We start from the raw sequence: 54,970 nt of genomic DNA, 5'->3' as shown, positions 1-54,970 counted from the left end.
GCCGGGGAAAGTGCCAGAGAACTGCATAGCGGGGGTAGCACCGCCGGGCACATGAAATTCGTCCGACTGGAGACCATCCGCTCGAACCGTCACTCCGTGGACTGTTCCTGTTCGAGTTCCGCGACCCGCTGTTCGAGGCCGGCGATGCGCTCCTCGTAGCCCCGCTTCCCGTCGAGGTAGTTGTACACGACGACGATGAGCAACGTCGGCAGACCGACGTACATCACGAGTAGCACGAGCATCCTCGCGAGTTCGGTAAAACCGACCATGAACGCGACTGGGAAGGGCATACGTCGTCTACTTCCGGTCCGAATAAAGCACTTGTGTTCTACTCGAAAATGGAGAAAATATCCGGCGAACTGAGACTGGCTCTCCGACGCCGTCTCCGTATCGATCGCTCGTCTCTCGCGTTCGTCTCCAATCAGTCACCCGGCATCCCCGTTCCGGGCCGTCTTCCGTTTGCGGGGCTCTGGTGAATCACTGGATCGCGTCGGTTTCGACCGTCAGAACGAGGAGTGTGAAGCGGGAAATCGCCGATGTTCTAAAACCAGTCCGCAGGTGCTATCCCTTTGCCTTCACAGACGTTTCCCATGGTAACAATCACAACCGGTCGCCCGGTCGACGAGAACGGCGACCCCCTCGACGGTCCGGCGCTCGAACTCGACCCCGACGGGCCCGCGGCCGAGATGCTGGCGGACTCGCCGTATCCGCTCGCGTCCAGCCCGGCCTCCGACACGTGGTCGGCGATTACGCAATTTCCCGAGCGCGACAACTCGTCGGACCCTGCGATGGTCGTGTGGCTCGGTCCCGACGCGACCGAACTCCCGCCCCACGTCCACCGCCACGACTCGGAGTACTTCCGCGCGCTGACCGGCGAAGTGACGTTTGTCGTGGACGAGGAACCCCACCGACTCGGCCGCGGCGAGGACATCACCGTCGAACCCGGCGAGGAACACTACTTCCGGAACGACACCGACGAACACGTCGCGTTCTACGCAGAGGTGCCGTGGACCAAGACCATCGTGACCCAGCTGACCGCCTTTGGGATGGACCACGAGGGGAAGTTCAGCAGCGACGGATCGTTCAGCGAACCCGACGCCATACAGGGACTCCTGTTGTCGGAGTACATCAGCGACGGGACGCGCATCACTGCGGTACCGTTCGCGGTCCAGCGACTCGCGTGGGCGACCGTCGGGCGGGTCGCCACGCTGATGGGTCGAGAGGCGACCGACGACAAGTACATGCGAGACGAGTTCTGGGAGCGCCGCGTCGAGCAACCCGACCTGTAGATGTCGGTTTCATCAACAGGGCCGTGGTGACCTCGCTGTCGATTCGTGGCTCCATTGCTCACCAATCGCGGTCGCGTTGCGACCGCGCGTCGCTCATCCGACGCGCTCGTCCAGAATTAACCGCGTCTTCGTGCTCACGACCTCGTCCAACTCCCGCGCTCGCGTGATGAGGTCGTTGACCTCGCCGGTGTCGGTGGCGTCGACGACGACGACGATGTCTTCCTCGCCGGAGACCTGCCAGACGAAGTCGACGGAGGGCCACTCGGCGATGCGGTCGGTCACCGCCGCCGTGTCCACGTCGACGTCGACGCCGACCTCTATCATCGACTTGACGTTCCCGGTGCGCGTCGCGACGGTGAAGCGCTCGATGACGCCGTCTTCGACCAGTCGCTCGACCCGGTTACGCACGGTCCCCTCGGAGGTGCCCACGTCGTCGGCGATCTCCGTGTAGGGCGTGCGGGCGTCTTTCCGGAGTATCGAGAGTATCTCCCTGTCCAGTTCGTCCATCGAGATTGGACGCTTCCCACCCACCGGACTTTAGGATTACGAAAATCGTAACTCGGCTTCGAAAGCAACCCTTATGAACTGGAATCCTGTACGCATCTCGTAATGACAGACGCATACGTAGCGCTGGAGGGTGACCGCGTCATCGAGGCCCGCGCACGAGCGCCGGGGACAGCACGCGGCGAAGTGGTGTTTACGACCGCCTACACCGGCTACGAGGAGAGTCTGACCGACCCGTCCTACGAGGAACAGGTCCTCACCTTCTCGTATCCGCTCATCGGGAACTACGGCGTCCGGGAGGAGCGCTTCGAGTCCGACCGCGTCCACCCGCGTGCGGCCGTCGCCCGCGAGATGACCGACGACGTCGCCGAGTGGCTTGAAAGCGAGGGCGTCCCCGCCGTCGACCACCTCGACACCCGCGACATCGTCACCGAGATCCGCGACGAGGGGGCCATGAAGTGCGGTATCGCCGCCGGCCCCGACGCGACGAAGCAGGACGCGCTGGACGAACTCCACCAGTGTAAGCACATGTCCGACCACACGGACATCGGCGCACAGGTGTCCGTCGACAGCGTCGAGACGTACAACGAGGACGGCGACGGTGAAACCGTCGCGCTCGTCGACTGCGGTGCGAAAGGCTCCATCATCGAGTCGCTGGTCGAACGCGACGCCGCCGTCCACGTCTTCCCGTACGACGCCAGCGAGGACGACGTGGCCGCCGTTTCCCCGGACCTCCTGTTCATCTCGAACGGCCCCGGCGACCCCGAGAACTTCGAACAGGCCGGCGAACTCGTCGAGACGTACGTCGGCGACGTCCCCCTCGCCGGCATCTGCCTCGGCCAGCAGGTCGTCGCCAACGCGCTCGGCGGCGAGACCGAGAAGATGGAGTTCGGCCACCGCGGGGTCAACCAGCCGGTCCGTGATCTGCGCACGAATCAGGTCGTGATGACGACTCAGAACCACGGCTACACCGTCGCCGAACCCGGCGACAAACTCGACGTGACCCAAGTCAACGTCAACGACGACACCCCCGAGGGACTGGAGAACGACGACCTGAACATCATCACCCGTCAGTACCACCCCGAGGCCAACCCCGGCCCGCACGACTCGCTCGGCTTCTTCGACGACGTGCTGGCGATGGCAGAGGACTAGTTGCGCTGAGCGAAGCGAAGCGCAACTAACCGGCCGAGCGGTGACCGAAGGGAACCGCGAGGAGTAGCGAGGACTCGAACGGAGTGAGAGGCCTCGTTAATCGCGAGCGGGGAACGCAGTGACCCGCGAGGCGTAGCGTGGTTCGGAGCGAGTGAGAGGCCTCGTTAATCGCGAGCGGGGAACGCAGTGACCCGCGAGGAGTAGCGCGGTTCGGAGCGAGTGAGAGGCCTCGTTAATCGCGAACGGACTCACCCGTCCGCGAACCGCTCGGCCCACGGCCGGAGGACGGCCGTGACGGCCTCGTTCATCGGTACCGCCACGTCTGTCCCGTCGGCGTGGCGGACGACGGCGGCGTTGAGCGTGTCGAGTTCCATCGCCTTCTCGTGGGTCAGGTCGTAGTGCAGCGAGGAGTACGAGTCGGCGTCTAACTCCTGTGCGAACTCGACCCACTCCGCGGCAGTGTCGTCGGGGAGCGCCACGTCGTTCGCTCGCGCGACCGCACACACCTCCTCGACGACCCGGCGGTACATCCGCCACGAGTCCTCGGCGTCGCGGACGTCACCGACCGGGAGGCGCGTCGCCGCGGTCATCCCGGAGTGGGCACAGATGAACGCGAACTTCCGCCACAGTTCGACGTCGATATCGTCCGCGAGGACGGCCTCGACGCCGGCACACGAGCGGAGGGCGTCGTCCAGCGCCGCGATACGGTCGGTGCGCTCGCCGTCGAGTTCGCCGTAGACGAAGCGGGCCGGCCCGCCGGTGTGTTCGACGACGCCCGGTTCGGCGATGGTCGAGAAGATGTAGGCCACGCCGCCGACGACGTGGGACTCGCCGACCTCTTCGGCGAGCCATCGCTCGTTGTCGACGCCGTTCTGGAACGAGACGACGGCGGTGTCGTCCCCCAGCAGCGGTCCGAGGTCGGCCGCCGCCTCGCGCGTGTCGTGGGCCTTCACGCAGAACAGCACGTAATCGACCGGTCCGATGTCGGCGGGGTCGTCAGTCGCAGGCAGTTCGACTGCGGTGTCGCCGGCGACGCTCTCGACGGTGAGTCCGTCGGTCCGCAACGCGTCTAGGTGGTCGCCGCGGGCTATCAGGTGCACGTCGTGGCCGGCGTCGGCGAGTCTCGCACCGAGGTAGCCACCGACGCCGCCGGCGCCGAACACTGCAAATCGCATGGTCGACGCTGACGGTGGGACGAACCGTAGCTGTTTGGACGGTCGAGACGCTGGCGGTCGTCCTTGCTATCGGTGCCTCGTGAGAACGGAGCCGCGAAAAGATATCGGGGAGAAAGGCGTCAGAGAGACAGTCGCGTTACTTACCCCACTCGCGCGTGGTCTTCGGGCGCTCGTCGATGGCCTGCACCGCGAGGGGCTGGTCGTCGGAGTTGATCGCTTCCAGCGCCGCTTCGCCGCTCTCGATGGTCGAGAAGTAGGTGACCGTCTCCTCGACGCAGGCCTCCAGCACGTCGCGGTCACGGGAGACCACGAGGTCGATCTCGCCGTTCTGGATGGCCTCGACGACGGCCTCGGTGTCCTCGAAGTCGTCGAGGTCGTACGTATCGAAGTGCTCCTCGAAGCCGAGGATAGGCAGGTCGACGATGGCCGTGCCCGAGAGCGGAATCGGCTTATCGACGCTCATCTGGGCCTTCTGATAGGCCTTGCCGAACGACCCGGCGGTGCCCATGACCTCGCCCGTCGACTTCATCTCCGGGCCGAGACGCGGGTCCGAACCCGGCAGGCGGTCGAACGGCAGGACGACCTCCTTCACGGAGACCTGCTCGGGAATCTGCTCGTCGATGTCGAGTTCGTCGAGCGTGCTGCCGGCCATCACCTGCGCGGCGATTTTGGCGATGGGGACGCCGGTGGTCTTCGAGATGAAGGGGACGGTACGCGAGGAGCGCGGGTTCGCCTCCAGCACGTACACCTCGCCGTCACGCACCGCGAGTTGGACGTTCAGCAGGCCGACCGTATCCAGCGCGTCGGCGATGTCCTCGGTGACCTCGCGGATGCGCGGCATGACGTCTTTGATCTCCTGTGAGCGGGGCGGAATCATACACGCCGAGTCGCCGGAGTGGACCCCGGCGGTCTCGACGTGTTCCATCACGCCGCCGATGAGGACGTCCTCGCCGTCGGCGACGGCGTCGACGTCCAGTTCCACCGCGTCGGCGAGGAACTCGTCGACGAGGATGGGCTTGTCGGGAGAGACGCGGACGGCTTCCTCGATGTACGTTTCGAGGTCGTCGTCGTTGTAGACGACGTCCATCGCGCGGCCACCCAGCACGTACGAGGGGCGCACGAGGACGGGGTAGCCGATGTCGTGGGCCAGTTCCAGCGCCTCCTCCTTGCTGGTGGCGGTGCCACCCTCGGCCTGTGCGATGCCGAGTTCGTCCATCAGTTTGTTGAAGCGGTCGCGGTCCTCGGCGAGGTCCATCGCCTCGACCGAGGTCCCGAGAATATCACAGTCCAGCCCGCGGCGGTCGAGTTCCGCTTCGAGCGGTTCGCCGATGTCGACGGAGGTCTGGCCGCCGAACTGGACCATCACGCCGTCTGCGCCGGTGGACTCGACCACGTCGGCGACCTCTTCTGCGGTGACGGGTTCGAAGAACAGGCCGTCGGAGGTGTCGTAGTCCGTCGAGACCGTCTCGGGGTTGTTGTTGACGACGTGGGCGTCGATGCCCATCTCGCGCAGGGCACGGACCGCGTGGACCGAACAGTAGTCGAACTCGACGCCCTGTCCGATGCGGATGGGGCCGCCGCCGACCACGACGACGCTCTCGACGTCGGGGTCGATCTGGAGTTCGTTGCGGTCGATGCCCGAGACGGGATCGCGCGTCGAGTAGTAGTACGGCGTCGTCGCCTCGAACTCGCCGGCGCAGGTGTCGACGAGTTTGTAGTCGCGGTGGGTCGTCTCGTCCTCGACGGTCTCTATCTGGACGCCGCTCCCGTCGGTCGCGGCCTCGACTTCGGTCTCGTCGCCGTCGTCGGCGTCGAGGCTGGCGGGGAGCCACGAGACGTGGGTGTCGTTGAACTCGCCGCCGGCGAGCGCGGTGATCTCCTGGTCGGTGAAGCCGGCCTGTGCGGCCGTCTCGTAGTCGCCCTGCTGGGCGGCCTCGGCGGCGTCGGCGACCGTCTGGAAGCGCTCGACGTACCACTCGTGGATGTCGGTCAACTCGACGATTTCCTCGACCGTGTAGCCGCGTGTGAACGCCTCGAAGATGGCGTACGGGCGGTCGGGGCTCGGCCGTTCGAGGTACTCCGATTCGAGTTCGTCGTCGTCGACCTCGTTGAAGTCGACGGCGGGGTTGTACTCCGAAGAGCGCAGCGCTTTGAGGAGGCTCTCGGGGAAGGTGCGGCCGATGGACATCGCCTCGCCCGTGGACTTCATGGCCGTCGACAGTTCGAACTCGGTGTCGCGGAACTTGTCGATGGGCCAGCGGGGCACCTTCGTGACGACGTAGTCGATGGCCGGTTCGAAGGCGGCGGTCGTCTCGCCGGTGATCTCGTTGTCTATCTCGTGGAGGCGCTTGCCGAGTGCGACCTTCGCGGTGACGCGGGCGATGGGGTAGCCGGTCGCCTTCGAGGCCAGCGCGGAGGAGCGAGAGACGCGCGGGTTGACCTCGACGACGCGGTACTCGCCGCCGGGCGTGCCGTCGTCGCGCCACGCGTGCTGGATGTTACACCCGCCCTCGATGCCGAGTTCGCGGATGACCTTCAGCGCGGAGTCGCGCATCTGCTGGTGACCCTCGTCGGGGATGACCTGCGAGGGCGTGACGACGGTGGACTCCCCGGTGTGGATGCCCATCGGGTCGATGTTCTCCATGTTGCAGATGATGATACACGAGTCGTCGGCGTCGCGCATCACCTCGTACTCCAGTTCGACCCAGCCAGAGATGGACTCCGTAATCAGGACCTCGCCGTTCCGCGAGAGGCGCAGGCCCTTGCGGACGCGTTCGATGAGTTCGTCGAACTCGTCGACGACGCCGGACCCGGACCCGCCCAGCGTGTACGTCGTGCGCGCGATGACGGGGAGACCGCCGACCTCGTCGACGGCGTCCTGGACGCGCTGTTCGAGTGCGTCTTCGTCGAAGTCGGTGACCGACTCGTCCTCGTCGAGCGAGATGGTCGTCGACCGGGGGACCGGTTCGCCAATCGACTCCATGCGCTGGCGGAACAGGTCGCGGTCCTCCGTCGCGTAGATGGTGTCCAGCGGCGTGCCCATCACGTCGACGTCGTACTCCTCTAAGACGCCTTCCTCGGCGAGTTCGGCCGTGACGTTCAGGCCGGTCTGGCCGCCGAGGCCGGCGATGACGCCGTCGGGGTCCTCCTTCCGGATGATCTCGCTGATGGCCTCGGTGTTGATGGGTTCGAGGTACACCTTGTCGGCCATCTCCGGGTCGGTCATGATGGTCGCCGGGTTGGAGTTGACCAGTACCACGCGTGCACCCTCTTCCTGGAGGGCCCGACAGGCCTGCGCACCGGAGTAGTCGAACTCGGCTGCCTGTCCGATCTTGATGGGGCCACTCCCGATGAGCAGGATCGTGCGGTCTTCGTCCTCTGTCATTACCCGAATCGAACCCACACATCGTAATAAGCCCGGCGAAAAGGTACGAGTCTCGAAGCCCGATTTCGAATATCGTAATGCGACAACCTCACACGGGGGTGGTTCACACTCCTCCCCGGTTCAGTTGCCGCGTTAGTCGACCCGGTAGCGGTAGGGTTGGTCCTCGATTACCTCGACGTCGCCGGTCTGTGCCCGGCGGCCCAGTACTGTCGCGACGCGGTGGGCGCTGCCGAAGTCTTCGTCGTGTTCCTCCAACAGGTCGAGAATCTCGCGGGCCGTCAGCGGGCCGTCGGCGTCGGCGTCGTCGAGCACCGAGATGATGCGCTCGAACTCGCCGTGGCGGATGGCCATACGTACGTACAAAACCCCAAACACCATATAACACCGTCAGACAGCCGTCAGACGGCTGTTTAGGGGAAACCGCGGGACGGCGGGGACCCGTCGCTGTCAGCCACTGTCATACGGTGTCGTCGTCGCCGTCCCACGTCGCGTCGCCTCGGGCCACCGCTCGCGAACCCACGACGGCCGTTCGACCGCCGTCTCCCCGACGTCTGCGTACCGGAATCGGTGGTAGGCGGTCGCGTTCCGCTCCGTGTTGCGATAGCTGACGACGAACGACCGGACGAACCCCGAGGGCGCGACGACGGCGCGGACGACGTACCGGTCGACCCGGTCGAAGCCATCCGGGGCCCGCCGGACGACGAGCTCGTAGCCGTCGGGGTGGGGCTCGATGGCAGCAGGCCCCGCCGGGAGGAAACTCCGCACGAGTCGGGCGGTGACGTGGCCGAACCGGTCGCGCGCCGGCGCTGACTGACCCCGGACGAACTTGACGCCGAGCGGGCGGCGGTATCGGTTGTAACGGGTGGCGCCGTCGACGAACATCCGGTCGCTGTACCCCCCGCCCATCTGCTCGCTGCGGTAGCGGTACCGGCGCTCGTCTTCGACCGCCAGTCGCGTGACGCCTTCGCGGGCACCCACCGTCCACCGGACGGTCAGCGTGTACGACCGGTCGTACAGCGACCGACGATGTGCGCGCGCGAGGGCGTCGGGACTGGCGATGCCATCGGTCGTTAGGCCGGGCACGGCAGCCGGTCCCGTCGGTTGCTCTGGCACCGGTGCTGGTGTGACCGCCTCCGGGCCATCAGTGGCAGTGAAGCCGCTACAGCCGGCCACGACGAACGCGGCGGCGACGACGATCGCACGCCAGCCCATACGGGAGAGTCGGTCTGCTCGCGGGAAACAGTAGCGCTCAGATAGCGGTGTCGTGTCGGTCGTCGAAGTTCCGCTGGGCGCGGTACTGGTCGACGAACGCCTCGACGTCGAACTCCAGCATCTGGGCCTCGAACTCCTCCATCACGGCGTCGTCCTCGGCGTGGCTGACGGCGTGTTCCATCAGTTCGACGAGCAACTCGACGACGATCTCGTGGAGCCGGCGGGAGTCGAAATCGGTGACCCACGCCAGTGAGAACCCGACGGCGCCGTCCTCGGCGGCGTCGGCGACGGCGACTTTCTCGGGGAACTCCTCGATGACGACGCCCATGAGGTGGGCCGTCGTGAACTCGTCGTGGTCGTCGGCCGGTTCGATCGTCTCCGTGAGGACCTCCTCCAGAAACTCCGGGACGAAGCGGGCGAGCGGGTGCGCGTCCAGTACGACGGCGTGAGTCGCGCCACACGCGCAGTCGTACTCGCGAATCCCCATGTGCAGGTCGTCGTGGGTGTCGATGACCTCCCCACAGGCGAGTTCGAGTTCGGACTCGCGTCCGCCGGGCACACGCGGTTCTGCCATTGCCAGCGATAGGACACTCGCGGGGTTAAAGCCCGCGATACGGCGGGCTGTTCAGAGTCCGGACGGATCCGCGCTCGACCGAACCTGTAGATACGCAGCGGTCACGGCGGCGATGCCCAGCGTCTGGAAGACGGCCCTGATGACCGTCGCGACGACGTTCAGGACGACCCGACCCGAAATCCCGGCGACGCCCGGGGCGATGCCGAGGAACGTCAAAACCGTCGGGATAGCCGCGACGAGACCGAACAGGCCGAGTACCACCAGCAGGACGATGATGCTCGCGGGGTCGTCCATGAACCGGGCGAAACTGTTCTTCACCGTCGTCCCGTAGCCCCCGTCGTTCAGCGCGATCTCCTGCCGGAGGTAGACGAAGACGGTGAGCAAGACGAGCGAGCCGACCGAACCGACTAACGAGCCGACGCTCCCTACTACCGGGCCGACTAACTGTCCAGCCAACGGCGCCACCGACCCGAAGACGAACAGCAGGACGGCGATCCCACCGCCGAGGACCAGCACGTGGCTGACTCGCTCGGCCGGCGACTCGACGGCCGTCTCGCTCGGCCCGGCGAAGGTCCTGATCGCCCAGAACCGGACGAACTCGCCGACGAGGACGAGCAGTAGTGCGAGGGCGACGGCGACGCCGAGGCCCACGTCTATCGCCAGCGGATAGTTCCCCGTGAACGAGGCCATCATCTGCTGCTGTTCGGGGGTGTACCCGCCGTTCTCGAACACGAATTGCATCATCTCTCTGGCGAAACTCTCATTGGCGACGAGGCTCACCAGATTGAGAGCGACTAACACGGCGACGACGAGCACACCGGATTCGCTCGTCAGGTCGTCGAATCCAGTTCGGAGGGCGGCACCGATGTCGAGGGACATTGTCGGTTCAGTTCGACTCTCGGAACGTAAATAAAAATACTGTCTTCGTCGAAGCGCCCGTGCCGCCGGTTCAGGGCCAGTCGTCGCGCTCGTCGTCCTCGTTGGTCGTCGCGGCGGGGGCTTCGGGTTCGCCGAGTTCCCAGCCGGCGGCCTCGGCGGCCTGTTCGACTGGCAGGAACTCCCACTCGGCCGTCTCGGCGAGTTCGGCGGCCGCTTCGTCGGTGCCGACGAAGACGTGGCGGTCGGTGTCGAACTGCTCTTTGACGTTGACGAGACTCTCCTCGCGGCCCCGCGGCCCGGAGAAGAAGTCCTGTCGGATGCGATGCTTTCGCGTGAAGTTGGTCACGACGTACGTGGGTTGATCAGAGATGACGCCGACGTACTCGGACCACTGGCGGGCGTCGTTGAAGACGCTATCCGGGTACGCCAGTTCTTTCAGGGCGTCTAGGTCGAACGCGAGGGTCATGTCGCCGCTGCCGCCGTCCATACGCCGTACTCCGCCGTGCGCGGAAAAAAGGGCGTCGTTCTCGTGTCCTGCCGACAGCCTCCCGGACCGACACACGATAGGCTGGTGTCGGGGGAGCGACGACCGGATACGCGGAGTCGGTATCGCGGAAACCGGAGTCGAAGCCGCGTTACTCTGCGGGCGCGGCGGTCTGGGCTTTCACTTCTTCGAGGTCGACGTCCTTCTCTAGCAGCAGTTCCTTCTTGTCTGCGACCTGTCGCTCCTCGCGGATGAGTTTCTTGAACTTCGACTGCTGGGAGAGGTCCCCGATGAGCACGCCGCCGACCAACTGCCCGTCCTCGAAGGCGAGACGCCGCCACTCGCTGTCGGAGTACTTGCGCTCGGCCTCGTCGTCGCCGCGGGCCGGGTGGCCAAAGGAGAGGAACGGGAAGTCGAAGTGGGTGATGGAGTACGAGGAGACCCAGCGGAAGGCGTCGGCCTCGTCGTCGGCGACCATGTTCGTGCCGGCGACCGAGCCCTGCTCTTTCGCGGAGCCCCACGCGCCGTTCTGGGCCCGTGCGTCGAGGATGGTGTCGTAGAACTGGGTGATGTCACCCGCGGCGTAGACGTCCTCGACGTTGGTCTGCATGTACTCGTCGACGACGATACCGTCGTCGAGTTCGACGCCGGAACCGCCGAGGAACTCCGTGTTGAAGTCCAGCCCGATGGCGACGCCGGCCCACTCGCCCTCGTACTCCTCGCCGTTCGGGTCGACGGCACCGGTGACGTGGCCGTCGTCGTCGACGGTGAAGTGGTCGACGCCGGAGTCGAAGACGGGTTCGACGCCGTTCTCGCGCAGGGCCTCGTGGATAATCTCCGCGCCGTCCTCCGAGAGCGCGTAGCGCCACCAGCGGTTGCCGCGCATGAGGTACTTCGCGTCGATGCCCTGTGCGGCACAGACGGCGGCGAGGTCGATGCCGAGCAGGCCGGCGCCGACGATGATGCCCTGATCGGCCTCTTCGGCGTGTTCGGCGATGCCGCGGGCGTCCTGGAACGTCCAGAAGTGGTGGATGCCGTCGGCGTCGCTGTTCTCGACGGGGACCTGTGCGGGGGTGCCGCCCGTGGCCACGAGGAGCTTATCGTACTCGTAGGTCGTCCCGCTGTGGGTGTTGACCTCGTGGGCGTCGGGGTCGATGTCGGTCACGTGGGTGTTTAGCTGGAGGTCGATGTCCCGCTCGTCGTACCACTCGGGCTCGTGGATGGAGATGGGCGCCTCGGGGAGTTTCCCCTTCGCGAACTCCTTGATGAGGATGCGGTTGTACAGGGCTTCGCCCTCGTCGGTGATGACGGTGACGTCTGCGTCTGGGTCTTCCTCGCGGATCGTCTCGGCCGCGGACGCTCCCGCGATACCGTCTCCGATTATCACGTGCGACGTGCTCATGTTCGGTGGGTAGGAAATCGGGCTTAATGTGGATTGCTATCTCCGTATCGACCGTGATACCTCGCCCGAACTGGCCGAAATCCGGGGGTAGTCGGGGCATTGAAGGCGTTCGCGCCCCAAGCACGGGTGATGAAACTCCGTCAGAACGTCAAACACTTCGCGGCCAAACAGGCGCTGACGCTCCCAGTGGTCGGTGACAAAGTCAACGACCGGTTGGTCGACCTCCACACGAACGTGTTCGCCGAGAAGGCCGACCCGGCCCGGGCTGACGAACGCCGGCCCCACTTAGACGACTTCTTCGACGCGACGATGAACACCTACGTCGCGGCCCTGGAGGCGGGCTATCCGGAGGCCGAGGCCCGCGAGATAACCCACGTTCAGGCCAACTTCGATTTCTACAACCACGGCTGGACGGAGATGATGGAGTTCCCCAGCGACGAACTCGAAGTGCACTACGAGCGATACGACGAGTTCTTCGAACGCTACGACATCACCATCGACGACCCACTCGGGAAGTTCAGACCGGCCGACGGCATCACGGAGGCCCCCTCGACGCCCGAGAAACTCGAGGACCCGGACCACCCACACGCCGAGGGCGGGTTCGCCGACGACGTCTACGTCGAGACGGCCGACGGCGAGGTCGTCGTCGGTGGGCAGGCGGAACCGGAAGACGTCAGTCCGTCGGAGGCGCCCGGCGTCGACGACGAGACCGCGGACTGAGGCTCCTCGCGTCGGTCGGTCCAGTTCTGTCGCAGATCGAACGCCGCCAGCACCGCGACCAGCGCCCCGTCGTGGTACCCCGCGACGGCGAACACGTGGCTGCCCGGACGGACAAGAAGTGGGGGCCTCAGTCGGTGGTCGGCGTCGCGCGGTCGGTCGCGGCGTCCGCGCGGCCGTCGATGCGGTCGGCACACTCGTAGCCCGCGACGACGCCGCCGTTGAGCGAGCGCTCCGGGTACTGCGCCTTCGAGGCCATCCCGGCGTAGTAGACGCCCTCGGCCACCGCGTCGCCGAGGTCGTAGGGGACGACCATGTCGACGTAGCCGCGCTCGTAGATTGGCGCGGTGCGGGGGTTCCGAGCGGTACGGACCCAGTTGACCGACTCGCGGTCGAACTCGGGGAAGAGGTTCTCGATGCCCGAGAGCCACGTCTCACGGACCTCGTCGTCGTCCTGTTGCCAGACGTCCTCCTCGGGGGACTGGATGTAGCGGGCGACGTACAGCAGGTGTTCGCCGCCGTAGCGCTCGGCCGGGACGAAGTTGGTGTGCTCGATGAGCGCGCCGAAGGGGGCCTCGTCGGCGATGTTGAGCCAGTAGGTGTCCATCAGGGACTCGTCCATGCTGACGACCGAACACACCGTCCCTTGGAAGTCGATGTCACAGGGGTAGCCGGTGAGGTCTTCGAGGACGTTCGGCATCGTCGCGACGACGACGCTGTCCACGTCGTGGGTCGTCGTCTCGCCGTCGCGCTCGGCGGTCAGTCCGGTTACCGCCCCGTCGGCGGTGTCGATGTCCGTCACGCGCGTACCCGTCTCGATGTTCTCGCGGCCGACGGCCTCGACGAGGGCGTCCAGCAGACGGCCGAACCCGCCGTCGAGATAGCCCAGCACCTCGCCTTTCAAGATATCTCGCTCCCCGCGGAACTTGATGCGACCCAGTAGCCACGCCGCGCTCACGTCGTCTTTCCGGTCGCCGAACTTCGCGTCAAGCAGCGGTTCGAAGAACGTCTCGTAGACGTTCTGCGTGGTGTGTTCCCGGGCGAACTGCTCGACGGGGACGTCCTCGAAGTCCGACAGTTCCTCGTAGGTGTCGAAGGAGGGGACGCCGCCGCGCACGTCGATATCGAGCGTGAGCATCCCCAGACGGAACTTATCGTAGAGGCTCCAGTGGGGGAAGGAGAGAATCTCCCACGGCTTGTCCATCGGGTGGACGACGCCGTCGACGTAGTAGGCGTTCTTGCCGATGCGCCACTCGACGTCCTCGCCGAGTCCCAGTTCCTCGGCGAGTTCGACGATGGTCTCCTCGGACTTCGAGAGGTGGTGATAGAACTTTTCGATGGGGTCTCCCGCCGTCTCGTACACCGCCGCCAGACCGCCGAGGTCGTCGCTCGCCTCGAACACGCGAACCTCGTGGCCGCGTTGCTGGAGGCGGTACGCCGCAGAGAGTCCCGCGATGCCGCCGCCGACGACGCCGATCATACGCGAGAGTATCAGTCGTCGTGGGATTTACTTTGTGCTTCGGCGACCGGGCCGTTCGTGGTCTCCGTATCGGCCCGCGGCGACTCCGTTTCGGCTCGCTCGCTCGTCCGCTGGAACTCGAGGATAGCGACGGTCCCGGTCGGGTCGTTGTCCTCGAACCAGACTTTCCCCCCGTAGAGGCCCATCATCACGGAGACGAAGTAGAGACCGAACCCGCCGCCCGTCTGGTTCGGAGTGAGCGTGCGCTCGAACATCGTCGCCTTCAGGTCGTCGGAGATGCCCGGCCCGTCGTCGGCGATACGGAGCTGGACCCAGTCGCCCGCCTTCTGTGTCGTGATGGTGACGTGCGGGACGCCTTCGTTGTGTTCGACGGCGTTCTCGACGACACTCAACAGTACCTCTTCGGCGAGTTCGTTCGCCAGCACTCGCTCGTCGTTGACGTCGACGCCGATCGTCGCGGCTGGCCACTCGTTGCTGACTGTCTGTGCCACGCGCCGGAGTCTCTCCCCCAGTTCGATCACTTCCAGCCGCTCGCTCTCGCTCGCGGTCACCGTCTCGTTGATATCCCGAATCGTCTCGCTGGTCGCTGCGAGTTTCTCACACCACGCCGTGATGCTGTCGAGGTGTCGCTGCTGGTCCGTGGGGACGTGGTCGTGGAGGTGTTCCGAGCGGCCACGGATTACCAGCAGCCCGTTTCGCAGCGAGTGTCTGAGAACGCCGTTGAAGAACTCTATCTGTTCTGTTCGTCGCTGGACGGCGGTGCGACTCTCGCGGAGTTCCCGCTCCCGGGCGACCTGATCGAGTGCGACCTGTGTCGTCCGAGCGAGTATCTCGGCGTACTGCTTGTCCTCCGGCGCGTACGTCTGCTCCTCGGAGCCGATGGCGACGACACCGTGATCGCCGATCGGGACCATGAGCGCCGTCTTCAGTTTGCCGACTCCACTGCCCTCGAAGGAGACGATGCGGCGCTCACCAGTCTCGTAGGTCTGCCAGAGGTTGTCGTCGGGCATCTCCTCGGGGTCGACGTACAGCAACTCCTCGTCGACGTAGTCTTCCACCTGATCGCTGACGGCGGTCGGTTCGAGGTGGCCCTCGTCGTTACAGAGGAAGACACCGGCGGCGTTCTGATCGAGGACGCGCGTCGCGAATTCGACGGTCAGACGAGCGACGGTCTCGGGCTGGTTGGCCTCGATGAAGTGTCTCGTCGCCGTCTGGAGCGCTTCGAGTCGGTCTTGCCGGCGTTGCTGTCCCGTCACGTCACGCAACAGGACGAGCCGTCCCCGGACCGTCCCGCGCTGGTCAGTGATGGTGCGCGTCTGTGGGTCGAAATAGGCGGTACGCTGCCCAACCGTGAGGACGCCGCCCTGATTGATTTTCTCGAGGAGCCCCGGTGCGACGTCGTCCACGTCGGCCCCCTCGATGTCCTCGCCGTCGGCTATCACCGTTGCGGCGGCCGGGTTGTAGTCGATAATCGTCTCGTGGCGGTCCAAGACGAGGACGGGGTCGGGAAGTTCGTCGACCACCAGGTCGCCGGCGAGGGGTGCGACGGAGAGGAAGTCATAGCGAAACAGGGCGATGCCGACGAGGAAGCCGTTGAACGCGAAGGTGAGCGGTGCGACGTTGAGCCCCGGATGTGGCGTCACCCCGAAGACGAACAGGATGTGGACTCCGGCGGTGACCAGACCGGCGACGAGGACTACGAACGTCTGTTTGCGGTGAAGGTTTCGCGTCCGGAGGAGGAACTCCCCGAGGAGTCCGTACCCCACGGCGATGAGCGAGAGAGAGACGGCGGTCTGTGCAGTGTACACCGGCCCGGTCTGGCCGACGAAGAACGTCTGTCCGTCGACGGTCGAGAGCGTCACGTCGGCGACGACGAGGCCGTGAAGCGGGTTCGTCAGCGCCAGCACGGCGTACGTAGACGGGACGAGCAATATCGCCCCCATCCAGGCAGGTGTGAGCCACGTCCGCCGACCCGTATATACCAGCGCGAACACGACCCAGAGACCGACTATCAGGCCGGAGGCGGCTCGTATCGCGAGAAACAGGGCCATCGCGACGGCCGAGTCGGTCGTGACGACCCACGCCGCACCGAGGAAACACCAGCCAGCGGCGGCGGCCATCAACCACCCGAACGGGACGGCCCCGGCGACCGAGCGATTGCGCCAGGCGGCACCGGCGAGCCCTGCACTGATGACTCCCCCGACTACGCTCCCCACCGCCACGGCGATTCCGACCTCGACTGCCATCCCCTATCTACCGGTACCACCGCATTCCGGGATTTATTGTTTTGGGCCGCGTTCTCAATCGTGAGAGTCGAACGACGGGTCGCTGTGGCGGTCCGCTACCTTTTTGACCACACTGGAAAAATTCGCAGGCATGCTCACCGTCCGGGCACCGGCCACGAGCGCGAATCTCGGCAGTGGCTTCGACGTCTTCGGCGTCGCGCTGGAACGGCCCGCCGACGTCGTCCGCCTCTCGAAGGCCGACCGGACGACTATCGACGTGACCGGTGCCGGGAGCCAGTTCATCCCCGAGGACCCGGAGAAAAACACCGTCGGCGCCGTCGCCGAGGCGCTGGAGGCCCCCGCACACATCGAGATAGACAAGGGCGTCCGTCCGGCGTCGGGACTGGGGTCGTCGGCCGCGAGCGCCGCCGCCGCGGCCGTCGGCCTCAACGAACTGTACGACCGCGGCTACTCCCGGGAGGAACTGGTCCCCATCGCCGCGAAGGGCGAGGCCGTCGTCTCCGGCGACGCCCACGACGACAACGTCGCGCCCTCCATCATGGGCGGCTTTACCATCGCCACGGAGTCGGGCGTGCGGCAGGTCGACGCCTCGATACCGCTGGTCGCCTGTCTCCCCGACATCGTCGTCTCCACCCGCGACGCTCGGCGCGTCGTCCCGGAGAGCGCCCGCGTCGATCAACTGGTCGAGACCGTCGGTAACGCCGCGACGCTGACGACCGGGATGCACCGGGACGACCCGGAACTCGTCGGCGAGGGGATGCACGACACCGTCGTCACGCCCGCCCGGGCGAAACTCATCGACGGCTACGAGTCGGTCCGCGAGGCCGCACTCGACGCCGGCGCGACGGGCGTCACCATCTCCGGGGCCGGCCCGACGGTCATCGCCGCCTGCGAGGACGCCGACCAGCGGGCCATCGCCAGCGCGATGCTCGACACCTTCGGCGACCGGGGCATCGACGCGCGGGCGTACCAGACCCGCATCGGTCGTGGCGCGCAGATATTCTGAGCTACAACAGGCCGAGGTCGCGTTCGGTCGGCGTCTCTTCGACGGCCGTCCCGCAGTCGGGACAGCGTTCCATCTCGCTGACGATGAACGTCTTCTCACACTCCGGGCACGTCCGGAGCGACGACGCGTCCTCCGGCGAATCTGTCGACCGCCCCGCGTCCCGTCCCGGCCCGCCGACCAGCGACTTGAGTCGCTCGCTGAGTTTGTGACTCATTGTCATGTATGGCTGGCGACTGGGTGTATATGTCTTTTGGCCAACAGTTGGGGTGGGTGGTGTCGTCGCCGATCGTTTCGGGTGAGCAACTAAGTCGCCGTCGGACGGACGTGTGGTATGAACGTTCTCCTCACGGGCGCGAACGGCACCGTCGGGACGGCCATCACCGACCACCTCGGCGACCGCTACGAGTTCACCCGTCTCGACATCGAATCGGGTGAGGGGACAGACGTCGTCGCCGACGTGCGCGACTACGACGCCGTCCGACCCCACTTCGACGGGCAGGACGCCGTCGTCCACCTCGCGCTGACGCCCGGCACCGGCGGCCCCGATGACCGCTCGCTGGCGTGGTCCGAACCGCTCGCAGACAACCTCGAAGGCATCCACAACGTCACCGACGCGGCCGTCGACGCCGGCCTCGACAGCCTCGTCTTCGCCTCCTCGAACCACGCCGTCGGGATGGTCGAGGTCCGAAACGCGCCCGAGGTGTACCACGACACGGGTATCCGCGCGGGCCACGACGAACCCCACCGACCGGACTCCCGGTACGGACTCACCAAGAGCTACGGCGAGGATCTTGGCCGTCTGGCCGCCGAAGCCCACGGTATCCGGTTCTACGGTCTCCGCATCGGCGCGGTCAGAGACCCCGAGTTCGACCACCCGTACGGCGACGCCGAACGGGGCGTCGAGACGGGCCGCTGGGACCGCGGGAGCGACGCCTACGAGGAGCAGGTCGCTCGGATGAAAGGGCTCTGGCAGTCACGGCGCGACCTCGCCACGATGGTCGCGTGCTGTCTGGACGACGACTCGGTCGAGTGGGACCACTTCTACGGCGTCAGCGGCAACGACCGACGCTGGCTGGACGACCTAGAGTATGCCCGCGAGACCATCGGCTACGACCCACAGGACAACGGCGAGGCGTGGGACGAGCCACCGGCCTGAGTAGCAGCGACCGGGCACACACACTCTTTGTGGTGGCCCGTGCGACAGTCGATATGGACTACACTATCGTCCTCTGTGACAACAAGACGGTCGACCCGACGACGCAGTCGGAGATTCTAGAGGCCGCGGGCGCGACCATCGAACTGCTGGACGAGAAGACCGACGCCGCCGTCACCGAGGCCGTACAGGGCGCCCACGGTATCATCGTGGACGCGGCGACGCCGGTCACGGCTACGGCGCTCTCGGGTACCGACACGCTGCAGGTCGTCGGGCGGGCCGGCATCGGCGTCGACAACATCGACGTCGACGCGGCCGCCGAGAACGGGATCACCGTCGTCAACGTCCCCGACTACTGTCTCGACGAGGTGTCGACGCACGCGCTCTCGCTGTTGCTGGCCTGCGTGCGAGCGATACCCCACTACGACCGCGAGATCTCCGAGGGGACGTGGGACTGGCGGACCGGCCGCCCGCTCCACCGGATGCGGGGTCGAACACTCGGCCTCGCCGGATTCGGTGCCATCGCCCGTCGTCTGGCGTCGAAACTCCGCGCCTACCAACTGGACGTCGTCGCCTACGACCCGAACGTCGACGCGGCGACGATGCGGGACTACGGCGTCGAGAAGGTACCGTTCGACGCGATGCTGGACCGTCTCGACTACCTCTCGATCCACGCCCCCCTGTTCGAGGAGACCCGCCATATGTTCTCGACCGCGGAGTTCGAACGGCTCGAAGCGGCCATCGTCGTCAACACCGCCCGCGGCCCGGTCGTCGACGAGGACGCCCTCGTGTCGGCCCTAGACGACGGGTCCGTCGCGAAAGCGGGGCTAGACGTGCGGGCCGAGGAACCACCGGGCCCGGACGACCCGCTCGCGGGCCGGGACGACGTAATCTGTACGCCCCACGTCGGCTGGTACTCCGAAGAGAGTCGGACCGATCTCTCGCGCGGCGTCGCGAGCGACGTCGCTGCCGTCTTGCGGGGCGAGGACCCGACGAACCCGATAGACCCCGAGACGGCGTGGATCTGAGTCGGCGGGTTACCCGCTCTGTACGTACTCGTTTCGCGTGTCGTTCAGCACTTCCTCCGCGTGGCCCGACGGGTCGGCCATGTCCGGGTCGTAGACAGCCTTGACCTCGCCGTTGGACAGCACGAACGTCCGTCGGTCGGTCCACCCCGAACTGACGTCGAGGCCGAACGCCTCCGCGACGGTCCCGTCGGGGTCGGCCAGCAGGTCATAGCGGAGCCCTTCCTCTTCGGCGAACTCGTCGTGTGTCTGGACACCGTCCATCGAGACGCCATAGACCGTGACGTCGACTTCGCGGAACTGCGGGAGCACGTCCTGAAACTCCCGTGCTTCGATGGTACACCCGCCGGTGAAGTCCTCGGGGTAGAAGTACACGACCGTCGGGTCGTCGAACTTCGGCGTCACCGTCTCGCCGGACTGGTTCGGAGCGCTCACGTCGGGTGCTGGGTCGCCTGCTTCGAGCATATCCGGTTCCTGGGCGGCCGCAGTTTTACGGATTTGGGTCGGGGCAGTCCGCCACGCGAGGGCCACGAGCGACTGCCCAGTCGGTCCCGGGCCGGGCGCGTTTGGACAACCATTTAACGAGCGCGGGTGAACCCGCGTCCATGTCGAACCCACGAATCCTGATTCTCGGACCGCCGGGCGCCGGCAAAGGCACACAGAGCGTCAACCTCGCCGACACCTACGGTGTCGAGCACATCACGACGGGCGACGCCCTGCGGGCGAACAAGGACATGGACATCAGCGACATGGACACCGAGTACGACACGCCGCGGGAGTACATGGAGGCCGGTGACCTCGTCCCCGACGCCGTCGTCAACGCCATCGTCGACGAGGCGCTCTCCCAAGCCGACGGGTTCGTGCTGGACGGCTACCCCCGAAATCTGGAGCAGGCCGAGGAACTCGAAGGCATGACCGACCTCGACGTGATTCTCTCGCTCGACGTCTCCCGCGAGGAACTCGTCGACCGCCTGACCGGCCGCCGCGTGTGTGACGACTGTGGCGCGAACTACCACGTCGAGTTCAGCCCGCCCGAAGCGGAGGGCGTCTGTGACGAGTGTGGCGGCGACCTGATCCAGCGCGAGGACGACAACGAGGAGTCGGTGCGCAACCGACTGGACGTCTTCGACGAGAACACCGCGCCGGTCATCGCCCACTACGAGGACCACGAGGGCTTCGTCGCCATCGACGGCGAGCAGACCCCCGACGAGGTCTGGGACGACATCGAGAACGCGGTCGACGAACACGCAGAATAAACGTTGATAAGTCGTCACTGCTGAACACAGTACAATGGCACGCACCGCGCCGAAGGTAGAACGACTCGCCGACGAGGGCGAAGCAATGACCGACGCACTCGCAGCGGTCCTCTCCGTCGCCGAGGAGAAAGGGACCGTCACGTGGAGTGACGTCAGCGACGACATCACCAGCGGCGAGTGGGGACGACTCATCGAGTCGGGCCTCCTCGTCGACGCCGACGGCGAGGGGTTCGTCGTCGACGACCCGGAAGGCGTCCACGAAGCGCTCGAAGAGGCCGACGCCGCCCCCGCAGAGGACGACGACGACGGCAGTTGGTCCACGTGGGACAAACTGGCCGGCCTCGCGACGCTCGGCCTCTTCGCCGGGTACTCGCTCACCTCCGTCCGTGACGCCATCGGCGGCGTCATCGACATCGCGCTGGGACCGCTCGCGGAAACCGTCCCGTTCTACGTCGTCATCCTCGTGTTGGCCGTGTTCACGGGCTCTACGTCCTCGATTCTGCAGGACCAGTTGATGGACATGTCCGGGATGGGCGACCATCAAGAGAAGATGCAGGACCTCAAAGAGCGCCGCGAGGCCGCGAAGGAACGCGGCGACGACGAGGCGCTGGACCGCCTCGAAGAGGAACAGATGGAACTGATGACCGACCAGATGGGCATGTTCAAACAGCAGTTCCGCCCGATGGTCTGGATCATGCTCATCAACATCCCCATCTTCCTGTGGCTCTACTGGATGGTGTTCGGCGCCGGGATGTCCCTGGAGGCACCGGTCGTCACGTTCCCGATACTCGGTGACGTCGGCTCGTGGCAAGAGGGCGCCGCCGGGCCGCTGCAGGCGTGGATCCTCTGGTACTTCCTGTGCTCGCTGTCGTTCACCCAGATCATCCGGAAGGCGCTGAACGTCGAGACGACGCCGACCGGTAGCTAACCCGTTCGCGACGGGGTCGGTTCTCCGTCGCCTCGGCGCTACACCGACTCCGTATCCAGCACACGTTGGTTCAGCCGCGCGAAACGGCGTTCAGGGACTCCGCCGACGGCACACTACGAAGCGACCGGGACGTTCTCCCGGCCGAGACGCGGCGGACTCTGGGTGACGACTGCGACCGATCGCTGGTGCTGTCCAGGATGTGCCTGTGCTATCGGGTTCTTAGTCTTGGTAACGTTGGTGCAGTAATTATTATGAGGCTCACTCAGAGAACGAAACTGACGATTCAGCAGTTGAAAGTTACACTTCTCGTGGACACGAGAGCGAATGCTATCGTCAATTTCCATGTGACGACGACCAGAAGATTCGTGCGTTAGCCCGCGAATATGATGTTCGTTCGCTCATCAAGCACCGAGAGTTTTCGTCACTCCACAAGACGTGGAACGCTCGGTTGGACGCCGGCCTCTACGGCCAGCGTAGTCAGAACGAGACGGTGAACTCCCGTCTTAAACGGAAATATGGCACATTCGTCCGCTCACGACACTGGTGGAAGTAGTTCCGTGAACTCGTTGTCGGCTGTCTCACTCACAACCTTGACTAAGCACTTTGAACGTTCAATATAGGCGAATCACCGTCTTTTGGCTAAATGAGTCTTTAACCAATCAATTGATATTACTATCTAAGGGTCACACACTGATTTATGGAAAAAGGTCTCCTCTATGGTTTTCTTGCGATTGTCGTTGTGATTGTGGGTACGACAGGAATTCTTTTTGGAGTAGAAATCTCGTCAAACCAACCACACCTTCGTGAAGCACCGTCTCCGCCACCCGCAATTAACGATTCATCTGCTCTCAGGTACGCTGAAAAACTTGAAAAGACGCAGTTACACAACCGAATCCTAAATAATACGTCACCTGATCGAATCGAGATTGGTTGTAATAGCCGTTCAGTAGTCAGTACACCAGAAAAGCAGTATGTTTTCGTTCAGTGTGCCGCAACAACATACGACGACGGTTCAGTCTCCGATGGCGCTCCCCATACGGTGCTGTATCGAATCAGTCCGACGGGGCACACCCGTGTGGAACAACGAGGCAAGCAGGCTGAATCAGTGCAGTCCGATACTACATCATCGCGAGAGTTCCAGCCAGTCCCACTTTTGATTTACAATCTCGGAGAGAGGAATTCCAAGTTCGACATCACCGTCACGGTAGTGAATTCCTCTACCGGTATCGCAGGAACGGAATATACAGAGTCCGTTGAGTCTGAGCGTGGGTTGTTCCTCGATACAGTCTTTACAACTCCAGGGGAGTATCGAGTCAAAGCGAGGACTGCGGAGTCTGTCACAACTGACACGTGGACTCTCGATAACGACCGTCAACGACTGATGATTTTAGCCGGGCCGAATGGACTCCGAATTGAAGCAACAAGAGTACCTTGAGCAATCGTAACTAACGGCAAAATCCTCGGGAAAGGTGTCGAATCAATAGGATTCCAACGGAGCCAAATCCGCCGATATTTCTAACCAGTCACGGTAGCCAAACGGAACTAGATATTGCATTTCTAATTGCAGGTCTTCTGTTCATTGTGACAGGGCTGTATATCACGAGAACTGTGTATCGATGGTCGACCTCTAAGCCATAATCATCTGACCGGTGTCGTTCCATATGATAAATGGCTATCGACCACTATTTCCATAATATCTATAATATATGATACTACATCGACTCACGACGTATCCTGCAACAAATACTGCGACGTAACTGGGATAGAACCAAAGAAACCCGGTGTAGAATACGAACGTTTTCAATGAACTCACCAATCCCAGCGATGGGGATTTCGCGATGGATTCGCCAAAACCCACACGTTTACTGACATAGGGCAGTACGCCTCCGAATATTCCGCCACAGAGAACACTCGAGAGTGCAATTCCTAGACTAGAGATCTCAGAAACGCCACCGATCCACACACTATCCTCTTTGAATAATTGCGCGAGCAATATGAACAACAGAACCGTGAAACCCAGTTGCAGTATTGCATAACGCAATGCTGTCGCCTGGTTAGCCTGTGCTTGGGTTTCAGGGATGCCGACCGTTCCGACATTCCAGGACAGTAGCGTCCCCATGACAGTGGTCAGTATCCCTGCTAGAATGCCAGAAAGAGACCCGATAGCCAGGCTGAGCACCGCTAGAACGGGGCCCAGCACGACCAACGACAGCGAGAGTCTTTTGATGGTCTTCTCAGAGCGTAATTCCAATTCCATTCATGAGGTAATTTTCCGGTCCGTCCGGTATCTCCTTTTCGCCTAGGACGCATTCTGCCCAGGCGTCGCGCCCGACGGCGTCCTCACGCCTCGCGACTGGTGTGGTAGCGCTTCAGAACGCAACTGTCTCGACGAGCGTTGCGACCGCTTTCGACGTGACACGGGTAGCTCGAAGACACAACTCCTTTTATCGCCACCTTCGGAGAGTAGCTATGTTGATCACCGTCTCTGGTCCCGCTGGCAGCGGGAAGAGCACGCTCGCGAAGAGTCTCGCCGACGCCCTCTCCTACGACCACGTCAGCGGCGGCGACATCTTCCGCTCGCTGGCCGAGGAACGCGGGATGACGCCGCTGGAACTGAACAAGGCCGCCGAGGAGGACGACCAGATAGACCGCGACCTCGACCGACGACTCCGGGACATCGCCGCCGAGCGGGACGACCTCGTGTTGGAATCTCGCCTCGCTGGCTGGATGGCCGGGGAATACGCCGACATCAAACTCTGGCTCACCGCGCCACTCGACGTCCGTGCCGACCGCATCGCCCAGCGCGAGAACAAGCCCTTCGAGCAAGCCCGCACGGAGACCAGAGAGCGCGGCGAGAGCGAGGCCCAGCGCTACAGCGACTACTACGACATCGACTTCGACGACCTCTCTATCTACGACCTCTCGGTCAACACCGCCCGCTGGGACCCGCAGGGCGTCCTGAGCGTCTCGCTTCACGCCATCGACTCCTACCGTCCGGAGGGCGACGAGGGGAAAGCACCCATCGAGGACATCCGGTACGAGTTCTGATTCGATGACGCTCCGTGGCCCACCCGACGACCGCGACGTCGACGCCCTGCTCTCCTTTGGCGTCGTCAACCTCGATAAGCCCCCCGGCCCCTCCGCCCATCAGGTCGCCGCGTGGGTCCGGGACGCCACCGGACAGGACCGGGTGGCCCACGGCGGCACGCTCGACCCGAAGGTCACGGGCTGTCTCCCGATTCTGCTCGGCGACGCCGCCCGCGCGGCCCGCGTCTTCGACGAGGCTATCAAGGAGTACGTCGCCGTGTTGGAACTCCACGACCGCGCTCCCGCGGACTTCGGGACCGTCGTCGCCGAGTTCGAGGGCGACATCTACCAGAAACCACCGCGCAAGAGCGCCGTCAAGCGTCAACTGCGGACCCGACGGATTCACGACCTCGACGTTCTCGAACGCGAGGACCGCCGGGCGCTCCTTCGCGTGCGCTGTGCCTCGGGGACCTACATCCGCAAACTGTGTCACGACATCGGACTGGCGCTCGGGACGGGCGCACACATGGGCGACCTGCGCCGGACCGCCACAGGCACCTTCGACGACGCCGACCTCGTGACGATGCACGACCTCGTCGACGCCCTCGCCGTCGCCGAGGCTGGCGAGACGACGCCGCTCCGCGAAGTGGTCCAGCCAGCGGAACGCACTCTCGTCGCGCTTCCAGCGGTGACGATCGCCCCCAGCGCTGCCCGTGCGGTGGCCGACGGCGCGCCGGTGTACGCCCCCGGTGTCATCGGCGTCGGTCCCGCCGAGGTCGGAGGTGCCACGCCGGAGGAAGGGACCCTCGTCGCCTGCTACACGCCGGACGGCGCGGCCGTCTGTCTCGGCACGCTGGTCGGGGACCCCGAGGCCGACGCCGGGACTGTCGTCGAACTCGAACGCGTCCTCGTCTGACGCCTCGAATCTGACCGATAAGCCGGTCTTACCACGCGAATGGCGGCCGGCGGTGCCGGTAATTTCCGAGTTACCTACTGCGTGGTCCCCGCCTAGATGCCGATGGGAGTATCGACGGGGCACGCAGCAGTCGTCATCGCCAACGGATCACCGGGAAGTATCGCCGCCGTCCTCTCGCTGGGTCGGCGCGGGGTCGATACGATCGTCGCGTCGGATCTCACCGCGCCACCGAGTGCCCGCTCGCGCCACTGCGACGAGTTCGTCCCGCTTCCGGAGCCGACAGACCCCGACGACTACGCGGCGGCGCTCCTCTCGCTGGCTCGTCGGCCCGACGTCCGAACTATCCTCCCCGGGCGCGAACAGGACATCTTCGTCCTCGCGAGCCATCGCGACGCGTTCGCCGACCACGTGACACCGTTCTGGCCGGACTTCGAGACGGTCCGGGAGACACACGACCGGTTGTCGCTGTTCGCGACGGCGGCGGCGACCGACGCCCCAATCCCGACGACCGAACCGCTGGACGCGGTCACGGACTGGTCCGGCGAGCGTATCGTCAAGTCGCGGTACGCGCTGCTGACGGACGCGTACGACCGAGCTATCCCCTCACGCGACCTGCACAAGCCGCCGTCGACGGTGTACCTCGAACCGGGCCAGACACCCGACCGACAGGCGCTCGTCGAGCGAATGGAACACGTGCCGGTCGCACAGTCGTACGTCGGGGGAACGGAGTACTCTTTCCGGGCGCTGTACGATCACGGCGACCCGGTGCTGACGAGCCAGATTCGCCAGCACCGCGGCTACAAGTACACCGGCGGCGCCAGCGTCTACCGGGAGTCCATCTTCGACCCGCGTCTCGAACGGTCCGGACGCGCGCTGCTGGACGCACTCGACTGGCACGGCCCTGCGGAAGTGGAGTTCCGTCGCCCGGCAGACGGCGACGAGTACCTCCTGATGGAGGTCAACCCGCGGCTCTGGGCCTCGCTGTCCTGTGACATTCGCGCCGGGGTCGACTATCCGTGGGTGCTCTGGCGCCTCGCCGGCGACGACCCGGTGCCCGAGACCACCGACTACGAGACGGGCGTCGGGACGCACCTCCTCCGTGGTGAGGTGTCCTATCTCTACAGCCTCTGGACACACGACTGCCCACTGGTCGACCCGCCCAGTCCATCGACGGCGATCCGGAACCTCATCGCGTCGTTCCGCCGCCACCCCGACTGTGACTACTTCTCGCCGTCGGACCCGTGGCCGTTCGTCCGCGACGTCCGTCTGGCCATCCGGTCCCACCTTCCGTGACCGCGCCACACCCCACCACGGCGCCGCCGAAGCGAAGCCCTTAATTAAAACACCCTCCTCCTCCCGAGTGCGGGACCGTGGGGTAGCGGTATCCTCTGCCGATGGGGTCGGTAGGACCTGAGTTCGAATCTCGGCGGTCCCACTCCAAATTTACTCAGACGCCAACATCTGTACGCTCAGCGTTGTTTCTCCGTAGCTCGGATCGGAATCAGAACATGTCGTATATCTCTCCGGCGAAGAATTCGGCGTTTTCGTGGCCGTGATACCGAATCTGTTCAGTTTCTCTATCGTAGTCGACCCAGCCTCTGCTGGTGAGTTTCGGTAGATGGGTGTGATGGAGTTGTACCCGTACCTGCTTGCGGCATTGGTCTGGAACTCGATTCTCGATATAGGTCACCAGTTCGGCTACTTCCGCAGTATCCTCTTCGAGACAGTCCTCGAAATAGTGGATTATTTCGCGCCGAACGTGATGGCTCAAGGTGTCTAAGAGGTCGTTTATCGCGGGGGCCTTGTTCGGATAGCAGTCCTGAAGCGACATCTGGATGGCGTGATTTTACAACCACGGTGATAAACGCTCCGACCGTTAACTAGTAACACGATTGTACTCTGTTATAGGACCCGCATATCTCACCTCTCCGCCTGCTGCGGTTTCATTCGAGTGGGACATCGGGAATCCGATGTCGCGCCCGACGCAGTCCGTTCGAGGGCGAAGCCGTCGCAGTTCGAGGCTGGAGCGGGGCTCCATCTGGCCGATACGCTCGGAGAGCAATACGGCGGCGGTACGGGTCGACGATGCCGATCTCGGGGGTCGTGTTCAACGTCGAACTCCGGAGCGGCGTCAGTCCCCGACGAGAGACGCGTCGTTGCCGAGGTACCTGACAGGTAGGTCGGCAACGACGGTAGCCCGAAAACGTCGTGAGGCACTCGCCCGCTGTAGTCTGCGAGCGGCAGCTGTCAGTTCGTGTGTGTCGACGGCGGCCGAATCGGGACGTGGGAGCCGAGCTATCGCCTCGTGATTTCGATGAGGCCGCGCTGTATCGCGTCCTCGAACCGCTCGTCTAAGCGCATCGACTCCCAGTCTTCGGGAAGTTCGTCGTCGGGAAGCGAGTTCAGGGAGTCGACGAGCGAGCGATGGAGAAAGCGGCCGTTCCGGCCGCACTCGTCACAGGTCCGGATGATGGACCGGATTTCGAACGGGCGCTCGACCGTCGTTTGGCAGTTCGAACAGACGTACGTCTCGGACACGAGACGGGATTGTACCTCCACCCATTCGTGTGTTGTGACTCGCGGGCGGGTCGTCCGGTGCTCACACGTTTGATTCCACTAACCAGATGTCAGAACTCATTTATAACCCCGGCCTGATTGAGACGCTGGGGTTACCACAGATGATCTCTGGTACGGGGGTAAGATCCCTGCTGTTGCAGACTGGAATCGGACCGATAGATGCGATCATCGGTCTGTTCGTGAGTATCGTACTCGGAATCGTGAACTTCGCCGCGCAGGTCTTGCCGACGGTGTTGCTGGCGCTGCTCGTCCTCGGCGTGGGATACGTCGTCGCCGACCGTCTCGACACGTTCGTCTTCGAGTGGGCCCTCAAAAACGACGTCGACGGAAAGGCCGGTGACACACCGGCGAGCGCAGTGGTCGCGGACGAGGACGGCGTCGCCACCGCCGCCGGGCAGTTGGTTCGGTATCTGGTGCTGGTGGTGGCCGTCGTGGCCGCGATTCGCGTCCTGAATCTCTCTGAACTGCAGGAACTGCTCGACATCGTCATCGGCTACGTGCCGAACGTCGTCGCGGCGGCCGTGTTACTGGTCGTCGGGTTCGGTGTGGGGCGCATCATCCGGTCGCTGGTGCCGGGACTCGTCGACCGGACAGCCCTCGGCGGCTCGTTCCCGACGACGCACTTCGGCCGCGTCGTCGACGCCGATGGGGGAACCGTCGGTCGACTCGCCGGCATCGCCGTCGAGTACTACGTCTATCTCGTGACGCTGTACGTCGTCGCGGCCACGCTGGCACTCGGGTCGGTCGCCGGGGTACTCGGTGCCGCCGTCAGTTACGTCCCGACACTGCTCGGTGCGCTGGTGTTGCTCCTGCTGGGGGCCATCGTCGCCGACTACGTCGGGACCGTGGTCCGCGGCGTCGACGAAGTCGCGGACTCGCCGTTCGAGTCCCTCGTCACCGGCGGTGTGCAGGCCGTCGTCTACCTGTTCACCGTCGTCATCGCACTGGACGTCGCGGGCGTCGACGCGACCCTTCTGGGACTGCTGTTGCTCGCGGTCGTGCTCCCTGTTGGACTGGCGTTCGCGCTGGCCTTTGGCCTCTCGGTGGGCTACGGTGGGCAGGACTACGTCGAGCAGTACCTCGGCACCGACGAAGCCGCGGAGTAAGGCGCTGCCTTCGAGGACGGCCGGTTCGGCCGTCGATTCGACCGGCGCCGACCACCGTTCTTGCAGTCCTGTGGATAGACCGACCGAGAGCACCGCGTTCGTGACCGCGTCGGTCACGCTGTCGACGCCCGACGAAGCGCCGGAAAAACGAGGCTCGGTTTCGCTCGCCGACTCAGTCCCACTTCGCGCCGGGGTTCGTCACGGCGCCGTTGGCCGCAGAGCCGAAGTCGCGGTGGTACTTCGCCAGCACGCCGTTCGTGTAGGTCGGTTCGGGGTCGTCGCGGTCGGCAAGTCGCTGTTCGATTTCCTCGTCGGAGAGGTCGATCGACAGTTCGTGGTCGTCGATGTCGATGGTGATGGTGTCGCCGTCTTCGAGGGCGGCGATGGGGCCGCCGACGAAGGCTTCGGGGGCGACGTGACCGATCGAGAAGCCACGCGTCGCGCCGGAGAAGCGCCCGTCGGTCAGTAGCGCCACGTCATCGGAGTGGCCCTGTCCGGCGACGGCGGAGGTGACGCCCAGCATCTCGCGCATACCGGGGCCGCCGCGGGGCCCCTCGTTGCGGATGACGATGGCGTCACCGGTCTCGATGTTCCCCTCCTGTACGTACTGCATGGCGCTCGACTCCTCCTCGAAGACGCGGACCGGCCCCTCGTGGTGGAGGTGGTCCTCGCCGGTAATCTTGATGACCGCGCCGTCGGGCGCGAGGTTGCCCGAGAGGATGCGGATGGCCCCGCGCTCGTGGATGGGGTCGTCGACGGGGTAGAGGTAGTCGACGTCCAGTTCGTCGATGCGCGGCGGGTCGACGGCTTCGAGTTCCTCGGCCATCGTGTTGCCGGTCACCGTCAGCGCGTCGCCGTGGAGGAGGTCGGCATCGAGCAGGGCCTTCAGCACCACGGGAACGCCGCCGACCTCGTGGAGATCGTTCATCACGCGCTCGCCGCCGGGCTGGAGATCCGCAATCTTGGGGGTGCGGGCGCTGATCTCGTTGAACCGCTCGATGTCGAGGTCGACGCCGGCCTCGGCGGCCAGCGCCAGCAGGTGGAGGACGGCGTTGGTCGACCCGCCGACGGCCACCTGTAGCGCGATGGCGTTCTCGAAGCTCTCGATGGTGAGGAAGTCGGAGGGGCGTCGGTCGTTCTCGACGACGTCGAGGACGAGTTCGCCGCTCTCGCGGGCCACGTCGTAGCGCGACTCGTGTTCGGCCGGCGGCGACGCCGACCCTAGCGGCGCGAACCCGAGTGCTTCGGAGATGGAGGCCATCGTGTTCGCAGTGAACATCCCGCCACAGGACCCGGCCCCGGGACAGGCGTTGCGCTCCATCTCGTCGAGTTCGTCCTCGGACATGTCGCCGTCGGCGACGGCACCGACGCCCTCGAAGACGTTCTGGATGGTTATCTCACGGCCGCCGTGCTCGCCGGGCATGATAGAACCGCCGTAGAGGAAGACGCTCGGGAGGTCCGTCCGAATCGAGGCCATCATCATCCCGGGCATGTTCTTGTCACAGCCACCGATGGTGACGAGGCCGTCCATGCGCTCGCCGAACGAGACGAGTTCGACGGAGTCGGCGATGACCTCACGGGAGATGAGCGAGGCCTTCATCCCCTCGGTCCCCATCGAGATGGCGTCCGAGATGGTGATGGTCCCGAACTCGATGGGCATCCCGCCAGCGTCGTCGATGCCTTCGTAGGCGGCGTCGGCGACGTCGTCTAAGTGGACGTTACACGGCGTGATGTCGGCGGCGGGGTTGGCGACGCCGACCATCGGCGAGGAGAGGTCCTCGTCGTCGTAGCCCATCGCGCGGAACATCGCCCGGTGGGGGGCTTTCTCGATGCCCTCGGTGACTTCGTTACTCCGGAGGTCCGGGTCCTTCTCCCCGGGCTCTGCCGCGTCGTCGTGTTCCTGCTGGCTCATACTTCGAGCATGGCAACGGGGCATCTTAAGCGCCTTGTACTAATGATAGCGTTCCTCACGTCCCCGTGGTGAATCCGGCCGCTGGCAGTAGCTTCTTTCCGTGGCGTCTCCAACCCCGCGACATGGCGACGGTCACCACGGCGGCGCGACTCCACTTCGGCTTCCAGAACCTCTCGCTCGCACACGAACGACTGTACGGCGGGGTCGGACTGGCGCTCGACGAGCCACGACTGGTCGTCGAGGCTCACCCGGCGGACGTGGTCGACTGCAACGACGCGGCCGCCGAACCGTACGTCCGACGGGCCGTCGACGCGCTGGGTGTCTCGGGTGTGTGCGTTCAGATCGAAGAGCGGTTCCCGCGACACGTCGGCCTCGGGAGCGGCACGCAACTCGCGCTAGCCACCCTCGTCGCCGTCGCTCGCGCCCACGACACGACGGCCGACGCCCGCACGTACGCGCCGAGACTAGGTCGGGGTGGCCGGAGCGGTATCGGCGTCGCCACGTTCGAACGGGGCGGGTTCGTCGTCGACGGCGGCCACCCGACCGAGCGGTTCACCGCCGAACCGCCGGCCGAGGGCGACTGGGAGGTGCCGCCGATTCTGGCCCGCCACGACGTGCCCGCCCACTGGCGGTTCGTCCTCGTCGTCCCCGACACCGACCCCGGCCAGCACGGGAGCGAGGAGGACCAGAGCATGCGACAGGCCGTCGAACGGGCCGACCCCGGCATCGCAGACGAGATAGCCACACTCCTCACCCGGCGACTCCTCCCGGCCATCGGGACCCGTGACCGCCGGCAGTTCGGACAGGCCGCGGCCCGTCTCGGGCGACTCAACGGCGCGTGGTACGCCGACGAGCAAGGCGGCGTCTACCGGCCGCCAGCGGGCACCATCGTCGAGCGTCTCTCGGACGAACCGGCCGTGACCGGCGCTGGCCAGTCATCGTGGGGGCCGACGGTGTGGGGCCTGACCGACACCGACGGCGTCGACGCGGCCCGAGAAGCGGGCCGGACCGCCCTCGACGCCGCTGGCGTCGGCGGCGACGTCCACGTGGTCGCTCCACGGAATACGGGCGCAACACTGGACGAGTGACATTCTCCCCTCCCTGACGGGCGAGGATTTCTGAGCGTTGGGATAATGAGGTACGCGACCCGCCTGTTCGCTCGGTGCAAAACCTGCGGTTTGGCCGCACACGGTTTGCGTCACGCTTCCGACCACAGCACGAACTCGTCTTGCTCGTGTCTCACTCACACGGTCAAGGGGATACCGTGTTCCTCAGCCTTGTATGCAAGCAGGTTCGCGGCGCTCGCCTCCGAACTCAGTAACTCAAACAGGAACATTGCATTTGGATGACTCGACAGCGCCGCTCTTGCCCGCTACACTCAAACAGCGACAACTCTCCCCGACCAACGATCTACTTCCGAAGAGCGTCTCATCCATGAAATCGACTGTCGTGTGCCCAAACTACAAAGCCAAACTTTCAAACAGAGCAGAACACGAATATTCATTCCACAGAAATCATATATTTCTACTAAATACTGTACTGTAATGAAGCGCCGAGAGTTAGCGCTAACGCTCTGTTCCATGGTCCCACTGTCGCTTGCCGGTTGCTTCAGTTCCAACGACAGTGATGATGATTTAGGTGATAACACAAGTGAAGAGACAGTCCAATCAAAAACCTCAACGATGGATCCAGAGTATTCACTTGCAATATTAGTTTTTAACGGAAGTGGGAATCTGCAGACAGGATCGATGGCCTTGAAACATGACAACAAACAAATATATCAAAAGAAATTTGGTCTTGAACCGGATGATCAGAGAGGATTTGATACCGGTGTTAGCGATACAGGGTCGTTTGAGCTACAGGTCGAATCGAACGATAGAAACGCAACGTTTCCAATAACTGTCACTCAGGAGGCTATAAAACTCGGATCGAATTACCAGGTGGTGATCGATGATAGCGGAATCACAGGTGCAATCCAGGAATGATGAGTATCGCGTTACGGTTCAAAACTCAGCAGCCAAACGGACATCTCAATTACTAACTCATCTACTGGCTCACCGACAACGTACTTCCCAAGAGTGCCGATGAGCAGATGATCGCTGACGTGGAGCGCAACGGGTCTCGGCGGCCGAGTACCTGGGGGCGTTCTGACTGTACTGATAGCACCCCTCGGTAGCACCACGGTAAGACACACTTACTGCTAGCAGGGCAAGCGTTTAAGCGACCACACGGGTCAATGCGTGTATGGAGCGTATCCCGTTCGGTGTCAAGCAACTTGATGCCATCATCAACGGCGGCGCACCGGCCGGTAGCGTCGTCCTGTTGGCCGGCGAGGCGGGGGCCGGGTCGCGGGAGTTCATGCACACGAGTGCGGTCATCAACGGACTCAGCCGCGTCGACGAGGAGATGTACGACCTCTACTACGGGGGCCCGTCGGAGACGGCCCTGCCGCCGAAGGAGGTCCACTACATCTCCTTTACAGCAAGCGGGGAGCAACTGGCCTCGGAGATGCGACTCGCGATGGACGAGGACCTGCTAGAGACGGCGCTCTCGGGGATCGAGTTCCACGACATGTCCGAGCGGTACTTCCACATGAGTCCGGTGCCGCGGTCGTGGTACGCCGAGCAGACCCCAAAGATCGAGGACCTGCGGGCCAGACACGAACGCGACGACCTGCTGGGGGCACTGGGGTCGAAACTCAGCGACGTGGCCGCGGGCAACCTCGTCGTCATCGACTCGCTGTCGGACCTCGTCAGCGCCATGGGCGAGGACATCGACTGGGCCGACATCACCTTTCTCGTCGCGGGCCTCCAGAAGGCGGCCCACAAGTGGGGTGGGCTCATCCTCTTGCACCTCAACTACGAGACGCTCTCTGGCGCCCGGCAGGGGCAGTTGAGCGACGCCGCCCACGGCACGATGGAGTTCTCGTGGGAGTCCGGCGGGTCGACGCGGGCCCGGACGCTCGTCGTCAAGCAGTTCCGCGGCGTCCTCTCCCAGATAGAGGACGAGGATATCGTCCAGTTCGAGACGGAACTCGGCGACGCCGGGTTCGACATCAGCGACGTGCGCAAGATTCGGTGAGTCGGCACTCACGCCGTATCGCGGTCTTCGATGGTAGTTTCGCCGGCTGAAATAGGCGGCAAACCCTTAACTATCTAGTTCATAAGATGGTATGTAATGGCCAGTGAGTCGACGGAGGAGGGGGCCGTCACCGTCGCGTTGCCGCCGGAGCTCGACGAGTGGCTCGACGAGCGAGCGGCGACACTCGGGGTGGACCGCGAGGAACTCGTCCACCAGTTGCTGGCGTCGTACCGTATGACGACGGACCGCGACGACACCGAGTCGATGGCCGCGCTGTCCGACGTCGACCGGACCGTCGAGGAAGCGCTTGGCGACCGGCTAGACGCCGTCGTGGCCGCCGCCGTCGACGACGCCATCGACGGGCGAATACCACCAGCCGTCGAATCCGCCGTCGGCGACCGCCTGCCCGACATCACCGACGCCGTCGAGGGTCGCCTCGACCCCCGTTTCGAGTCCGTCGAGGACGATTTTCAGGCGAAGATAGAGGACGTCAGAAGCCGCGTCGTCCAGTTGAAACGGGAACTCGACGGGAAGGCGGCGGCCGACCACGACCACGAGGAGTTCGCCGCAATCGAAGACCTCGAAAGCGAGGTGACGTCGTTACACCGGGAACTCGCCGCTGCCCGCGACGAACTCGAAGACGACATCACCGACCAGTCGGCCCGGATCGACGACGTCGAGCGCCACATCGAGGGCGTCGACGACCGAATCGACGACGTCGAAGAGAAGCTCACCCGCGTCGCGTGGGTCGTCAACGACCTGCGCGACGACCAGGGTGGCCGGGACGCCCACCAGAAGGCTGTCGACCGTATCAAGCGCGCCGCCGCACAGGAGGGTATCTCGTCGGCGTCCTGTGAGAACTGCGGCGAGTCGGTCGACATCGGCCTGCTGACCGACCCGCAGTGTCCCCACTGTGGGTCGACCGTCTCTGACGTCCGCCCCGAAGGAGGCATCCTCCGCAAGAAAGCGCGACTCGTGACCGCCGCCCAACTGGAGGCCGGCCCGACCGATGAGTGAGGACGACCCCGAGGACCCGTTCGAGGACTTCGACGTGCCCGAGGACCCCGAGGACCCGTTCGAGGATTTGGACGTGCCCGAGGCCCCGTCCGCGAGTGACGAGGTGCCACCACCCGACGCCGAGAACCCGATGGCCGACGTGACTCTAGACGCGGAGTCCGGCGACGGCGACGCGACGCCCGAGGACCCGTTCTCTGATATGGGCGACCGCGACGGCGACCCATTCGGCGGCGCCGAGAGCGTCTTCGAGTCGGTGGACGTGGGGTCGGTCGACCCCGACGGAGTGTGGGACTCGCTCGGCGAGGACGACTCGCCGACGCCGCCGTCCGATAGAAAGCGCTACGCCGACGTATCGAAACACCGCTACTGCGAGCAGTGCGAGCACTTCGCCGAGCCACCGGCGGTCCAGTGCACGCACGAAGGGACGGAGATTCTGGAGTTCGTCGACATGGAGACGGTTCGCCTCCTGAACTGTCCGGTCGTCGCAGAGCAGCGAGAACTCGGCAACGAGGAGTAACGTCTTTTTGTCGGCGTCGCGGATAGCCGGGCATGCAGTTCTGCGACGACTGTGGCTCGATGATGCACGCCGACGGCGACGAGATGGTTTGTCAGTCCTGTGGCGCTCGCGTCGCGAAAGACGAGGACAGAGCCGCCGACTTCGTCAGCACGGCCGAACAGAGTGACGACGACGTCATCGAGACGGAGGAAGGAGCGGACTTCGAGGGCAAACCGACGGCCGACGACGTCACCTGTGAGGAGTGTGGCCACGGGAAGGCGTGGTACACCATCAAACAGACCGGGTCCGCCGACGAACCGCCGACGCGCTTTTTCAAGTGCAAGTCCTGCGGGTATCGCTGGCGAGAATACAACTAATAGCGGGCTTGAAAGCCGTGTTTTCGCCAGAATTGTATTCTCGCATAGGCCGAATTGTGTGGAACGATTGTGTTTGGGGAGCGGTTCGTTCCCATCAACGAAATGGGGGCACTTCATTCTACTGGATGGGAGTGCTGTCCTGCGATTACGCCCGCGAAGGGAGTTGATCTGACATTTGCAGAGGGGTTTTCGCGCCGCAAATGGTGGGGGTTGAGTCGGAGAGAGCAAACCGCAGTTGAAACAGAGGTTAGAATAAGATTTTTATATATCCTCAAGTGCGAAACCGCTTGGTAGATGCGCAGGTCGGGTGAAAAATATCGCTGATGTGGGGTAGGTATCTACCCCGTCGTCAGGCGGAGAACCGCCAAGCGTGGCACACTGGCGTCGTTCCGTCTGCCACTTGGTTTCGGACGAACTTCCGCAGTTCCTCAAGGTCTTTGCCCGACGCTTCTCCGTAGCGTTCGGGCGCAAAGTCCCTGACGGCTTGCAGAAGTGCCTCACGGGTTGTGAGTACCCGAAGTTCTCCATTCCGTTCGCCACCGTCAGTTCGGGCACGTCCTCGCTCCTCGAAGATGTACCCGATGACGGGTTTGGACTTCTGGCCTTCGATAAGGCCCTCTTCTCGTGCGTCCCGAGCCAGTTCTCGGACGTAACTCTTGCTGAGGTCCAACGCCTCAGCAATGTCCTTGACCGAGACTTCCTCCGACTGGTTCCGCACGTACTCTGCAACTTGTCGAATACGGTTTTCCCTGTTCATGTGGGGAATGCAACCGTTTCTGACGGACAGGGACAAACCTAAGATTGAGGAGCCAAAAGGTTCCCATGAGAGGTCGTCCCTGTCTCCTGCATCGCGTGTGGGCTTTCGGCCCCTGTGGTTGCAGGCAGGGGCTGTTGCCTCGATGTGCGCGTTCGCGTGTTTGGGAGCAGGCTGACGCGCACCGGTCGATTCTCCATCGACCCCTTTCCGTCGTGGCATCGTAAACCGACCAGTCATTACTGCAGTCATCTTCGGGGTCATTTTGCTGTTGTGGCTGGATTATAAAAAGGGTTTCGGGTATATCACCCTTGGCGGCGTAATTAACTAACTAACTAACTCACTTGCTTAGTTACTTTCCACCGAATTAGGTGGGCCTAAGTTCTCTAATCAAGCCTCTTTTCTTATTCTACTCACTCACGGGCACCTGTGGCGCTCAAAGTAGCGTTAGAATGTGCGCTGAAGAGGTGAAAATGGAGTCAACCCCAAGTTTTTATAAATCTTTGGTGCTAATCGGGGGTATGGGAAAGCTCGATGGTCATCGGTACCCGGAGAAATTGACTGCAGATGGTGCCGTCAAAATCGCTGAGATACTGGTTGAAGAACTTGATGGGAAAGTAAGTAGCAAACAAGTGTTCGCAGATGCCCTTGGCCATTCGACCGCGAAGAGCGGTTCATACATTACGAAGGTGGCCGATGCTCGAAACTACGGAATACTTCCAAAACAGGGTCTGGAAGCTACAGACTTAGCATACCGTGTTGCACATCCTAAGGATGATGCCGAATACCGAGATGCAATTTTCGAGATGTATCAAAATGTCACTCTGCTCTCCGAGCTTTACGACCATCTCGACGGTAATGAACCGCCAAGTAATCTGTGGAGTGTCTTGACCGAAATTACTGGAGCCAACAGAAATGAAGCAAAAGAGGCCGCAAGCGGTGTTAGGGCGCTCTATGAGGAGATGCTGGAGTATGATTCTGAAGAAACATCTGAATCCGAAGAATCAACATTGGAAGAGGATTCAGACGACAATCCGACCGTTGTCCCGACCGCTAATACCGCTGACGGAGATGGTATTTTCCTCAAGATTGGTGGTGACGAACACCGCTTCGCGGAAGTCAATGATTTGAATATCGAGATTGCAGTCAAAATACTGCAATCGAAGAAGGAACAAGAGAGCCAGTCGGACGATGAAGATGATTTGGTTCAGGCGAAATTGAAGCCCGAAACGGAATGATGTGGGATTCCCACTTGAGCCGCTCTCAGACGCCGAGATGCGGCTTAGTAATCACACCGGGCCTGCCTTTCGATGCATTCCGGTGATGAAGAAGCAAGGGCGGCGTGTGATTACTGTCGAACATCCACCAAGCGGCCTTGCCATCTTGGTGAATCCCACCAAGGCGGGGCCGTCACCAAGAGAGCTTCCCTCCGGTGAATCTGACGCCGACGTGTCATACATCAAGTGATGTGTCGGCGCTCCGGGTTCCTTGATGAATTTCCCTTGCTACCAGTCCCGTCTGAGCGTTGCCACTACGATTCAGCCACACCACAGTTTTCTACGGAGAGCGTTTCGCACCTCCGCACCATTTCAAGGCTCACGTACTTCGTTCGGTAAGCTTGGGCCAGCGCTTCGGTATTCTTTGTCAGCCCTTTTGACTGGTAGCACCGCAAAGCGTCTTACAGCTTGTTTGAGGGCGTGACTGCCTTCCAACAGCCTGCTGGCGTCACTTGAGGTGTGCTGTTTGCACAGTGTTGCTGATTGCTTTCACCACGGTCACCTTCGCTCCCGTGGCATCTACCGCCCAACCAAGACCTCTCAAGTGAATCTGGTTTGGTCTTCTCCACTCTTCCCCTTCGACAAGGGACGTAGATGCTTGATTTGTTCTCAGGGACTACTTCGCAGAGAGTTTGATTGCGTTCCGTTCATCAAGTCGCTCACGTCTGCCGATTGCAAGAAGTCGCTCAGTACGTCTCTGTACCGAACGAAGGCCTTCTTGCTGAATGAGCCGCGCCCGTCGTTCTTGCCCGAAGGGAAGTCGCTCACGTCGGCACTCATACCGTCGCTTGTGCGAGCAACGGGGCGCTCTGCCTTCCCGTCTGGTGTGGCAATTTCCTCAAATTTTACCTGCAACTCGGCGCGTTCTCTGAGGAAATCGCACACGTCGTTACGGGCGCGATTTTCCTTTAAGTGTTGGTCGTCGTCATCGGTACTTGTCTCGGTTGTTTGGGACATATTTTGTGTTCATCCTTCTCTGCCGTATTCTGGTATATCGAAGTCTCTCGCGGTGGATATTATGGCTATTTGCCTCAGTGAGGCAAACAGATTTATCCCACTTGTCTCCGAATCGTACCTACGGGAGAAACGCGAGTGTCGCAACGGTGGAATCGCCAGACAGCGGCAGGATAATTCACCCGAAGTAAACGCCCCACAACAACCTAACTTAAAGATATGTCTGGTCTTTAAGTAATAACCCAGCAAATACGCAATCTTGCAAGTGCCAGGAGTGTGGCTACCGCTGGCGGGAGTACAACTAAGCCACTCCCGGCCTGCCATCCCCCATGACACTCGAATCGCGGACCCGCGAGACGGTCCGTATGGAACTCGAACGCCTCGTCGACGCCTACGGCGACGTCCCGGTCCGGCGCGACACCGTCACCAACGACCCCGACTTCTTCGAGCGCGGAGCGAAACTCGCCGAAGAGGGGTGGCTGGGCGACGCCGGCGCGTGGGTCACCGACGAGGACGGGCGAGTCCTGCTCATCAAACATCGGGGCGCGCCGGAGACGTGGGGCACGCCCGGCGGTGGTCACGAACCCGGCGAAGGGCTGGACGACACCGCTCGCCGTGAGGTCCGCGAGGAGACGGGCGTCGACTGCACGCTGACGGGCCTCTACTACGCGCGCTGGAAGACCATCGTCCACGCTGAGGACGCCGACCGGCGCCTCCACATGCTGACCGTGGAGTTCGACGCCGAGGCGAGCGGCGGCGATATCGACGTGAGCGACGACGAGGTGCTAGCGGCCGAGTGGTTCGAGACGGTCCCCGAGGCGTTACACGAGATTCCCGCCACGCGAAGCCCGGACGAGTCCGCCTGAGGGACGCTCAAAACGCGGCCGAACCGTTCTGAAAGCACTTACACCGGACGGGGGTAGTCACGAGCATGCGCCGCCGGACCCTCCTCGCGCTCTGTGGCTCGCTCGTCGCCGGCAGTGGCTGTCTGGACCTGACTCCCGACTCCGTGCCGGCCGACGAGACTGTGACGCCGGTCCCCGAACGGACGACCGAGAGCGGCACGCACGACGACCAGATCCCGACCGTCGACCTCGCCTCGGTAGTCGTCCAACCCGGCGTCGTCGCACCGAACAGCCCCGACTCCATCGGCGTCTACGCCGACGCCGGCCAGTACCTCCTCGTCGCCGTCGCCGTCGACGGCCCTCTGCCCGACCGCTCGGCGTTCGCGGTCCGCTTCGATGGGTCGACGTACACACCGATGGTGTTCACCAGCGGTCTCTACCGGAACGGCGAGTGGGGTGCCGGCTACGGCGACGGGAGCGACGGGGTTCTCGTCTTCGAACTGCCGGAGACGGGCGACGCCAGCGACGCTCGCCTCACGTGGGACCACGGCGCGGTACCGTTCCCGACGAGCGTGACGGCGTCGCTCGAAGCCCCACTCCCGTCTTTCTCGGTCGCGCTCGACGGCCCGACGAGCGTGGCGGCAGACGACGACCCGACCCTCAGAATCCGGGTTACCAACGAGGGCGACCGAACCGGCCGGTACGCCCTCGCGCTGAATCGGACCGGGCCACGCGTCGCGTACGCGCCGGTGGCACGCATCGTCGGTGAACTGGACCCGGGTGGGTCCACGACGCGGGAGTTGGATGCCGAGAACCCCTACGTCGCCGACCCGCCCCGAGAGGCCGTCTACCGACTGGACGCAGCCGACGACGACAACGACGCCAGTCTGACTATCTCGCCGGCCGAAGCGGAGACGGCGACCGACACTGAGAGCACGACAGAAACGGGGAAGACGCGAACGCCCGGACGGACCGACGGGGGCACCGCGACGTTGGCTGAGTGAGCGGTCGGCTCAGGGCATGACGACGACCCACGCGAGGACGACGAGCGCCGCCCCGCCGACGGTCGACCCGACGGCGTGGGTCCGGAGTTCGTCGAGCAGGTCGTGTGAGTGTTCCTGCAGGGAGCAGACTTCGTCGATTTCGCTGCCGGCCTCGCAGTTCGGGAGGAAGTCCATCGCGACGTGGAGGAAGATGCCGGCGGCGAAGCCGAAGACCAGCGCGTTTACCACCGGGGTCTGTGGCACCGGCAGGAGCGCCGACGGAATCGCGGTCAGGCCGACGCCGGCGGCAGGGAGCAACAGTGACGTCGCGGTCTTCCCGTCGCGGTTGAGGCGACGAGCAGCGGCGTAGCCGGCGGGGCCTTTGTGCGAGACGATAGCGAGACCGAGCAGTAGACCGAGCGTCGGCATCGTGCCGTAGACGAGGCCGATGATGAGGCCCGCAGAGAGGGCGTGGGCGGCGATGGCGGCCGTCGTCGTATCGAAGGAGGTGTCGACGTGCGTCAGTCGGTGGCCGACGGTGTGGGTGCCGTAGCCGGCGACGATACCGACGGCGATGCCGATACCGCCGATGCGAGGCGTGCCAGCGGCGGAACCCAGCCCCATCGCCTGCGGGACGAGGAACATCGCCGCCGAGGTGACCATCGCCCCGCTCGCGAGACCGTACCCCCAGACGAGGCTGTGGGGGCTCGTTCGGGCGGCCCGGGCACCGAGCCACGCGCCGAGTCCCATCGCCGCGAACGCGACCCACGAGATGACCAACACCTTCTGCAACCCGCCGGTAGCGCCGACGGCCGACAGTGCGAGGAGGCCGACGACGCTCGCGACGCCGAGGAGCGACGGCCGCGCACTCTTATTAACTGTAGAAGATCCATTAATAGGCATTAGTTAATGAAATCGGGGTATTACTAATAAATCCGTCGGTCACCGGTCAGCGAGTCGCTCGGCGGTAGTCGCCCCAGTCGAGTACCGCGCCGTCGAGGTCGTCGACGGGGGCGTCGGTGAGCACCCACAGCACCATCTCGGCCACGTCGGCGGGGTCACGGCCACCGCTTCCGGAGAGGTCGGTTCCAACCTTCCCCGGGTCGACGGCGCCTACGGGCACGTCGAGGTCGGCAGCGAACCCGCGGGCGACGGCCTCCGCCGCGGCCTTCGAGACGGCATAGGAGCCGTATCCGGGCATTCCCTGTCGGCCGACGGCCCCCGTCGGGACGACGATTCGAGCGTCCGGAGCGAGGTAGGGGACGGCCTCGCGGATCGTCGCGAACACGCCGCGAGCGTTCGTCCGGAGGTGGTCGTCGAACGCCGCGTAGGACTCATCGGAGAGCGGCGTCTCACCGGCCTCGCCGTGGTAGACGGCGGCGTTGGCGACGACGGCGTCGACGCGCCCGTTCACTCGGGCCGCCGTCTCCAGTAGGCGCTCTACGTCGAACTCGTCGCGGACGTCGGCCCGCATCGCGGTGACCGCGCCGCCGTCGCTGGCGATGTCGTCCGCCACCGCCTCCAGTACGGCCTTTTGCCGGGCACAGATAACGGCGTGTCCGCCGGCCGCCGAGACGGCACGTGCGACCTGCTCTCCGATGCCCCTGCTGGCGCCGGTGACGACGACTGTCGTGTCGTCCATGGGAGCGTGTTCGGGCCCCACTCACATCTCCGTTGTCACTGGCTGATACTGGTGGCTGTAAGTTCGTACAGATATTCGCCACCCCGGGGTGGCGAAGTACTTCAGTTTGTTACAGCCACCAGTATGAGTCGGTGTGCTCTATCGGAACCTCGGCCCGTGCCTCACTTTATCACACCAATCCAGTTTGGCCGCGTGTTTATTGTCCGTCCGGGCCTCAGAGACGTATAATGAGTGAGGTGTCCGGAGAAGAAGTAGTCGTCGTCGGCGGCGGATTCGGTGGCCTGTCGGCCGCCTGCTATCTGGCCGACGCCGGTGCTGACGTGCGGTTGCTGGAAAAGAACGAACAGTTGGGCGGCCGTGCCTCCCGTCTGGAGGCGGATGGGTTCACGTTCGACATGGGCCCGTCGTGGTACCTCATGCCCGACGTCTTCGAGCGGTTCTTCGCCTACTTCGGGAAGGAACCGAGCGACTACTACGACCTGACCCGACTGGACCCGCACTACCGCATCTTCTTCAAGGACGGCGACCGGTTGGACGTGACCGGCAACAACGACGAGATGCGCGAGAAGTTCGAGGCGTACGAACCCGGCGCCGCCGAGGCGTTCGACGAGTACCTCGCCACCAGCGAACGGCACTACGAGACGGCGATGAACAAGTTCGTCTACGAGGACCGCTCGCGACTCCGGGACTGGGTCGATCTGGACGTGATGACGGCGGCACCCATCGGCCTGCAACTGCTCGGGTCGATGCAGGGCCACGTCGAGGACTACTTCGAGCACCCGAAACTCCAGCAGATAATGCAGTACACGCTGGTGTTCCTCGGCGGGTCCCCGAAGAACACGCCGGCGCTGTACAACATGATGAGCCACGTCGACTTCAACCTCGGCGTCTACTACCCCGACGGCGGCATCGGCGCCGTCGTCGACGGCCTCGTCGAACTCGGCGAGAGTCTGGGTGTCACCTACGAGACGGACAGCGAGGTCCGAGAGATCGCCCGCCGAAAGGACGGTTTTCTCGTCGAGACGGTCCACGGCGACACGCTCCACCCCGACGAGGTACTCGTCAACGCCGACTACGCCCACACGGAGCGCGAACTCCTGCCCGACCACGAGCGACAGTACGACGACGACTACTGGGACGAACGAACGTACGCGCCCTCGGCCTTCCTCATGTACATGGGCGTCGAGGGCGACGTGGACCCGCTTGCACACCACACGCTCGTCCTGCCGACGGACTGGGAACCCCACTTCGACGACATCTTCGAGGACCCCGAGTGGCCAGACGAACCGGCCTACTACCTCTGTGTCCCGAGCGAGACGGACAGTAGTGTCGCGCCGGAGGGCCACTCGAACCTGTTCGTCCTCGTCCCCATCGCGCCGGGCTTGCACGACGGGGAGGCCATCCGCGAGGAGTACCGCGAGAAGATTTTGGCCGACATCGCCCAGAACACGGGCGTCGACCTGCGCGACCGCATCGTCTACGAGAAGCAGTTCGCCGTCTCGGACTTCGGCGAGCGGTACAACGCCACCGAGGGCACCGCGCTCGGTCTGGCCCACACGCTCCGCCAGACCGCACTCCTGCGTCCGAACAACCGCTCGTCGGCCGTCGACGGCCTCTACTTCACCGGGTCGTTCACGACTCCTGGCATCGGCGTCCCGATGTGTCTCATCAGCGGCGAACACACCGCACAGCGCCTCATAGATAACCACGAATGAGCACCGTCACGGACCGTCTGAGCGAGGTCGCCCCCTCCGAGGACACGCGGCCGGGCTACCTGTTCTGGCTCTCGCGGCCGCGGTTCTGGCTGTATCAGGGCGGTCCGGTCGTCGTCGCGGTGACCTACGCGGCCGACGGGCCCGGCGAACTGTTCTCGCCGCTTGCTATCGCGCTGTTCCTGTACTTCACCGTCCCAGCGAACGTCTTCCTCTACGGCGTCAACGACGTCTTCGACCGGGACGTCGACGAACACAACCCGAAGAAAGACGAGGGTCGCGAAGTCAGCTATCGGGGAGATTCGGTCGTCGTCGCGGCTATCGTCGGGTCGGGCCTGCTGGCCGCCGCGTTCCTGCCGTGGCTCCCGACGCTGGGCGTCGTCGCACTGCTGGCGTGGGCCGCCCTCTCCGTGGAGTACTCCGCCCCGCCGCTCCGGTTCAAGACGACACCGTTTCTCGATTCGCTGTCGAACGGCCTGTACATCCTCCCCGGCGTCGTCGCCTACGCCGCCATCGAGGGCGTCGCGCCGCCCGCCTCGGCCGTCGCCGGCGCGTGGCTCTGGACGATGGGGATGCACACGTTCTCGGCCATCCCGGACATCGAACCGGACCGCGAGGCGGGCATCCAGACGACGGCGACGTTCCTCGGCGAGTCCAACACCTACTACTACTGCGTGATGTGCTGGCTCACCGCCGCGTTCGCGTTCACGTACACACACTGGGTGTTCGGGGCGCTCTTGCTCGTCTATCCGGGCCTCGTCTTCGGCATCCTCGCCGTCGGCGTCGACATCGACGAGGCCTACTGGTGGTACCCGGCCATCAACACCCTCGTCGGCATGGCGTTCACGCTCATCGGCCTGTGGGTGATGCTGTATGGCTGAGCGGGCGTGGCAGGTCCCGACCGACCGGACCGAAGCGACCGCCCGACTGGACGCACTCGTCCGGGAGCACCGCTTCACCATCGCCGTCGTCTTCCCGCTGGTCGGCGCGGTGACCCTGCTCGCGAGCGCGGAGGGTCTGCTCCCCCCGCCGCTCGCGTACAACCCCGTCTTCGTCCTGTTCGGGACGCTCGTGATGCGCCTGCCGCTGGTCGCGGGTGTGTTCCCCCTACTCGACCGGAAGGCGACGCTCGCGCTCGTCGCGCTGACAGCCTACTCCTACGGCATCGAACTGTACGGCGTCACCACTGGCTGGCCCTACGGCGAGTTCTCCTACGGCGTCGACTTGGGTCCGATGCTGTTCGGGGCGGTGCCGCTGGGACTGCCGGTGTTCTTCTTCCCGCTGGTGTTGAACGCCTATCTGCTCGTCCTGCTGTTGCTGGGTCGGCGGGCCGACTCCCACCTGCCGCGCCTGCTGGCGACGCTGGCGACGGTCATGCTCGTCGACCTCGTACTGGACCCCGGCGCCGTCGCCATCGGCTTCTGGGAGTACGAGGTCCAGCAGTTCTACGGCGTCCCGTGGCAGAACTACCGCGGGTGGCTCCTCTCTGGAACCGTCGCCGTCCTGCTGTTCGACTGGGGGTTCGACCGGGCCGGGCTTCGCCGCCGTCTCGAACAGTGTGAGTTCATGCTCGACGACCTCGTGAGCTTCGTCCTCCTCTGGGGCGGCATCAACGCCTTCTACTCGAACTGGGTGCCCGTCGCGCTGGCGGCGCTGCTGGGCGCGGGCCTGCTCTGGACCGACCGCTTCGACTTCGACCTCTCGGAGACGCGCCTCGGTAGAGCGGTCTGGCGGTAGGACGGGGTTCCGGCAACGACGACGTTCGCCCCTGCGGTTATCCGACTCCGCCGCCAAACCCGCCCGATGACAGCGCTGTTCTCCCCGCTCGACCTGCGCGAGACGACGATACCGAACCGGGTGATGGTCTCCCCGATGTGCCAGTACTCCTGTGACGGACGGGACGGCCTCGCCACCGACTGGCACCGTACACATCTGGGCTCGCGGGCCGTCGGCGGCGCCGGCCTCGTGATGACCGAAGCCACCGCCGTCGAGGCCCGCGGCCGCATCTCGCCGGCGGACCTCGGCATCTGGAACGACGAACACGCCGCGGCACTCGAACCCATCACCGAGTTCGTCCGCCAGCAGGGGTCGGTCCCGGCCATCCAACTCGCCCACGCCGGCCGGAAGGCCTCGACCAGTCGGCCGTGGGAGGGCCACGACCCGCTCCAGCCGGACGACGGTGGCTGGGAGACGGTCAGTCCCAGCGGCGAGCCGTGGCCCTACGAGGACGGCGACGCACCGCCGACCGAGAAACTCGATCAGGACGGCATCGAAGGCGTCGTCGACTCGTTCCGCGCGGCCGCCGAGCGCGCCCGCGACGCTGGCTTCGAGGTTGCGGAGGTTCACGCCGCCCACGGGTACCTCCTCCACGAGTTCTGCTCGCCGGTGACCAATCACCGCGAGGACGACTACGGCGGCGACTTCGAGGGTCGCACTCGTCTCGTTCGGGAGGTCACGGCCGCCGTCCGCGAGGTGTGGCCTGACGGCAAGCCGGTGTTCGTCCGCATCTCCGCGACCGACTGGCTCCCCGAACGAGAGTCGTGGACCGTCGACGACTCCGTGCGGCTCGCGGACCACCTCGCCGAGGCCGGCGCGGACCTGATAGACGTAAGCGGCGGCGGCATCCACCCCGACTCGCGCCCGGACTACACCGGGCCGAACTACCAACTGCGCTACGCCGAACGCATCCGCGAGGAGACTGACTCGGACGTCGCCGTCGGCGCCGTCGGCGGCATCACGACGCCCGAACAGGCCGAGGCCATCGTCGCCAACGACCGGGCCGACCTCGCTACCGTCGGCCGCGAACACCTTCGGGACCCCTACTTCGCGATGCACGCCGCCGAAGCGCTCGACGCGACCGACGAAATCGAGGGGCCACCCCAGTACCGGCGCGCGTTCGGGTTCTAGACGGGACATTCGATCGGGGTCGAGTGGCCCGAAGTAGCGAACCGCCAGCCCCCGCCCACTCGGCGGCCGCAACTCGTTGCGCGCTTCGCTCATTCAGCGAGCGGCCGCTTTCAATCCCGCCCGACTCGGTTGGTCCACGTGGTGGGACTGAAAGGGGCCGGGCGTTCGATTCGCCCGGGCGACGCAAGCACCGCAGCAAAGCGAGGAGCGCAGCGATACCCGGCAATCGAACGCCCGGGGGCTTTCTGGCTGTTCTGAGTCACCGGTGCAGGCGGTAGAAGATGCATCGTTCACACTTGCTGGCGGTAGAAGCGTTCGCTCACACCGAATCGAGGTCTAAGTCGACGGCGTACCAGTCCAGCACGAGCAGGAGCGCCGCGCCGACGAGGGCCGCGCCGGCAAAGGCCACCAGCACGTCCGTCGAGAACCCGACCTCGGTACGGACCACGTAGACGGGCGCCCGGAGCGCACCGACGACGAGGGCGACGAGGAACGCCATCGTCGCCCGGCGGTTCCGGTCGAGCGCGCGGCGGACCGCCCGCGAGATGGTGAACAGACCGACGAAACCGCCGAGGATGAACGTCACGACGACGGTGCCGAGTTCGACGACCTGTGCCAGCGAGCCACCAGCCAGCAGGCCGATGAGCGAGTCGATGAAGTTGCTCAGCACGTCCGACATCCGTCTGTACTGCCCGAGGATGACGAGCAGGAGCGACCCGGAGATGCCGGGCAGAATCATGGCGCTGACGGCGACGGCGCCGGCGACGAACACCACGACGAGACCGTCGCTGGCGAGAAACGGCGTCGGACCGGAGAGGACGAAGGCGAGAACGAATCCGGTGACTGCGACGCCGACCTGAAACGCCGACTCGAAGCTGAGTTCTCTGAGCAAGACGATAGCCGAGGCGGCGATGAGGCCGAAGAAGAAACCAAAGAGGAGCGTCGGGGCGTTCTCGCTGAGGACGTGGACGGCCCGCGTGACGACGACGACGGCGGTTGCGACGCCGGCCACGAGTGCGAGGCCGAACCAGCCGTCGACGTCGTCCCAGACGTCGAGTGCGTCCCGGACCGAGACGCCGCCGTTCGTCGGTACGAACGCGGTGAGGAACTGCCAGATGCGATCCGGCGTGATGGCCGTGATCATGGCGATGAGGCGGCCGTAGATGCCGGCGATGAGGGCGATGGTCCCCCCGGAGACACCCGGCACGGCGTCGGCGCTCCCCATACAGATACCGATAGCGAACGTCCGCGCCCACTCCCGTACCGGGGGGACGGAGCCACGGAGGGTCGATGACGTGTCGGCGGTCTGGTCGGCGGCGGTCATTGCCCAGTCGTACCGCTATCGCGCTGAAATCTCTTGTGGAGTCACGCCACGGCGACAGCGCTGTGGGGGCGGTTCGGACTGCGGGCCGGCGCCCGAATCAGGCGTCCCCGGAGACGACGAGGACGCCGTTGTTGAGCGACGCCGTCCCGTCGGCGGCCGGCAGCGAGACGTCGTACTCCGTGTGATAGAGTGCCGTGTCGACGGCGACGACGGCGGTGTCGCCGAGCAGTTCGACGGTCACCGCGTCGTCGTCGACGGGGTGGAGGTCGACGGCGACGGTCCAGCCGTCGTCGTGTTCTGACCGCGAGACGTCTAACTCGTCGGCGTCGTGTGTCGCGTCCATCGGACGAGTGTGGGTAGGTGCCACAGCCACATAGGGGGCCGTTCGGCGCGTGCCGAATCAGAGGTAGCCCCACGCCTGCAAGCGGTCACCGTCGCCGCCGGGTCTGTCGCTGGCGTCGGTGTGCCAGCGGTCGCCGATGTCCGTCCGGTAGAAGCAGTTCGGCATGAGGACGTTGCGCGCCCGGTCGTACGCCCGTTCCTGTGCCTCACGCATCGTCTCGCCTGTGCCGGTGGCGACGAGGACGATGCCCGAGGTTCCGGCCACGCGCCACTGGCCGTCGGGGTAGACGGCACCCGTCACGTCCTCTGTGTCGTCTGTCGCATCGCTCTCGCCCACCGGCACCCGCTTGACGTCCTCGATGTGGTACGTCTCGCGCACCGAGTCGTCGTCCAGCGCGACGGGCGCGTTCCGAGTGGTCTCGTCGAATAGCTTCTCGTCGTCGTAGGGGAACGGGGGCATGCACACACGGACGCCGACCTGATACCCGGAGTGGACCTGCAAGTCGGGGTCCCGGCCGTTCGCGATGGCCACGAAGAACTCGCCGATGGGCGTCTCCATCCCCTCTTCTTGGATGTAGATAGCGGGATACCCGAAGCGAGGCGTAAACTCCAGCGGATACACCCCGTCGGCGTCGACGATACAGTTGACGTCCATGCTCCCGACGTACCCCTCCTCGGCGAGCAGCGGTTCCAGTTTGCCGAGGGTCTGCTCGAACAGGGGACAGCGGTCGGTCCAGAACATGCTCGTCCCCATCTCGCCCGTCGACGGGCCGATATTCGACGGGAACAGTTTCTTGTGCTCGAAGTTGAGGTTTATCGGTTCGACGAAGCCGTCGCCGTTACAGAAGCCACAGATGGCGACCTCGACGCCCTCGACGCGTCGCTGTAACTGGAACCCCTTCATCCGGTGGCCCCACGCCTTCTCGTAGGCCTCCAGCACCGAGACCACGTCCGACCCGTCGTCCTCGCGGCCGACGTACAGCAGGCGCTTGACGTTCTGGACCTCGCCGAGCGGTTTCACGACGTACGGCGCGGGGTTCTCGCGGACGAACTCGATACCGGCCTCGAAGCGCTCGAACTCGCGGTGCGGGAGCGTCGCGACGCCACACGCTTCCAGCGTCTCCATCGCGAACCCCCGGTCGTCCTCCAGTCGGTCGGTGAGTTCGGTGCCGCCGACGACGGCGTGGCCATCGGCCCGCAGTTCCTCGGCAATCTTGCCGGTACCTAGGTCGCTGCCGTCCCAGATGTCGTCGAAGACGACGACGTCGGCCCACTCCAGATCGGCCCGCCAGTCCTCGCTCTTGGTGACGAACCCGTCGCCGATCTCCCGTTCGGCCGGGTGGTGGTCGCTGATGAAGTACCGCACGTCGTGGCCCTCTCGCTCGACGCGCCACGCGATGTCGGCGATGAGCGGGGCGTCCAGCGAGCAAAAGAGGACGTTCGCCATACACGACGTGGAGGCGTCTACGGCCTAAACGTTCGCCCGTCAGCGACAGGTGCAACATTCTGCACCAAGGGAACCGTTTTATCCCCGTTGGGAGAACGTTCGACTATGACACGAGAGGAACTCGCGACAGCAAGCGACCTACTCGAATCGGCCGCCGACGACACCGCCAGCGACGACGCCAGCGAGCGACTCGGCGACCTCGCCGACCAACTCGACCGTCTCTCGACGGCGGACCAGGGTCCCGACCACGGCCGTCTCGCTCGCATCCAGTCGGCGCTGAACGACGTCTCCTCGGGCGACGGCGAGGACGTCGCCGACACCATCGACGAAGCCGACGACGCCATCAACGAGTATCGCTCCGGGCTCGAAGGGGTCTGAGACGACCTGCGTCGCGCTCCCGACGACCAGATTTTCCACCCGCTAGTACTGTCGAACGTCGGTGAGGAGACTCGAAAGCCGCGCGCGGACCGTCGTCTCGGCCTCGCCCCTCGGTCGCGGTGCCGTCGCGGCGCCGTACTCGTCGAACTCGGTGACGATGCGGTAGCCGACGGTCCGGGGGCCGTCGGCGACTCGTTCCGGGTCGTCTCCCGACGGCCGGAGGACGAGCACTCGGTCGTCGACGATTCGGGCGAGACGGCCCGCGTCGTCGAGCGTCACTTCGACCCGACAGTCGGGTGCGAGGTTGCCAGCCCCGAACGGAAGCGTGACGACCTGTGCGTAGCCGTCACGGTCCGTGACGACGAACGTCCGGTCGCCGTCGCCGGCCGTCCACGACGTCCGGTGGGGCCGAATCCACTCGCCACCCATGCCCGATTCCGTCCCTCGAACCGCGCCGCGGATGGCGTCACTCGCCAGGTTCGGACGGTCAGTCGGCGTCGTCGGCGTAGGGGCGTCCCAGCTAGCGAGGACCGACCCGTCGGTGAAGTGGACGATAGAGGTGTGTGGGAGGTCGTCGATGTCGACCACGCCCCAGTGAAAGACACCCAGCAGGCCGTAGAACGGCGTCGGAACCCGGCCCAGCGGTCGCTGGCGCGTCGTGAACACGTGTGTGTGCCGACGCCGAGAGTGCTGGTGGCTCTCGCGGTACCACGCCGCGTCGTAGCCCGACGCACCGGCCGAGTCCTCGGTAATCCGAACCCGCGTCAGGGCGCGGTGGTCGGCGGCGTAGCGGTGGCGTGCCGCCGCGACGATACGCTCCCGCGGCGTCTCGCCGGACGGCGGATCGGGGTCGTACGGTCGGATGTCGGCCACTCGGAGACCGAGGTATCCGCCGAGGGAAGCCACTGCTCCGCCGCTCGCGGCGAGGAACTGCCGTCGGTTCATCCCTCTCTCTCCGTCGGCGTCGGTCGGTCAGCGGCCGCGAGGACCGACCGCTTCCTCCCGTTCGGCGCGGCCCAGACGACCCTGACGCCGGACGGTTCGCCCAGCGAGTGGCGCAGGGTCGCGCCGGGTGTCAACGGATACTCGCTCGCGGCGTCGTGTTCGCGACTGACCCAGACCGTCGTGCGGTCGCTTTCGGCGGAGCGGACGAGCAGTTCGGCGGTGTTCGCCGCGGTCACGTGGTTCCCGCGGACGAACGTGACGTCTACGGCGGCCGCCTCGGCGACCCACTCGAACGAGAGGAGGACGTTGGGGGGCGATTCGGGATACGACTCGGTGGAAGGCGGCGACGGCGTGAGCCCACAGCCGGCGAGGGTGGCCGACGCGGCCGTCAGGAACGAACGACGGAACACGCCTTCAGTTTCAAGTACGTTGAAATAAGTCTTGCTCCGGACGGGGCGAAATGGTCCCTCGGTACTGCGCTGCGGTCACGGCGTCGCTTCGAGGGTCGTCGCTTCGATCAGACCCTCGCTATTCCCCGTCTAACTGCTCTGCCAACGTCGGGACGAACGTGCCGATGTCGGTGACCATCCCCACCGCCTGTGCGCTCCCGCGGTCAAGCAGTTGCGTGACCGTCGAGGGGTTGATGTCGACACAGACGACACGCGTCGTCGACGGGAGGCAGTTGCCCACGGCGACGGAGTGCAGGAGCGTCGAGAGCATCAACACCATGTCGGCCTCGTGGGCCTGTTCGCGGATGGCGTTCTGGGCTTCGACGGCGTCGGTGATGGTGTCGGGCAGGGGGCCGTCGTCGCGGATGGACCCCGCCAGCACGAACGGGCGGTCGTTCTCGATGCACTCGTACATCACGCCGGACTCGATGGTGCCCGACTCGACGGCCGCCTCGATGCCGCCCTCGCGGATGACCTCGCTGATGGCGTAGATGTGGTGTTTGTGGCCGTGGCGGGCGTGGTCTAGGGTTTCGGTGTCGACGCCCAGCGACGTGCCGTAGAGGTCACGCTCGATGTCGTGGACGGCGAAGCCGTTGCCGGCCGAGAGCATGTCGACGTACCCCTCGCGGACGAGGCGGGCCATGTCTTCGCGGGCACCAGAGTGGATGAGCGCTGGGCCACAGACCGCCAGCACCGTCCCGCCGTCTCGCTTCGTCTCCTCGATGGCGCCGGCTATCTTCTGGATGGTCGATTCGGACGGTCGTTCGGCGGAGACGCCGCCCTGCATGAACCCGAAGGCGCCGCCGGAGTCGCGGGGCCGCGACGGCGGGTCGACTCTGATGCCCGTCTCGCCGGTGACGATGCGGTCGCCCTCTTCGACGGCGTTGAGGACCTTCGTGTAGGCTCGCGGCTCCGCGCCGTCGTCTCGCGGGCCCTGCCCGCTCGAACGGTCCGCGGAGCGTTGCTCCGCGCCGTCTTCCACGACCACCGCACAGTCCATCTCCATGTGTTCGACTTCGAGCCACTCGTCGTCGTAGCGGATGTACGTCGGGTGGTTCGTCGTCGAGTAGAACCCCTTCGGGACGACTTGATCGGCGGGGGCTGGCTTGAGCTTCGCGTCCTTCGGGTCGGCGGGGTTCGCGCCGTGCTGGTGGAGTTCGTGGAGTATCGACTGGAGCGTCGACTCGTCCTCCGCTTCGACCAGCATCCGTGCGTAGGACTCCTCGTCCTTGCGCCGACCGATATCGAACGCTTCGACGGTGAACGAGCCACCGAGGTCCATGATGGTGCTGAAACACGACTCCATCATCCCCGAGTCGATGATGTGGCCCTCGAGCACCACTTCGCGAGAGACAGACATGCACGGGAAATGGCGACAGTCGGGTAAGACGGTTTTGGGTGTGCGCTACTCGGGAGGCCGGCGAACCACGACGTCCGCCTCGGTACAGTAGGCCCGGACTCGTCGCTCGAAGTCGCCCTCGCCGGGCCACTCGACCGGCGCGCCGAGTGCGTCGGGGTCACCGACGTAACATTCGACCGACTCGTCCGCCGACGCGAGCGGTACGGCGATGCGGACGTATAGCCCCCGGTCGACGCCCTCGTACTCGTCTAACGCCTCGATGTCGGGCGTCCGGAGTATCCGCCCCGCCGTCTTCCCGCCGGGCGACAGCGTCGGGTAGCGCCCGTCGAGTCGGTGGAGGCCGACGAGTTCCGCGGCCCCGCGGTACTCGTACGTATCGAGTACCGCTGTCGCCGTCGCGTGGTCGGTCAGCGTCCCGTAGACGAACACGTCCACGGTTACGCCCGCTCGATTCGGACCGACGCCCCGCCAGAGATATTCGAGAGCGGGCGCACGTCGTCTATCTCGGCGACGACGTTCACGGTCGAGGCGGCCCGTGGCTCGCCGTTCCGACTGGCCGGCGTCGGCCCCCAGAACAGGCACAGCGCGTTCCCCTGTGGCCAGTAGGCGACGGCGCCGACGGGAACCTCGGTCCGGGCGTCTTCCGGCGGCACGTCGACGGCCACCGAGAAGTACAGTTCGTCTCCCCACCGCGCTCCGTCGCCAGAGAGCGGCAGTGCGTCGGCCAGCGCGTCCCGCGTCGCGTGGTTCGCGTCGGTCCAGGTCGCGGTGAGTGCCGCCTCACCGACCTGTACTCGGAGGTCGCTCATGCCCGCAGGTGGGACCGGCAGGACCAAAATTGCACTGGCGAGCGTCCCGATTCAGCCCTCGTCGACGAACCGTTCGACGCGCCACGACCGGTCCGAGTCCCGCGCACAGAGCCGCTCGTAGAACCGTCGCAACCCCGGTGGCTCCGTCGTCGGGAGGACGTGGAGTCGGACGGTGCCGTCGCGCACCGCCACGCGGAACACGTCGGCGGTGCCCTCGTCCCGGACCAGCCACAGCGGCATCGGCAGGTCGTGGAAGTCGCCGTAGCGGTAGGGGCCGTCGGCGAGGATGTCGGCTACGACGCCGGCGAGGTCAGACGTCGACAGGTCCGCGTCCGGGCGCAGTTCGAACTCCGTGCCGCCCTCGTACTCGACCCCGCTCCCGTGGGGAAACCGCCGTCGGGGGCGCCGCGGAATCGAGAACGAGGGGTCGGTCGTCATGTGCCTTCGTGCCACGGTAGGGCGTCAT

General features: G+C 64.8%; 56 protein-coding genes, 1 tRNA gene and 2 pseudogenes (1 of these 59 running past the window's edge). 28 read left to right on the top strand and 31 right to left on the bottom strand.

Annotated features, from left to right (window positions below; genetic code table 11):
• Together NDI85_RS10675 and NDI85_RS10670 are read right to left on the bottom strand one after the other, a co-directional pair.
• Positions 1–27, bottom strand: partial view of a mechanosensitive ion channel family protein gene (locus tag NDI85_RS10675; protein ID WP_310915745.1) — the 5' end (the start) only. The gene continues 837 nt to the left of window position 1, outside the view; 27 of the gene's 864 nt are visible here — the first part of the coding sequence; the start codon lies at positions 25–27; the stop codon falls past the left edge of the window.
• A gap of 62 nt (positions 28–89) precedes the next feature.
• Positions 90–290 carry a hypothetical protein gene (locus NDI85_RS10670; RefSeq protein ID WP_310915744.1) on the bottom strand — a complete coding sequence of 67 codons (201 nt, stop codon included), beginning with the start codon at positions 288–290 and terminating at the stop codon, positions 90–92.
• Positions 291–590: 300 nt separating this feature from the next.
• Between NDI85_RS10670 and NDI85_RS10665 the strand changes: the two genes are divergently transcribed.
• A complete protein-coding gene (locus NDI85_RS10665) occupies positions 591–1,289 on the top strand; it encodes a cupin domain-containing protein (protein ID WP_188996751.1) in 699 nt (232 codons plus the stop codon).
• A gap of 93 nt (positions 1,290–1,382) precedes the next feature.
• Here NDI85_RS10665 and NDI85_RS10660 read toward each other — a convergent pair whose 3' ends face one another.
• A complete protein-coding gene (locus NDI85_RS10660) occupies positions 1,383–1,796 on the bottom strand; it encodes an Lrp/AsnC family transcriptional regulator (RefSeq protein ID WP_166972037.1) in 414 nt (137 codons plus the stop codon).
• A gap of 102 nt (positions 1,797–1,898) precedes the next feature.
• Between NDI85_RS10660 and carA the strand changes: the two genes are divergently transcribed.
• Positions 1,899–2,945, top strand: a complete 1,047-nt coding sequence (carA, locus tag NDI85_RS10655) for a glutamine-hydrolyzing carbamoyl-phosphate synthase small subunit (protein WP_310915743.1) — start codon at positions 1,899–1,901, stop codon at positions 2,943–2,945.
• Positions 2,946–3,193: 248 nt separating this feature from the next.
• Here carA and NDI85_RS10650 read toward each other — a convergent pair whose 3' ends face one another.
• From NDI85_RS10650 to NDI85_RS10615, 8 genes are all read right to left on the bottom strand, one after another.
• Positions 3,194–4,120 carry a 2-dehydropantoate 2-reductase gene (locus tag NDI85_RS10650; protein ID WP_310915742.1) on the bottom strand — a complete coding sequence of 309 codons (927 nt, stop codon included), beginning with the start codon at positions 4,118–4,120 and terminating at the stop codon, positions 3,194–3,196.
• Between the two features lie 136 nt (positions 4,121–4,256).
• Positions 4,257–7,505: a carbamoyl-phosphate synthase large subunit gene (carB, locus tag NDI85_RS10645; protein ID WP_310915741.1), complete on the bottom strand. Its 3,249-nt coding sequence runs from the start codon at positions 7,503–7,505 to the stop codon at positions 4,257–4,259.
• A 132-nt stretch (positions 7,506–7,637) separates the two neighbouring features.
• Positions 7,638–7,856 carry a hypothetical protein gene (locus NDI85_RS10640; protein ID WP_166972029.1) on the bottom strand — a complete coding sequence of 73 codons (219 nt, stop codon included), beginning with the start codon at positions 7,854–7,856 and terminating at the stop codon, positions 7,638–7,640.
• Positions 7,857–7,952: 96 nt separating this feature from the next.
• Positions 7,953–8,717 (bottom strand): hypothetical protein, encoded by a 765-nt coding sequence (locus tag NDI85_RS10635; protein WP_188996759.1) that lies wholly within the window; start codon positions 8,715–8,717, stop codon positions 7,953–7,955.
• 37 nt (positions 8,718–8,754) lie between these two features.
• Complete coding sequence (locus NDI85_RS10630) at positions 8,755–9,291, bottom strand: DUF5815 family protein (RefSeq protein WP_166972025.1); 537 nt, start codon at positions 9,289–9,291, stop codon at positions 8,755–8,757.
• A 51-nt stretch (positions 9,292–9,342) separates the two neighbouring features.
• Positions 9,343–10,170, bottom strand: coding sequence for a hypothetical protein (locus NDI85_RS10625; RefSeq protein ID WP_310915740.1), 828 nt, complete (start codon positions 10,168–10,170; stop codon positions 9,343–9,345).
• A 70-nt stretch (positions 10,171–10,240) separates the two neighbouring features.
• Positions 10,241–10,657 (bottom strand): hypothetical protein, encoded by a 417-nt coding sequence (locus NDI85_RS10620; protein WP_310915739.1) that lies wholly within the window; start codon positions 10,655–10,657, stop codon positions 10,241–10,243.
• 148 nt (positions 10,658–10,805) lie between these two features.
• The gene (locus tag NDI85_RS10615; protein WP_310915738.1) at positions 10,806–12,056 is read right to left on the bottom strand and encodes an FAD-dependent oxidoreductase; all 1,251 of its coding nucleotides are present in this window, start codon (positions 12,054–12,056) and stop codon (positions 10,806–10,808) included.
• Positions 12,057–12,185: 129 nt separating this feature from the next.
• Between NDI85_RS10615 and NDI85_RS10610 the strand changes: the two genes are divergently transcribed.
• A complete protein-coding gene (locus NDI85_RS10610) occupies positions 12,186–12,776 on the top strand; it encodes a DUF6149 family protein (protein ID WP_310915737.1) in 591 nt (196 codons plus the stop codon).
• A gap of 127 nt (positions 12,777–12,903) precedes the next feature.
• Here the strand turns inward: NDI85_RS10610 and NDI85_RS10605 are convergent, their stop codons facing one another.
• Together NDI85_RS10605 and NDI85_RS10600 are read right to left on the bottom strand one after the other, a co-directional pair.
• On the bottom strand, positions 12,904–14,253 hold the full coding sequence (locus NDI85_RS10605) for an NAD(P)/FAD-dependent oxidoreductase (RefSeq protein WP_310915736.1): 1,350 nt from the start codon (positions 14,251–14,253) through the stop codon (positions 12,904–12,906).
• Positions 14,254–14,264: 11 nt separating this feature from the next.
• Positions 14,265–16,499: a histidine kinase N-terminal 7TM domain-containing protein gene (locus tag NDI85_RS10600; RefSeq protein ID WP_310915735.1), complete on the bottom strand. Its 2,235-nt coding sequence runs from the start codon at positions 16,497–16,499 to the stop codon at positions 14,265–14,267.
• Positions 16,500–16,629: 130 nt separating this feature from the next.
• On the opposite strand from NDI85_RS10600, the gene NDI85_RS10595 reads away from it, so the two are divergent.
• The gene (locus tag NDI85_RS10595; RefSeq protein ID WP_188996773.1) at positions 16,630–17,505 is read left to right on the top strand and encodes a homoserine kinase; all 876 of its coding nucleotides are present in this window, start codon (positions 16,630–16,632) and stop codon (positions 17,503–17,505) included.
• 1 nt (position 17,506) lies between these two features.
• On the opposite strand, the gene NDI85_RS10590 is transcribed toward NDI85_RS10595, so the two are convergent.
• The gene (locus tag NDI85_RS10590; RefSeq protein WP_166972009.1) at positions 17,507–17,719 is read right to left on the bottom strand and encodes a hypothetical protein; all 213 of its coding nucleotides are present in this window, start codon (positions 17,717–17,719) and stop codon (positions 17,507–17,509) included.
• Positions 17,720–17,836: 117 nt separating this feature from the next.
• Here NDI85_RS10590 and NDI85_RS10585 point away from each other — a divergent pair, with 117 nt between their 5' ends.
• Positions 17,837–18,661 (top strand): NAD(P)-dependent oxidoreductase, encoded by an 825-nt coding sequence (locus NDI85_RS10585; RefSeq protein WP_310915734.1) that lies wholly within the window; start codon positions 17,837–17,839, stop codon positions 18,659–18,661.
• 53 nt (positions 18,662–18,714) lie between these two features.
• A complete protein-coding gene (locus tag NDI85_RS10580) occupies positions 18,715–19,686 on the top strand; it encodes a C-terminal binding protein (RefSeq protein ID WP_310915733.1) in 972 nt (323 codons plus the stop codon).
• Positions 19,687–19,695: 9 nt separating this feature from the next.
• On the opposite strand, the gene NDI85_RS10575 is transcribed toward NDI85_RS10580, so the two are convergent.
• The gene (locus NDI85_RS10575) at positions 19,696–20,148 is read right to left on the bottom strand and encodes a peroxiredoxin (protein ID WP_188996779.1); all 453 of its coding nucleotides are present in this window, start codon (positions 20,146–20,148) and stop codon (positions 19,696–19,698) included.
• A 140-nt stretch (positions 20,149–20,288) separates the two neighbouring features.
• On the opposite strand from NDI85_RS10575, the gene NDI85_RS10570 reads away from it, so the two are divergent.
• The 7 genes and pseudogenes from NDI85_RS10570 (at position 20,289) to NDI85_RS10540 (ending at position 27,245) form a co-directional block, all read left to right on the top strand.
• Complete coding sequence (locus NDI85_RS10570) at positions 20,289–20,939, top strand: adenylate kinase (protein WP_188996781.1); 651 nt, start codon at positions 20,289–20,291, stop codon at positions 20,937–20,939.
• A gap of 34 nt (positions 20,940–20,973) precedes the next feature.
• Positions 20,974–21,867 (top strand): DUF106 domain-containing protein, encoded by an 894-nt coding sequence (locus NDI85_RS10565; RefSeq protein WP_188996783.1) that lies wholly within the window; start codon positions 20,974–20,976, stop codon positions 21,865–21,867.
• Between the two features lie 260 nt (positions 21,868–22,127).
• Positions 22,128–22,420, top strand: a pseudogene (locus NDI85_RS10560) (IS5/IS1182 family transposase); the annotation flags it as partial.
• A 1,916-nt stretch (positions 22,421–24,336) separates the two neighbouring features.
• Positions 24,337–24,915 carry a (d)CMP kinase gene (gene cmk / locus NDI85_RS10555; protein WP_166971999.1) on the top strand — a complete coding sequence of 193 codons (579 nt, stop codon included), beginning with the start codon at positions 24,337–24,339 and terminating at the stop codon, positions 24,913–24,915.
• A 4-nt stretch (positions 24,916–24,919) separates the two neighbouring features.
• Entirely contained in the window at positions 24,920–25,810 is an 891-nt protein-coding gene (locus NDI85_RS10550; RefSeq protein ID WP_310915732.1) for an RNA-guided pseudouridylation complex pseudouridine synthase subunit Cbf5, read from the top strand.
• Between the two features lie 102 nt (positions 25,811–25,912).
• Positions 25,913–27,103: a carboxylate--amine ligase gene (locus NDI85_RS10545; protein WP_310915731.1), complete on the top strand. Its 1,191-nt coding sequence runs from the start codon at positions 25,913–25,915 to the stop codon at positions 27,101–27,103.
• Positions 27,104–27,174: 71 nt separating this feature from the next.
• Positions 27,175–27,245: transfer RNA gene (locus tag NDI85_RS10540), tRNA-Pro, on the top strand.
• 66 nt (positions 27,246–27,311) lie between these two features.
• Here NDI85_RS10540 and NDI85_RS10535 read toward each other — a convergent pair.
• On the bottom strand, positions 27,312–27,641 hold the full coding sequence (locus NDI85_RS10535; protein ID WP_188996789.1) for a hypothetical protein: 330 nt from the start codon (positions 27,639–27,641) through the stop codon (positions 27,312–27,314).
• A gap of 464 nt (positions 27,642–28,105) precedes the next feature.
• Positions 28,106–28,348: a hypothetical protein gene (locus tag NDI85_RS10530; protein ID WP_166971990.1), complete on the bottom strand. Its 243-nt coding sequence runs from the start codon at positions 28,346–28,348 to the stop codon at positions 28,106–28,108.
• Between the two features lie 218 nt (positions 28,349–28,566).
• On the opposite strand from NDI85_RS10530, the gene NDI85_RS10525 reads away from it, so the two are divergent.
• Complete coding sequence (locus tag NDI85_RS10525; protein ID WP_310915730.1) at positions 28,567–29,493, top strand: mechanosensitive ion channel family protein; 927 nt, start codon at positions 28,567–28,569, stop codon at positions 29,491–29,493.
• A gap of 172 nt (positions 29,494–29,665) precedes the next feature.
• Here the strand turns inward: NDI85_RS10525 and ilvD are convergent, their stop codons facing one another.
• The gene (ilvD, locus tag NDI85_RS10520; protein ID WP_310915729.1) at positions 29,666–31,405 is read right to left on the bottom strand and encodes a dihydroxy-acid dehydratase; all 1,740 of its coding nucleotides are present in this window, start codon (positions 31,403–31,405) and stop codon (positions 29,666–29,668) included.
• A 122-nt stretch (positions 31,406–31,527) separates the two neighbouring features.
• Here ilvD and NDI85_RS10515 point away from each other — a divergent pair, with 122 nt between their 5' ends.
• Positions 31,528–32,493 carry a beta-ribofuranosylaminobenzene 5'-phosphate synthase family protein gene (locus NDI85_RS10515; RefSeq protein ID WP_188996794.1) on the top strand — a complete coding sequence of 322 codons (966 nt, stop codon included), beginning with the start codon at positions 31,528–31,530 and terminating at the stop codon, positions 32,491–32,493.
• A gap of 76 nt (positions 32,494–32,569) precedes the next feature.
• Here the strand turns inward: NDI85_RS10515 and NDI85_RS22300 are convergent.
• Positions 32,570–32,696, bottom strand: a pseudogene (locus NDI85_RS22300) (zinc ribbon domain-containing protein); the annotation flags it as partial.
• A gap of 253 nt (positions 32,697–32,949) precedes the next feature.
• Here NDI85_RS22300 and NDI85_RS10510 point away from each other — a divergent pair.
• The 5 genes from NDI85_RS10510 (at position 32,950) to NDI85_RS10490 (ending at position 36,376) form a co-directional block, all read left to right on the top strand.
• Entirely contained in the window at positions 32,950–33,390 is a 441-nt protein-coding gene (locus NDI85_RS10510; RefSeq protein ID WP_310915728.1) for a hypothetical protein, read from the top strand.
• A 259-nt stretch (positions 33,391–33,649) separates the two neighbouring features.
• Positions 33,650–34,486 carry an HTR-like protein gene (locus tag NDI85_RS10505; RefSeq protein WP_188996798.1) on the top strand — a complete coding sequence of 279 codons (837 nt, stop codon included), beginning with the start codon at positions 33,650–33,652 and terminating at the stop codon, positions 34,484–34,486.
• Between the two features lie 96 nt (positions 34,487–34,582).
• Positions 34,583–35,503 carry a ribbon-helix-helix protein, CopG family gene (locus NDI85_RS10500; protein WP_310915727.1) on the top strand — a complete coding sequence of 307 codons (921 nt, stop codon included), beginning with the start codon at positions 34,583–34,585 and terminating at the stop codon, positions 35,501–35,503.
• Positions 35,496–36,020, top strand: coding sequence for a hypothetical protein (locus NDI85_RS10495; protein ID WP_310915726.1), 525 nt, complete (start codon positions 35,496–35,498; stop codon positions 36,018–36,020). Before NDI85_RS10500 ends, NDI85_RS10495 begins: the two co-directional genes overlap by 8 nt.
• A gap of 32 nt (positions 36,021–36,052) precedes the next feature.
• Positions 36,053–36,376, top strand: coding sequence for a transcription factor S (locus NDI85_RS10490; protein ID WP_310915725.1), 324 nt, complete (start codon positions 36,053–36,055; stop codon positions 36,374–36,376).
• Between the two features lie 349 nt (positions 36,377–36,725).
• Here NDI85_RS10490 and NDI85_RS10485 read toward each other — a convergent pair whose 3' ends face one another.
• A complete protein-coding gene (locus NDI85_RS10485) occupies positions 36,726–37,133 on the bottom strand; it encodes a hypothetical protein (protein WP_310915724.1) in 408 nt (135 codons plus the stop codon).
• A 518-nt stretch (positions 37,134–37,651) separates the two neighbouring features.
• On the opposite strand from NDI85_RS10485, the gene NDI85_RS10480 reads away from it, so the two are divergent.
• The 3 genes from NDI85_RS10480 to NDI85_RS10470 all read left to right on the top strand — a co-directional run bounded on the left by NDI85_RS10480 (position 37,652) and on the right by NDI85_RS10470 (position 41,210).
• Positions 37,652–38,368, top strand: coding sequence for a hypothetical protein (locus NDI85_RS10480; protein ID WP_310915723.1), 717 nt, complete (start codon positions 37,652–37,654; stop codon positions 38,366–38,368).
• 1,322 nt (positions 38,369–39,690) lie between these two features.
• The gene (locus tag NDI85_RS10475; protein ID WP_188996804.1) at positions 39,691–40,227 is read left to right on the top strand and encodes an NUDIX hydrolase; all 537 of its coding nucleotides are present in this window, start codon (positions 39,691–39,693) and stop codon (positions 40,225–40,227) included.
• A 65-nt stretch (positions 40,228–40,292) separates the two neighbouring features.
• Entirely contained in the window at positions 40,293–41,210 is a 918-nt protein-coding gene (locus NDI85_RS10470; protein WP_310915722.1) for a hypothetical protein, read from the top strand.
• Positions 41,211–41,219: 9 nt separating this feature from the next.
• Here the strand turns inward: NDI85_RS10470 and NDI85_RS10465 are convergent, their stop codons facing one another.
• Both NDI85_RS10465 and NDI85_RS10460 read right to left on the bottom strand, forming a co-directional pair.
• Positions 41,220–42,092: a ZIP family metal transporter gene (locus tag NDI85_RS10465; RefSeq protein ID WP_188996808.1), complete on the bottom strand. Its 873-nt coding sequence runs from the start codon at positions 42,090–42,092 to the stop codon at positions 41,220–41,222.
• Positions 42,093–42,138: 46 nt separating this feature from the next.
• Entirely contained in the window at positions 42,139–42,831 is a 693-nt protein-coding gene (locus tag NDI85_RS10460; RefSeq protein ID WP_188996810.1) for an SDR family NAD(P)-dependent oxidoreductase, read from the bottom strand.
• 227 nt (positions 42,832–43,058) lie between these two features.
• Here NDI85_RS10460 and crtD point away from each other — a divergent pair, with 227 nt between their 5' ends.
• The 4 genes from crtD to NDI85_RS10440 all read left to right on the top strand — a co-directional run bounded on the left by crtD (position 43,059) and on the right by NDI85_RS10440 (position 47,450).
• The gene (crtD, locus tag NDI85_RS10455; protein ID WP_310915721.1) at positions 43,059–44,546 is read left to right on the top strand and encodes a carotenoid 3,4-desaturase; all 1,488 of its coding nucleotides are present in this window, start codon (positions 43,059–43,061) and stop codon (positions 44,544–44,546) included.
• Positions 44,543–45,424 carry a prenyltransferase gene (locus tag NDI85_RS10450; protein WP_310915720.1) on the top strand — a complete coding sequence of 294 codons (882 nt, stop codon included), beginning with the start codon at positions 44,543–44,545 and terminating at the stop codon, positions 45,422–45,424. Before crtD ends, NDI85_RS10450 begins: the two co-directional genes overlap by 4 nt.
• Positions 45,417–46,280, top strand: coding sequence for a bisanhydrobacterioruberin hydratase (cruF, locus tag NDI85_RS10445; RefSeq protein WP_188996816.1), 864 nt, complete (start codon positions 45,417–45,419; stop codon positions 46,278–46,280). Before NDI85_RS10450 ends, cruF begins: the two co-directional genes overlap by 8 nt.
• A gap of 66 nt (positions 46,281–46,346) precedes the next feature.
• Positions 46,347–47,450 carry an NADH:flavin oxidoreductase/NADH oxidase gene (locus NDI85_RS10440; protein ID WP_310915719.1) on the top strand — a complete coding sequence of 368 codons (1,104 nt, stop codon included), beginning with the start codon at positions 46,347–46,349 and terminating at the stop codon, positions 47,448–47,450.
• Between the two features lie 319 nt (positions 47,451–47,769).
• Here the strand turns inward: NDI85_RS10440 and NDI85_RS10435 are convergent, their stop codons facing one another.
• The 3 genes from NDI85_RS10435 to NDI85_RS10425 form a co-directional block, all read right to left on the bottom strand.
• Positions 47,770–48,774: a DUF368 domain-containing protein gene (locus NDI85_RS10435; RefSeq protein WP_310915718.1), complete on the bottom strand. Its 1,005-nt coding sequence runs from the start codon at positions 48,772–48,774 to the stop codon at positions 47,770–47,772.
• A 97-nt stretch (positions 48,775–48,871) separates the two neighbouring features.
• A complete protein-coding gene (locus NDI85_RS10430; RefSeq protein ID WP_166971941.1) occupies positions 48,872–49,117 on the bottom strand; it encodes a hypothetical protein in 246 nt (81 codons plus the stop codon).
• Between the two features lie 57 nt (positions 49,118–49,174).
• Complete coding sequence (locus NDI85_RS10425; RefSeq protein ID WP_310915717.1) at positions 49,175–50,563, bottom strand: phosphoribosylglycinamide synthetase C domain-containing protein; 1,389 nt, start codon at positions 50,561–50,563, stop codon at positions 49,175–49,177.
• Between the two features lie 105 nt (positions 50,564–50,668).
• Here NDI85_RS10425 and NDI85_RS10420 point away from each other — a divergent pair, with 105 nt between their 5' ends.
• A complete protein-coding gene (locus NDI85_RS10420) occupies positions 50,669–50,941 on the top strand; it encodes a hypothetical protein (RefSeq protein ID WP_166971939.1) in 273 nt (90 codons plus the stop codon).
• Positions 50,942–50,983: 42 nt separating this feature from the next.
• On the opposite strand, the gene NDI85_RS10415 is transcribed toward NDI85_RS10420, so the two are convergent.
• The 6 genes from NDI85_RS10415 to NDI85_RS10390 all read right to left on the bottom strand — a co-directional run bounded on the left by NDI85_RS10415 (position 50,984) and on the right by NDI85_RS10390 (position 54,942).
• The gene (locus NDI85_RS10415; RefSeq protein ID WP_310915716.1) at positions 50,984–51,886 is read right to left on the bottom strand and encodes a hypothetical protein; all 903 of its coding nucleotides are present in this window, start codon (positions 51,884–51,886) and stop codon (positions 50,984–50,986) included.
• The gene (locus tag NDI85_RS10410) at positions 51,883–52,296 is read right to left on the bottom strand and encodes a hypothetical protein (RefSeq protein ID WP_188996826.1); all 414 of its coding nucleotides are present in this window, start codon (positions 52,294–52,296) and stop codon (positions 51,883–51,885) included. The genes NDI85_RS10415 and NDI85_RS10410 overlap by 4 nt, the downstream gene beginning before the upstream one ends.
• A 118-nt stretch (positions 52,297–52,414) precedes the next feature.
• Positions 52,415–53,695: a TIGR00300 family protein gene (locus NDI85_RS10405; protein ID WP_188996828.1), complete on the bottom strand. Its 1,281-nt coding sequence runs from the start codon at positions 53,693–53,695 to the stop codon at positions 52,415–52,417.
• Between the two features lie 45 nt (positions 53,696–53,740).
• The gene (locus NDI85_RS10400) at positions 53,741–54,130 is read right to left on the bottom strand and encodes a gamma-glutamylcyclotransferase family protein (RefSeq protein ID WP_310915715.1); all 390 of its coding nucleotides are present in this window, start codon (positions 54,128–54,130) and stop codon (positions 53,741–53,743) included.
• 2 nt (positions 54,131–54,132) lie between these two features.
• Positions 54,133–54,504 carry a cyclophilin-like fold protein gene (locus NDI85_RS10395; protein WP_310915714.1) on the bottom strand — a complete coding sequence of 124 codons (372 nt, stop codon included), beginning with the start codon at positions 54,502–54,504 and terminating at the stop codon, positions 54,133–54,135.
• A 51-nt stretch (positions 54,505–54,555) separates the two neighbouring features.
• Positions 54,556–54,942: a hypothetical protein gene (locus NDI85_RS10390; RefSeq protein WP_188996834.1), complete on the bottom strand. Its 387-nt coding sequence runs from the start codon at positions 54,940–54,942 to the stop codon at positions 54,556–54,558.
• Positions 54,943–54,970 lie beyond the last annotated feature (28 nt).

The organism is Haloarcula sp. S1AR25-4 (assembly GCF_031624555.1).
In the GTDB taxonomy this organism is placed as follows: Archaea; Halobacteriota; Halobacteria; order Halobacteriales; family Haloarculaceae; genus Haloarcula; species Haloarcula pellucida.
This window is presented reverse-complemented; position numbering and strand designations above follow the sequence as displayed.

Excerpts from the sequence above, each read along its gene's own strand:
- NDI85_RS10665 (WP_188996751.1), top strand. The coding sequence starts at position 591 with ATGGTAACAATCACAACCGGTCGCCCGGTCGACGAGAACGGCGACCCC.
- NDI85_RS10605 (WP_310915736.1), bottom strand. The coding sequence starts at position 14,253 with ATGATCGGCGTCGTCGGCGGCGGCATCGCGGGACTCTCTGCGGCGTAC.
- NDI85_RS10580 (WP_310915733.1), top strand. The coding sequence starts at position 18,715 with ATGGACTACACTATCGTCCTCTGTGACAACAAGACGGTCGACCCGACG.
- NDI85_RS10650 (WP_310915742.1), bottom strand. The coding sequence starts at position 4,120 with ATGCGATTTGCAGTGTTCGGCGCCGGCGGCGTCGGTGGCTACCTCGGT.
- cruF (WP_188996816.1), top strand. The coding sequence starts at position 45,417 with ATGGCTGAGCGGGCGTGGCAGGTCCCGACCGACCGGACCGAAGCGACC.
- NDI85_RS10585 (WP_310915734.1), top strand. The coding sequence starts at position 17,837 with ATGAACGTTCTCCTCACGGGCGCGAACGGCACCGTCGGGACGGCCATC.
- NDI85_RS10490 (WP_310915725.1), top strand. The coding sequence starts at position 36,053 with ATGCAGTTCTGCGACGACTGTGGCTCGATGATGCACGCCGACGGCGAC.
- NDI85_RS10620 (WP_310915739.1), bottom strand. The coding sequence starts at position 10,657 with ATGGACGGCGGCAGCGGCGACATGACCCTCGCGTTCGACCTAGACGCC.
- NDI85_RS10440 (WP_310915719.1), top strand. The coding sequence starts at position 46,347 with ATGACAGCGCTGTTCTCCCCGCTCGACCTGCGCGAGACGACGATACCG.
- NDI85_RS10475 (WP_188996804.1), top strand. The coding sequence starts at position 39,691 with ATGACACTCGAATCGCGGACCCGCGAGACGGTCCGTATGGAACTCGAA.
- carB (WP_310915741.1), bottom strand. The coding sequence starts at position 7,505 with ATGACAGAGGACGAAGACCGCACGATCCTGCTCATCGGGAGTGGCCCC.
- cmk (WP_166971999.1), top strand. The coding sequence starts at position 24,337 with ATGTTGATCACCGTCTCTGGTCCCGCTGGCAGCGGGAAGAGCACGCTC.
- NDI85_RS10460 (WP_188996810.1), bottom strand. The coding sequence starts at position 42,831 with ATGGACGACACGACAGTCGTCGTCACCGGCGCCAGCAGGGGCATCGGA.
- NDI85_RS10595 (WP_188996773.1), top strand. The coding sequence starts at position 16,630 with ATGCTCACCGTCCGGGCACCGGCCACGAGCGCGAATCTCGGCAGTGGC.
- NDI85_RS10660 (WP_166972037.1), bottom strand. The coding sequence starts at position 1,796 with ATGGACGAACTGGACAGGGAGATACTCTCGATACTCCGGAAAGACGCC.
- NDI85_RS10565 (WP_188996783.1), top strand. The coding sequence starts at position 20,974 with ATGGCACGCACCGCGCCGAAGGTAGAACGACTCGCCGACGAGGGCGAA.
- ilvD (WP_310915729.1), bottom strand. The coding sequence starts at position 31,405 with ATGAGCCAGCAGGAACACGACGACGCGGCAGAGCCCGGGGAGAAGGAC.
- NDI85_RS10510 (WP_310915728.1), top strand. The coding sequence starts at position 32,950 with ATGAAGCGCCGAGAGTTAGCGCTAACGCTCTGTTCCATGGTCCCACTG.
- NDI85_RS10625 (WP_310915740.1), bottom strand. The coding sequence starts at position 10,170 with ATGTCCCTCGACATCGGTGCCGCCCTCCGAACTGGATTCGACGACCTG.
- NDI85_RS10470 (WP_310915722.1), top strand. The coding sequence starts at position 40,293 with ATGCGCCGCCGGACCCTCCTCGCGCTCTGTGGCTCGCTCGTCGCCGGC.
- NDI85_RS10615 (WP_310915738.1), bottom strand. The coding sequence starts at position 12,056 with ATGAGCACGTCGCACGTGATAATCGGAGACGGTATCGCGGGAGCGTCC.
- carA (WP_310915743.1), top strand. The coding sequence starts at position 1,899 with ATGACAGACGCATACGTAGCGCTGGAGGGTGACCGCGTCATCGAGGCC.
- NDI85_RS10390 (WP_188996834.1), bottom strand. The coding sequence starts at position 54,942 with ATGACGACCGACCCCTCGTTCTCGATTCCGCGGCGCCCCCGACGGCGG.
- NDI85_RS10405 (WP_188996828.1), bottom strand. The coding sequence starts at position 53,695 with ATGTCTGTCTCTCGCGAAGTGGTGCTCGAGGGCCACATCATCGACTCG.
- NDI85_RS10550 (WP_310915732.1), top strand. The coding sequence starts at position 24,920 with ATGACGCTCCGTGGCCCACCCGACGACCGCGACGTCGACGCCCTGCTC.
- NDI85_RS10500 (WP_310915727.1), top strand. The coding sequence starts at position 34,583 with ATGGCCAGTGAGTCGACGGAGGAGGGGGCCGTCACCGTCGCGTTGCCG.
- NDI85_RS10480 (WP_310915723.1), top strand. The coding sequence starts at position 37,652 with ATGGGAAAGCTCGATGGTCATCGGTACCCGGAGAAATTGACTGCAGAT.
- NDI85_RS10535 (WP_188996789.1), bottom strand. The coding sequence starts at position 27,641 with ATGTCGCTTCAGGACTGCTATCCGAACAAGGCCCCCGCGATAAACGAC.
- NDI85_RS10425 (WP_310915717.1), bottom strand. The coding sequence starts at position 50,563 with ATGGCGAACGTCCTCTTTTGCTCGCTGGACGCCCCGCTCATCGCCGAC.
- NDI85_RS10495 (WP_310915726.1), top strand. The coding sequence starts at position 35,496 with ATGAGTGAGGACGACCCCGAGGACCCGTTCGAGGACTTCGACGTGCCC.
- NDI85_RS10420 (WP_166971939.1), top strand. The coding sequence starts at position 50,669 with ATGACACGAGAGGAACTCGCGACAGCAAGCGACCTACTCGAATCGGCC.
- NDI85_RS10630 (WP_166972025.1), bottom strand. The coding sequence starts at position 9,291 with ATGGCAGAACCGCGTGTGCCCGGCGGACGCGAGTCCGAACTCGAACTC.
- NDI85_RS10590 (WP_166972009.1), bottom strand. The coding sequence starts at position 17,719 with ATGAGTCACAAACTCAGCGAGCGACTCAAGTCGCTGGTCGGCGGGCCG.
- NDI85_RS10435 (WP_310915718.1), bottom strand. The coding sequence starts at position 48,774 with ATGACCGCCGCCGACCAGACCGCCGACACGTCATCGACCCTCCGTGGC.
- NDI85_RS10515 (WP_188996794.1), top strand. The coding sequence starts at position 31,528 with ATGGCGACGGTCACCACGGCGGCGCGACTCCACTTCGGCTTCCAGAAC.
- NDI85_RS10545 (WP_310915731.1), top strand. The coding sequence starts at position 25,913 with ATGGGAGTATCGACGGGGCACGCAGCAGTCGTCATCGCCAACGGATCA.
- NDI85_RS10600 (WP_310915735.1), bottom strand. The coding sequence starts at position 16,499 with ATGGCAGTCGAGGTCGGAATCGCCGTGGCGGTGGGGAGCGTAGTCGGG.
- NDI85_RS10505 (WP_188996798.1), top strand. The coding sequence starts at position 33,650 with ATGGAGCGTATCCCGTTCGGTGTCAAGCAACTTGATGCCATCATCAAC.
- NDI85_RS10640 (WP_166972029.1), bottom strand. The coding sequence starts at position 7,856 with ATGGCCATCCGCCACGGCGAGTTCGAGCGCATCATCTCGGTGCTCGAC.
- NDI85_RS10465 (WP_188996808.1), bottom strand. The coding sequence starts at position 42,092 with ATGCCTATTAATGGATCTTCTACAGTTAATAAGAGTGCGCGGCCGTCG.
- NDI85_RS10415 (WP_310915716.1), bottom strand. The coding sequence starts at position 51,886 with ATGAACCGACGGCAGTTCCTCGCCGCGAGCGGCGGAGCAGTGGCTTCC.
- NDI85_RS10430 (WP_166971941.1), bottom strand. The coding sequence starts at position 49,117 with ATGGACGCGACACACGACGCCGACGAGTTAGACGTCTCGCGGTCAGAA.
- crtD (WP_310915721.1), top strand. The coding sequence starts at position 43,059 with ATGAGTGAGGTGTCCGGAGAAGAAGTAGTCGTCGTCGGCGGCGGATTC.
- NDI85_RS10570 (WP_188996781.1), top strand. The coding sequence starts at position 20,289 with ATGTCGAACCCACGAATCCTGATTCTCGGACCGCCGGGCGCCGGCAAA.
- NDI85_RS10610 (WP_310915737.1), top strand. The coding sequence starts at position 12,186 with ATGAAACTCCGTCAGAACGTCAAACACTTCGCGGCCAAACAGGCGCTG.
- NDI85_RS10670 (WP_310915744.1), bottom strand. The coding sequence starts at position 290 with ATGCCCTTCCCAGTCGCGTTCATGGTCGGTTTTACCGAACTCGCGAGG.
- NDI85_RS10635 (WP_188996759.1), bottom strand. The coding sequence starts at position 8,717 with ATGGGCTGGCGTGCGATCGTCGTCGCCGCCGCGTTCGTCGTGGCCGGC.
- NDI85_RS10395 (WP_310915714.1), bottom strand. The coding sequence starts at position 54,504 with ATGAGCGACCTCCGAGTACAGGTCGGTGAGGCGGCACTCACCGCGACC.
- NDI85_RS10575 (WP_188996779.1), bottom strand. The coding sequence starts at position 20,148 with ATGCTCGAAGCAGGCGACCCAGCACCCGACGTGAGCGCTCCGAACCAG.
- NDI85_RS10485 (WP_310915724.1), bottom strand. The coding sequence starts at position 37,133 with ATGAACAGGGAAAACCGTATTCGACAAGTTGCAGAGTACGTGCGGAAC.
- NDI85_RS10450 (WP_310915720.1), top strand. The coding sequence starts at position 44,543 with ATGAGCACCGTCACGGACCGTCTGAGCGAGGTCGCCCCCTCCGAGGAC.